This is a genomic window from Aeromonas cavernicola (assembly GCF_002795305.1).
GTDB lineage: Bacteria > Pseudomonadota > Gammaproteobacteria > Enterobacterales > Aeromonadaceae > Aeromonas > Aeromonas cavernicola.
Genome location: NZ_PGGC01000005.1, coordinates 1 through 55,098 on the forward strand (window position 1 = coordinate 1; position 55,098 = coordinate 55,098).

At 53.0% G+C, this 55,098-nt stretch carries 57 protein-coding genes and 3 pseudogenes (1 of these 60 only partly in view); 22 read left to right on the forward strand and 38 right to left on the reverse strand.

The window, feature by feature from the left end:
- Window positions 1–221: 221 nt before the first annotated feature.
- From CUC53_RS00560 to queF, 6 genes and pseudogenes are all read right to left on the reverse strand, one after another.
- Window positions 222–1,229: an isocitrate dehydrogenase gene (locus CUC53_RS00560; RefSeq protein ID WP_100292357.1), complete on the reverse strand. Its 1,008-nt coding sequence runs from the start codon at window positions 1,227–1,229 to the stop codon at window positions 222–224.
- A gap of 143 nt (window positions 1,230–1,372) precedes the next feature.
- Window positions 1,373–2,164: a flap endonuclease Xni gene (xni, locus tag CUC53_RS00565; RefSeq protein WP_100292505.1), complete on the reverse strand. Its 792-nt coding sequence runs from the start codon at window positions 2,162–2,164 to the stop codon at window positions 1,373–1,375.
- Between the two features lie 183 nt (window positions 2,165–2,347).
- A complete protein-coding gene (gene ppnN, locus CUC53_RS00570; protein ID WP_100292358.1) occupies window positions 2,348–3,703 on the reverse strand; it encodes a nucleotide 5'-monophosphate nucleosidase PpnN in 1,356 nt (451 codons plus the stop codon).
- Between the two features lie 148 nt (window positions 3,704–3,851).
- Window positions 3,852–5,420, reverse strand: a pseudogene (locus tag CUC53_RS00575) (GGDEF domain-containing protein).
- A gap of 68 nt (window positions 5,421–5,488) precedes the next feature.
- A complete protein-coding gene (locus CUC53_RS00580; protein WP_100292359.1) occupies window positions 5,489–7,768 on the reverse strand; it encodes a hypothetical protein in 2,280 nt (759 codons plus the stop codon).
- A gap of 142 nt (window positions 7,769–7,910) precedes the next feature.
- Window positions 7,911–8,759: an NADPH-dependent 7-cyano-7-deazaguanine reductase QueF gene (gene queF, locus CUC53_RS00585; protein WP_100292360.1), complete on the reverse strand. Its 849-nt coding sequence runs from the start codon at window positions 8,757–8,759 to the stop codon at window positions 7,911–7,913.
- A 180-nt stretch (window positions 8,760–8,939) separates the two neighbouring features.
- Between queF and syd the strand changes: the two genes are divergently transcribed.
- A complete protein-coding gene (syd, locus tag CUC53_RS00590) occupies window positions 8,940–9,488 on the forward strand; it encodes a SecY-interacting protein (protein ID WP_100292361.1) in 549 nt (182 codons plus the stop codon).
- A gap of 276 nt (window positions 9,489–9,764) precedes the next feature.
- On the opposite strand, the gene CUC53_RS00595 is transcribed toward syd, so the two are convergent.
- From CUC53_RS00595 to CUC53_RS00615, 5 genes are all read right to left on the reverse strand, one after another.
- A complete protein-coding gene (locus CUC53_RS00595) occupies window positions 9,765–10,550 on the reverse strand; it encodes a Zn-ribbon-containing protein (RefSeq protein WP_100292362.1) in 786 nt (261 codons plus the stop codon).
- 3 nt (window positions 10,551–10,553) lie between these two features.
- A complete protein-coding gene (locus tag CUC53_RS00600) occupies window positions 10,554–10,865 on the reverse strand; it encodes a hypothetical protein (protein WP_100292363.1) in 312 nt (103 codons plus the stop codon).
- A gap of 96 nt (window positions 10,866–10,961) precedes the next feature.
- Window positions 10,962–11,195: a DUF2789 family protein gene (locus CUC53_RS00605; RefSeq protein ID WP_100292364.1), complete on the reverse strand. Its 234-nt coding sequence runs from the start codon at window positions 11,193–11,195 to the stop codon at window positions 10,962–10,964.
- Window positions 11,196–11,269: 74 nt separating this feature from the next.
- Complete coding sequence (locus CUC53_RS00610; RefSeq protein ID WP_100292365.1) at window positions 11,270–11,569, reverse strand: DUF3301 domain-containing protein; 300 nt, start codon at window positions 11,567–11,569, stop codon at window positions 11,270–11,272.
- Window positions 11,570–11,693: 124 nt separating this feature from the next.
- Window positions 11,694–12,722: a DUF3549 family protein gene (locus tag CUC53_RS00615; protein ID WP_100292366.1), complete on the reverse strand. Its 1,029-nt coding sequence runs from the start codon at window positions 12,720–12,722 to the stop codon at window positions 11,694–11,696.
- A 179-nt stretch (window positions 12,723–12,901) separates the two neighbouring features.
- Here CUC53_RS00615 and CUC53_RS00620 point away from each other — a divergent pair, with 179 nt between their 5' ends.
- The 4 genes from CUC53_RS00620 (at window position 12,902) to ruvX (ending at window position 15,111) form a co-directional block, all read left to right on the forward strand.
- Window positions 12,902–13,237 carry a YqcC family protein gene (locus CUC53_RS00620; protein ID WP_100292367.1) on the forward strand — a complete coding sequence of 112 codons (336 nt, stop codon included), beginning with the start codon at window positions 12,902–12,904 and terminating at the stop codon, window positions 13,235–13,237.
- Between the two features lie 28 nt (window positions 13,238–13,265).
- Complete coding sequence (truC, locus tag CUC53_RS00625) at window positions 13,266–14,006, forward strand: tRNA pseudouridine(65) synthase TruC (RefSeq protein ID WP_167386639.1); 741 nt, start codon at window positions 13,266–13,268, stop codon at window positions 14,004–14,006.
- Between the two features lie 94 nt (window positions 14,007–14,100).
- Entirely contained in the window at window positions 14,101–14,655 is a 555-nt protein-coding gene (locus CUC53_RS00630) for a YqgE/AlgH family protein (protein WP_100292368.1), read from the forward strand.
- A gap of 33 nt (window positions 14,656–14,688) precedes the next feature.
- Window positions 14,689–15,111, forward strand: coding sequence for a Holliday junction resolvase RuvX (gene ruvX / locus CUC53_RS00635; protein WP_100292369.1), 423 nt, complete (start codon window positions 14,689–14,691; stop codon window positions 15,109–15,111).
- A gap of 314 nt (window positions 15,112–15,425) precedes the next feature.
- On the opposite strand, the gene fkpA is transcribed toward ruvX, so the two are convergent.
- Window positions 15,426–16,268 (reverse strand): FKBP-type peptidyl-prolyl cis-trans isomerase, encoded by an 843-nt coding sequence (fkpA, locus tag CUC53_RS00640; protein WP_100292370.1) that lies wholly within the window; start codon window positions 16,266–16,268, stop codon window positions 15,426–15,428.
- Window positions 16,269–16,386: 118 nt separating this feature from the next.
- Between fkpA and CUC53_RS00645 the strand changes: the two genes are divergently transcribed.
- A complete protein-coding gene (locus CUC53_RS00645; protein ID WP_100292371.1) occupies window positions 16,387–17,355 on the forward strand; it encodes a WD40 repeat domain-containing protein in 969 nt (322 codons plus the stop codon).
- A 14-nt stretch (window positions 17,356–17,369) separates the two neighbouring features.
- Window positions 17,370–17,585, forward strand: coding sequence for a SlyX family protein (locus CUC53_RS00650; RefSeq protein ID WP_100292372.1), 216 nt, complete (start codon window positions 17,370–17,372; stop codon window positions 17,583–17,585).
- A gap of 84 nt (window positions 17,586–17,669) precedes the next feature.
- Here the strand turns inward: CUC53_RS00650 and CUC53_RS00655 are convergent, their stop codons facing one another.
- Together CUC53_RS00655 and crp are read right to left on the reverse strand one after the other, a co-directional pair.
- Window positions 17,670–18,470, reverse strand: coding sequence for a putative RNA methyltransferase (locus CUC53_RS00655; protein WP_100292373.1), 801 nt, complete (start codon window positions 18,468–18,470; stop codon window positions 17,670–17,672).
- 103 nt (window positions 18,471–18,573) lie between these two features.
- Window positions 18,574–19,212, reverse strand: a complete 639-nt coding sequence (crp, locus tag CUC53_RS00660; RefSeq protein WP_100292374.1) for a cAMP-activated global transcriptional regulator CRP — start codon at window positions 19,210–19,212, stop codon at window positions 18,574–18,576.
- 296 nt (window positions 19,213–19,508) lie between these two features.
- On the opposite strand from crp, the gene CUC53_RS00665 reads away from it, so the two are divergent.
- Both CUC53_RS00665 and CUC53_RS00670 read left to right on the forward strand, forming a co-directional pair.
- A complete protein-coding gene (locus CUC53_RS00665) occupies window positions 19,509–19,913 on the forward strand; it encodes an OsmC family protein (protein ID WP_100292375.1) in 405 nt (134 codons plus the stop codon).
- Between the two features lie 59 nt (window positions 19,914–19,972).
- Window positions 19,973–20,269, forward strand: a complete 297-nt coding sequence (locus tag CUC53_RS00670; RefSeq protein WP_100292376.1) for an MliC family protein — start codon at window positions 19,973–19,975, stop codon at window positions 20,267–20,269.
- A 109-nt stretch (window positions 20,270–20,378) separates the two neighbouring features.
- Here the strand turns inward: CUC53_RS00670 and CUC53_RS00675 are convergent, their stop codons facing one another.
- Genes CUC53_RS00675 through CUC53_RS00685 form a run of 3 tightly spaced genes read right to left on the reverse strand, consistent with a single transcriptional unit; the run spans window position 20,379 to window position 22,076 of the window.
- Complete coding sequence (locus tag CUC53_RS00675) at window positions 20,379–20,915, reverse strand: DUF4136 domain-containing protein (protein ID WP_100292377.1); 537 nt, start codon at window positions 20,913–20,915, stop codon at window positions 20,379–20,381.
- 14 nt (window positions 20,916–20,929) lie between these two features.
- Window positions 20,930–21,799, reverse strand: a complete 870-nt coding sequence (locus tag CUC53_RS00680; RefSeq protein ID WP_100292378.1) for a phosphoribulokinase — start codon at window positions 21,797–21,799, stop codon at window positions 20,930–20,932.
- 52 nt (window positions 21,800–21,851) lie between these two features.
- A complete protein-coding gene (locus CUC53_RS00685; protein WP_100292379.1) occupies window positions 21,852–22,076 on the reverse strand; it encodes a YheU family protein in 225 nt (74 codons plus the stop codon).
- Window positions 22,077–22,174: 98 nt separating this feature from the next.
- Between CUC53_RS00685 and CUC53_RS00690 the strand changes: the two genes are divergently transcribed.
- Window positions 22,175–23,326, forward strand: coding sequence for a GGDEF domain-containing protein (locus tag CUC53_RS00690; protein WP_100292380.1), 1,152 nt, complete (start codon window positions 22,175–22,177; stop codon window positions 23,324–23,326).
- Here the strand turns inward: CUC53_RS00690 and CUC53_RS00695 are convergent.
- From CUC53_RS00695 to CUC53_RS00705, 3 genes are all read right to left on the reverse strand, one after another.
- Window positions 23,323–24,294, reverse strand: a complete 972-nt coding sequence (locus tag CUC53_RS00695) for a hydrolase (protein WP_100292381.1) — start codon at window positions 24,292–24,294, stop codon at window positions 23,323–23,325. The genes CUC53_RS00690 and CUC53_RS00695 overlap by 4 nt on opposite strands.
- A gap of 17 nt (window positions 24,295–24,311) precedes the next feature.
- Window positions 24,312–25,211: a chemotaxis protein gene (locus tag CUC53_RS00700; RefSeq protein WP_100292382.1), complete on the reverse strand. Its 900-nt coding sequence runs from the start codon at window positions 25,209–25,211 to the stop codon at window positions 24,312–24,314.
- A 102-nt stretch (window positions 25,212–25,313) separates the two neighbouring features.
- The gene (locus tag CUC53_RS00705) at window positions 25,314–25,946 is read right to left on the reverse strand and encodes a hypothetical protein (RefSeq protein WP_100292383.1); all 633 of its coding nucleotides are present in this window, start codon (window positions 25,944–25,946) and stop codon (window positions 25,314–25,316) included.
- 39 nt (window positions 25,947–25,985) lie between these two features.
- Here CUC53_RS00705 and CUC53_RS00710 point away from each other — a divergent pair, with 39 nt between their 5' ends.
- Together CUC53_RS00710 and slyD are read left to right on the forward strand one after the other, a co-directional pair.
- Window positions 25,986–26,192 (forward strand): YheV family putative zinc ribbon protein, encoded by a 207-nt coding sequence (locus CUC53_RS00710; RefSeq protein ID WP_100292384.1) that lies wholly within the window; start codon window positions 25,986–25,988, stop codon window positions 26,190–26,192.
- Between the two features lie 155 nt (window positions 26,193–26,347).
- Complete coding sequence (gene slyD / locus CUC53_RS00715) at window positions 26,348–26,962, forward strand: peptidylprolyl isomerase (RefSeq protein ID WP_100292385.1); 615 nt, start codon at window positions 26,348–26,350, stop codon at window positions 26,960–26,962.
- 210 nt (window positions 26,963–27,172) lie between these two features.
- Here the strand turns inward: slyD and hemE are convergent, their stop codons facing one another.
- The 7 genes from hemE to CUC53_RS00755 form a co-directional block, all read right to left on the reverse strand.
- Window positions 27,173–28,240, reverse strand: a complete 1,068-nt coding sequence (gene hemE, locus CUC53_RS00720; protein WP_100292386.1) for a uroporphyrinogen decarboxylase — start codon at window positions 28,238–28,240, stop codon at window positions 27,173–27,175.
- 155 nt (window positions 28,241–28,395) lie between these two features.
- Window positions 28,396–29,190, reverse strand: a complete 795-nt coding sequence (nudC, locus tag CUC53_RS00725) for an NAD(+) diphosphatase (protein WP_100292507.1) — start codon at window positions 29,188–29,190, stop codon at window positions 28,396–28,398.
- Window positions 29,191–29,405: 215 nt separating this feature from the next.
- On the reverse strand, window positions 29,406–30,308 hold the full coding sequence (gene atcC / locus CUC53_RS00735) for a cold adaptation protein AtcC (RefSeq protein ID WP_100292387.1): 903 nt from the start codon (window positions 30,306–30,308) through the stop codon (window positions 29,406–29,408).
- Between the two features lie 11 nt (window positions 30,309–30,319).
- Entirely contained in the window at window positions 30,320–31,087 is a 768-nt protein-coding gene (atcB, locus tag CUC53_RS00740; RefSeq protein ID WP_100292388.1) for a cold adaptation protein AtcB, read from the reverse strand.
- A gap of 12 nt (window positions 31,088–31,099) precedes the next feature.
- Window positions 31,100–31,660: a cold adaptation protein AtcA gene (gene atcA, locus CUC53_RS00745; protein WP_100292389.1), complete on the reverse strand. Its 561-nt coding sequence runs from the start codon at window positions 31,658–31,660 to the stop codon at window positions 31,100–31,102.
- Between the two features lie 23 nt (window positions 31,661–31,683).
- Window positions 31,684–31,968 (reverse strand): cold adaptation protein ActJcold adaptation protein ActJ, encoded by a 285-nt coding sequence (gene atcJ / locus CUC53_RS00750; RefSeq protein WP_100292390.1) that lies wholly within the window; start codon window positions 31,966–31,968, stop codon window positions 31,684–31,686.
- A gap of 255 nt (window positions 31,969–32,223) precedes the next feature.
- The gene (locus CUC53_RS00755) at window positions 32,224–32,958 is read right to left on the reverse strand and encodes a DsbA family protein (RefSeq protein ID WP_100292391.1); all 735 of its coding nucleotides are present in this window, start codon (window positions 32,956–32,958) and stop codon (window positions 32,224–32,226) included.
- A 135-nt stretch (window positions 32,959–33,093) separates the two neighbouring features.
- Between CUC53_RS00755 and CUC53_RS00760 the strand changes: the two genes are divergently transcribed.
- Complete coding sequence (locus tag CUC53_RS00760; protein ID WP_100292392.1) at window positions 33,094–33,831, forward strand: 1-acylglycerol-3-phosphate O-acyltransferase; 738 nt, start codon at window positions 33,094–33,096, stop codon at window positions 33,829–33,831.
- 148 nt (window positions 33,832–33,979) lie between these two features.
- Window positions 33,980–34,176: pseudogene (locus CUC53_RS00765) on the forward strand (transposase); the annotation flags it as partial.
- A gap of 206 nt (window positions 34,177–34,382) precedes the next feature.
- On the opposite strand, the gene CUC53_RS00775 reads toward CUC53_RS00765, so the two are convergent.
- On the reverse strand, window positions 34,383–34,964 hold the full coding sequence (locus tag CUC53_RS00775) for a YjaG family protein (RefSeq protein ID WP_100292393.1): 582 nt from the start codon (window positions 34,962–34,964) through the stop codon (window positions 34,383–34,385).
- A gap of 161 nt (window positions 34,965–35,125) precedes the next feature.
- On the opposite strand from CUC53_RS00775, the gene CUC53_RS00780 reads away from it, so the two are divergent.
- The gene (locus tag CUC53_RS00780; protein ID WP_100292394.1) at window positions 35,126–36,070 is read left to right on the forward strand and encodes a D-2-hydroxyacid dehydrogenase; all 945 of its coding nucleotides are present in this window, start codon (window positions 35,126–35,128) and stop codon (window positions 36,068–36,070) included.
- Window positions 36,071–36,158: 88 nt separating this feature from the next.
- On the opposite strand, the gene mepM is transcribed toward CUC53_RS00780, so the two are convergent.
- Window positions 36,159–37,496 carry a murein DD-endopeptidase MepM gene (gene mepM / locus CUC53_RS00785; protein WP_100292395.1) on the reverse strand — a complete coding sequence of 446 codons (1,338 nt, stop codon included), beginning with the start codon at window positions 37,494–37,496 and terminating at the stop codon, window positions 36,159–36,161.
- A 579-nt stretch (window positions 37,497–38,075) separates the two neighbouring features.
- Here mepM and CUC53_RS00790 point away from each other — a divergent pair.
- The 4 genes from CUC53_RS00790 (at window position 38,076) to CUC53_RS00805 (ending at window position 43,542) form a co-directional block, all read left to right on the forward strand.
- A complete protein-coding gene (locus tag CUC53_RS00790) occupies window positions 38,076–38,489 on the forward strand; it encodes an META domain-containing protein (RefSeq protein WP_100292396.1) in 414 nt (137 codons plus the stop codon).
- A gap of 59 nt (window positions 38,490–38,548) precedes the next feature.
- Window positions 38,549–39,403 (forward strand): HDOD domain-containing protein, encoded by an 855-nt coding sequence (locus tag CUC53_RS00795; RefSeq protein ID WP_100292397.1) that lies wholly within the window; start codon window positions 38,549–38,551, stop codon window positions 39,401–39,403.
- A 6-nt stretch (window positions 39,404–39,409) separates the two neighbouring features.
- Window positions 39,410–41,239, forward strand: coding sequence for a maltodextrin glucosidase (malZ, locus tag CUC53_RS00800; protein WP_100292398.1), 1,830 nt, complete (start codon window positions 39,410–39,412; stop codon window positions 41,237–41,239).
- 854 nt (window positions 41,240–42,093) lie between these two features.
- On the forward strand, window positions 42,094–43,542 hold the full coding sequence (locus CUC53_RS00805; protein ID WP_100292399.1) for an OprD family outer membrane porin: 1,449 nt from the start codon (window positions 42,094–42,096) through the stop codon (window positions 43,540–43,542).
- A gap of 336 nt (window positions 43,543–43,878) precedes the next feature.
- Here the strand turns inward: CUC53_RS00805 and CUC53_RS00810 are convergent.
- The 4 genes and pseudogenes from CUC53_RS00810 to CUC53_RS00825 all read right to left on the reverse strand — a co-directional run.
- Window positions 43,879–44,023: pseudogene (locus CUC53_RS00810) on the reverse strand (IS3 family transposase); the annotation flags it as partial.
- Between the two features lie 148 nt (window positions 44,024–44,171).
- On the reverse strand, window positions 44,172–44,996 hold the full coding sequence (locus CUC53_RS00815) for a helix-turn-helix transcriptional regulator (RefSeq protein WP_100292400.1): 825 nt from the start codon (window positions 44,994–44,996) through the stop codon (window positions 44,172–44,174).
- An 8-nt stretch (window positions 44,997–45,004) separates the two neighbouring features.
- A complete protein-coding gene (locus tag CUC53_RS00820) occupies window positions 45,005–45,544 on the reverse strand; it encodes a YbhB/YbcL family Raf kinase inhibitor-like protein (protein WP_100292401.1) in 540 nt (179 codons plus the stop codon).
- A gap of 251 nt (window positions 45,545–45,795) precedes the next feature.
- Entirely contained in the window at window positions 45,796–47,052 is a 1,257-nt protein-coding gene (locus CUC53_RS00825; protein WP_100292402.1) for an adenylosuccinate synthetase, read from the reverse strand.
- Between the two features lie 228 nt (window positions 47,053–47,280).
- On the opposite strand from CUC53_RS00825, the gene CUC53_RS00830 reads away from it, so the two are divergent.
- A complete protein-coding gene (locus CUC53_RS00830; protein WP_100292403.1) occupies window positions 47,281–48,174 on the forward strand; it encodes a LysR family transcriptional regulator in 894 nt (297 codons plus the stop codon).
- Between the two features lie 33 nt (window positions 48,175–48,207).
- Here CUC53_RS00830 and CUC53_RS00835 read toward each other — a convergent pair whose 3' ends face one another.
- Entirely contained in the window at window positions 48,208–48,900 is a 693-nt protein-coding gene (locus CUC53_RS00835; RefSeq protein ID WP_100292404.1) for an RluA family pseudouridine synthase, read from the reverse strand.
- A gap of 251 nt (window positions 48,901–49,151) precedes the next feature.
- Here CUC53_RS00835 and CUC53_RS00840 point away from each other — a divergent pair, with 251 nt between their 5' ends.
- Entirely contained in the window at window positions 49,152–49,622 is a 471-nt protein-coding gene (locus CUC53_RS00840; RefSeq protein WP_100292405.1) for a hypothetical protein, read from the forward strand.
- A gap of 106 nt (window positions 49,623–49,728) precedes the next feature.
- Here the strand turns inward: CUC53_RS00840 and CUC53_RS00845 are convergent, their stop codons facing one another.
- The 4 genes from CUC53_RS00845 to gap form a co-directional block, all read right to left on the reverse strand.
- A complete protein-coding gene (locus tag CUC53_RS00845; protein ID WP_100292406.1) occupies window positions 49,729–50,025 on the reverse strand; it encodes a winged helix-turn-helix domain-containing protein in 297 nt (98 codons plus the stop codon).
- A complete protein-coding gene (locus CUC53_RS00850) occupies window positions 50,022–50,552 on the reverse strand; it encodes a DUF1523 family protein (RefSeq protein ID WP_167386640.1) in 531 nt (176 codons plus the stop codon). The genes CUC53_RS00845 and CUC53_RS00850 overlap by 4 nt, the downstream gene beginning before the upstream one ends.
- Before the next feature lie 174 nt (window positions 50,553–50,726).
- Window positions 50,727–51,599, reverse strand: a complete 873-nt coding sequence (locus CUC53_RS00855) for a D-hexose-6-phosphate mutarotase (RefSeq protein ID WP_100292407.1) — start codon at window positions 51,597–51,599, stop codon at window positions 50,727–50,729.
- Window positions 51,600–51,686: 87 nt separating this feature from the next.
- Window positions 51,687–52,682 (reverse strand): type I glyceraldehyde-3-phosphate dehydrogenase, encoded by a 996-nt coding sequence (gap, locus tag CUC53_RS00860; protein WP_100292408.1) that lies wholly within the window; start codon window positions 52,680–52,682, stop codon window positions 51,687–51,689.
- A 347-nt stretch (window positions 52,683–53,029) separates the two neighbouring features.
- Here gap and malQ point away from each other — a divergent pair, with 347 nt between their 5' ends.
- Window positions 53,030–55,098: the 5' portion of a 4-alpha-glucanotransferase gene (malQ, locus tag CUC53_RS00870; RefSeq protein WP_100292409.1), read on the forward strand. 121 nt of this gene lie beyond the right edge of the window; only the first 2,069 of its 2,190 coding nucleotides appear in the window; the start codon lies at window positions 53,030–53,032; its stop codon lies beyond the right edge, outside the window.

The window sequence follows — 55,098 nt, forward strand, 5'->3', positions numbered from 1 at the left end:
TATACGGTATGCCACTTAACTCATGATGAGATAGGCGAATGCTACTAAAGGTTCTATGTGGGTTGCTGTTGGTGTCAAGGAAGCCGAGCGTTTGCGTCATGCACATAAAAAATCCGAAACCCATCAACAGGTTTCGGATTTTCATCTATTAGCAGATTGGGTAGTGGTTTTTAACTGAGTTTCATTCGAGTTAATGATCTTTTTTTAACCTATCAATCAAATCAAAGCCGTGAAATAACGGCTTGGGTGAATTCATCGGTGGATGCTTGACCGCCTAAGTCTCGGGTCACTCGGTCGCCCGATGCGATGGTGTCACGTACGGCCTTGCGGATCTGCGCGGCTTTATCGTGCATACCGAGGTATTCGAGCATCTGAATTGAGGCGAGGATCACCGATGTGGGGTTAGCAATGTTCTTGCCTGCGATATCGGGAGCTGAGCCGTGCACCGCTTCGAAGATGGCGGCGCCATCGCCGATATTGGCGCCCGGTGCCATGCCAAGACCGCCGACCAAGCCTGCACAGAGGTCAGAAAGGATGTCGCCAAATAGGTTAGTGGTGACCATCACGTCAAACCGTTCTGGATACATCACCAGATTCATGCACGCGGCATCGACGATCATCTCCTCGTTCTGGATATCTGGGTAACGAGCAGCTACTTCACGGGCAACGTCGAGAAACAGGCCTGAGGTGGATTTAAGGATATTTGCTTTGTGGATAATGGTGACTTTCTTGCGCTTTTCCTGACGGGCCAGTTCGAAGGCAAAGATGGCGATGCGCTCAGCACCTTCACGGGTGATGATACTCATGGCCTCAGCTGTTTGATTATCGTCGCTGCGCTTTTGCCCCGCCCCTGAATACATTCCCTCGGTGTTTTCGCGCACGGTGATGATGTCGATGTTGTCGTAGCGACTTTTCGTCCCCTTGAAGGAGATCACTGGGCGCACGTTGGCGTACAGGTTAAATGTTTTACGCAGGGAGACGTTAATGGAAGTGAAGCCCTTGCCGACAGGGGTAGTTAATGGCCCTTTGAGGCTGACCTTGTTTTTCTTAATCAGATCCAGCGTGCTTTGCGGTAGTAATTCGCCATGCTTTTCGAGGGCAACTAAACCTGCATCTGCGTATTCATACTCGAAGTCACATCCTGCGTGATTCAGGATCTGGATGGCAGACTCAATGATGCTGGGGCCAATGCCGTCGCCAGGGATTACGGTGATGTTTGTTTTAGACATGGGAGGGTTCCACTTCCAGAGGACAGGGGAGGGTTCGGGCCGCTTTATATCATTTATGTAGCAATTCCACCACCCTATTTACATATCTCTCATTTTATTCAACATCTGGCATTTGTGGTAAGAAATCGAGCCAGCGTGAAGAGTCAAATATCCATTGCTGGCGGGTAACGGATATCCCGCAAGTTAAAGCCCAATGGAATGTCGTGTTGTAGCCGGACTAAACGTTGGGCGAGTAAGGATGCTTCTCGATGCTGGCACACTTTGCGTAACGCGTTACTGGCAGCCTCATGTTGTCCCACATCCAGCAGGGTCGCTAAATCATGGTATTGCTGTAGTAACTGAGTGGCGGTTTTTGGGCCAATCCCGGGCACGCCTTTGATGTTTGAGCCACTGACGCCGGTTAGTGCCCAACAATCCACCAGTTGGCTCGGTGCCAAACCATAGTGTTGCTGGACAAACGCCGCATCCAGCCAGCGTTTGTTGAAGTAGTCACGGATCTGGATGTGTGGGCTGATGAGCTGACAAAACCCCTTATCAGTGGAGATGATAGTGGCCTGATGGCCATGCTGAGCTATGCCGCAGGCAAGGGTTGCAATTAGGTCATCTGCTTCGTCAGTCTCAGAGAGGAGGGCATCGACCCCACATTCCCAGAAGGCATCTTGCAGCTCAGCGAGGCCTTCACGCAGCTCAGTGGGCATCGGTGTGCGCCCCTCTTTGTAAGCGGGATAGAGCCTTTTACGCCAGCTTGCGATGTCGCCATCAAACACCGCGATAGCATGGGTTGGCTCACTATTAGCCAGTAACTTACGGCAACAGTTGATAAGGTTGGCCCGTGTGGCCAGAAGAGCTTGCGCTGGCGTCAGAGCTTGCTGGGCTTGTACTGCGTGCAGGCGGCGGATGAGATTGAGGGCATCGATGATCAGCAGGTGTGGCATGGGGCGCTCTTGATGGTCAGGATGGCCCATTGTAACAACTGGTGCGCCTCATGACAGCCTCGCGGCATGGCTGACCTGATATGGGATAAATGGGATAACACGCAATAACAGCAGAGGGGCGCGACAGTGGCCCCTCTTATTCATGTTGACCGTTCAGGATGGCTGCTTGGCCAGCCTGTTGGGCTAGCGCACGATTTCATAGCAAGGTATGTACTGACTCCCGGGCAGCTTCATGCGTTGCTGTTTCACGAAGCTCTCTAGCAGCTTGTCCATCAAGTGCATCAGCTCCTTATCGCCATGTAGCTTGAAGGGGCCTCTCTTCTCGATAGCACGAATGCCCCCTTCTTTGACGTTCCCCGCGACAATGCCAGAGAAGGCGCGGCGCAGGTTAGCTGCCAGTAACTGAGGGAGCTGTTGACGGTGTAGATCTAGACTCGCCATGTTGGCGTGGTCTGGCTCGAAAGGTAGCTGAAATTCCGGCTCGATCTTCAGTGACCAGTTAAAAGAGTAAGCGTCACCAACTGATTTTCGATACTCGCGAATTTTGGGCATCGCCTCTTTCATGACCCTGGCAACTTCTGGCGCATTGCCGACGATAATCCGGTAGAGCTTGGTCGCCGGCTCACCGAGGGTTGCTTTGATAAAGTCGTCGATGGCGCGGAAATAGTCTGCACTCTCTTTCGGGCCGGTCAGGATGATGGGCATGGGCTGCCGCTCGTTCGCGGGGTGCATCATGATCCCCAGCAGATAAAGCAGCTCTTCGGCGGTGCCCGCTCCGCCAGGGAAGATAATAATGCCGTGGCCGAGCCGGACGAACGCTTCCAGTCGTTTCTCGATATCCGGCAGGATCACCAGCTCGTTAACGATGGGATTAGGGGGTTCAGCTGCAATGATGGAGGGTTCAGTCAGCCCGATGTAGCGGCCATTGCGTACTCGCTGTTTGGCATGGCCGACAGCCGCGCCTTTCATCGGCCCTTCCATCGCCCCTGGGCCACAGCCGGTACAAATATTCAGCTCGCGTAGCCCTAACTCATTACCCACTAAGCGGGTGTATTGGTACTCGATCTCATTGATAGAGTGGCCGCCCCAGCAGACGATAAGGTTAGGGTCGGCACCAGGCTGGATCACTTTGGCGTTACGCAGGATGGCAAACACCACGTTAGAGATGTGGGTCGAGTTCGTCAGATTAACCTGACGGTTCGATTCTAACTGATTGGAGACGTAGAGAATGTCACGTAGCACCGAGAACAGGTGCTCCTGAATGCCACGGATGATTTCGCCATCGACAAAGGCGTGCTCCGGGGCATTGAACAGCTCCAGTTTAACCCCCCGCTCACGGCGGATCACATGGATATCGAACGACTTGAAGCGCTCTAAAATCTCTTTGGAGCTATCGGTATGGCTACCTGAGTTGAGCACCGCCAGCGAGCAGTTGCGAAATAACTGATAGATATCGCTGCTTGCTGTTTGCTTGAGGCGATCAACCTCAAGCTGTGACAGCAGGTCCATGCTGCCAACAGGATTGATGTGCGTAATCATAGATTCCCCTTGCACTCGCTTGTTATCGTTGTGGTTTCCCTGGGGAGAAAAGGGGAGCCATATTGCATCCCCTGATTTCGATAGTAGTGGCAACCGAGGGGCGAGGGAAATAGGGGACAAGTGCGTTCGCTGGTTTTTTAGCCGCCCCTCACGCTAGCATCACCTGATCCCGACCCGTGTGTTTGGCGTGATAGAGCGCCTTGTCTGCTCGCTCGAACACCTCTGAGGGGGTGTCGCCCTCACGAAACAGCGTGGCGCCGATGGAGATGGTAATGGCCACTTTGGCGTCCCGAAAGCGAAACGGAATGTGTTTGATGGTTTGGCGCAGGGTTTCGAGCGGCTTTTGAAACTTCTCTGGGTTGATATTTGGTAACAGCACGACAAACTCTTCACCCCCGAAACGTGCGATGAAGTCGGTATCTCGCAGCGTACGTTGTAATGCCTTTGCCACCACCTTTAAGGCCTTATCGCCAGCCATGTGGCCGTAGTTGTCATTGATTTGCTTGAAGTGATCAATATCAATGATCGCCAAGCACAAGGGGGTACGGTAACGCACCCAGCGGCGATACTCTTGCTCCAAGCGCTCATCGAGCGCGGCGCGGTTGTGCACCTGGGTTAAGCTATCGAGAAACAGTTTGTGCTTTTGAATCGTCAGCCGTTTTTTGTATTCGGCCGTCTCTTCTGTGATCAGGCGGATCTTGGACTCCATCTTGGAAATATAATTAAGGAGCGAGTTTTCGCGGGATGCTGACTCCGATCTCTCGTGTAACAGGGTGTTGAGCGTGACCAGATGTTCTGAGATCGCCGCTTTGAGGCTATCGACATGCTGGTATTGAGTCAGGCTGTGGTCGATTGCTTGGATCTGATGCTGTAGCGCCTGATGGCTCTCTGTTCTGGTTTGCTGTAGGAGGCGACCCTCATCAAGAGATTGAGTCACGCTGGAATGGATCAACGCGAGACGCTCATTGAGGTTAGTTAAAAAAGCACGGGAGGCGGTCCGCTCTGCTCGGGTTCCTTCGATGATAAGTTCGATAACCCGAAGGCAAGTACTGGCCAACAAGGTGGGTTTGAGCCCAGAGAGTAACTGGCGCCGGATATCAGACAAGCTTGCCCCGATGGCTCCTGCAAAATCCAGTTCAGTGATCAGGCGTTGTAACTCATCGCTGAGGCGCTGCTCGTCTTGTGGTGCAAATAGTTGAGGTTGCTCATCTTGCGAAGAGGTGACTAATGGCGTTTGTTGGAGGCTGGTTGCTTGCTGGTAGAGATCGAGTAGCGTGAGCATGCGCTGTTGTTGTTCGCACAGGCGCCATCGGCAGGCGTGTTGAGAAATAGCAGCAGTGATTGGCGGATAGCATGTGGCAGTGTGCTGATCGATGCGAGGTGATGCGCGCCGCTGTCGAGCGCCGCTTGTGAGAGGCTCATGGATCTCTGTAAGGCGACACTGTGCTGTTGCAGCCGTTTTTCGAGCGCCAATAACTCACGATCTAACGAGGTGATCAGTGGATCACTGCGGAATGTTTGTTGCAGTTGAGTCAGTTGGCTATCTAGTTCATGGTACGATACCGTAGCAGCAGAGAATGAGCTGGTTAATAAACTGGGTACTGCGAATCCGTTCAGCATCTGCCACTAAGACAGTGCCTTCAAGTTCAAGCTGGGTTTGCTGGAGGGACGCTCTGAGTTCGGCTAATTGTCCTGCTACGGCAGCGATATCATTCATTATCACACCCTGTGGTGATGATGGTTATTGGGGCAGAGTGACGATGTGCACACTAGGTTTTCAGTTATTCAATCAGCGGTTGGCGAAGCGCTTCCTGCTTGGGAGCGCGCCAGTTGTGACCAATTAACCCACTGTTTTTCGTGGGACGCGTTGACTTTTACCAATCCCTTGTCAATGGCCATCAGACCACATTGCCACACGTCCCCGTTAAAAAACGCCGCTTGTTGGCAATCAATGGCGGCGAGTTCAAGCCAAGCGCTCTGCTGAGAATGATCACTGAGCTGCGTCGCGCCAGCTAATGCCAAATAACACAGATCAAATAAACCATGGTGGTCCAGAGCGGCCGGCGCTTTGGGCAAAAAAGGGTGGCTAATAATCCCGAGACTAATGCGTCGATCGAGTGGGTATTCACACGAAAATGCAGCCAGCTCATTCAGTAGCTGGGCGGCTAAGTGGGGTAAGTTGTCCACATGACGCTGGGGGACGACATAGAGCAAACAGCCTGCGCGTAAGTCATAGATCCGGCCATCTGGTGGTGTTAGACCCGCGACGTAGGCTCCGAATGTTTGCTCGATCTCACGGCTGATTTGATAGCCATGACGCTGCGGATTAGTGATTAAAAAAGGAACGTGAAACAGCAGATAATGGAGTTTGTCATCGAACTCACGGGAGGTGTGCTCACTGAGATACCAGCGCTCAGATTGCTGCTGACGTTTGACCATCTCCTGTGGCCAACGTTGCATCAGACGCTGCCAATTGGCCAGCTGAGTGCGTGGCTCAATGAGCAATGCCTCCCCTGTCTGTTTGGCTAACAGGCGGGCAGCCCGCAATTTTAGCCAGATGGTAAAGAAGAGATAAATAAACAGTGCCAGCAGCAAGCTGGTGGTGATGCTGGACCAAAGATAGCGTTCTTGTTGGTACTGGCTCTCTTCAAGACGCTGTTCTAATGCCTTGATGCTTTGCCTGCGCTCGATCTGCACATAGTTATCGTGCGCGGTCGTTTGTTCTTGCACGGCCTCTTGTTGACGAACCTCCTCGCCCAGCCGAGTGAAGCTGCGGTAGCTGTCCAGCGCCTTGCGCAGATAGCCTTTTTGCTCGTAGGCGATTGATAGCAGACGGTAAGCCTCATATTGACGGCGACTATCACCTAACTGGTTGGCAAGGGTTCGCGCGTTTTCTAACTGTAAAATGGCGATCGCCGCTTCGTGTTTTTTCAGATATAGCTCGCCGAGTAGGAGCAAGGTATCTATCAGTGGTTCTTTGGCATCATTGGGTTCATGGGCTTGGCGAGCAGTATTGAGGTAGCGACTGGCGAGAGCGAGATTGCCGCTTTGCAAGTAAGTCTTGCCAATCTCGAAATTAAGTTGGGCAATGTTAATGCGGTGACGATCTTCATCAAGTAGGTCTAGGGCATTAAAGAGATAGACCAAGGTCATATTGAGATCGCCCAGCTCTCTATTGAGTTGCGCTAGCACCATCAGAGCATCGCAAAGTAACACTGGGTTACCGATGGCCTGAAAATAGTTGGCTGCGTCAGTGGCGTATTTCAGTGCTTTTTGCGGGTCTTGTTGTTCTTGATAGAGCTTGACGATCTGGCTTGTCAGTAAACCCAAGAACAAGGGGTCCTTGATCTCTTTCGCCTGTTGCTGGGCATCAATATATTCGCCTAGAGCTAACTGTGGCTGCAGCAGCGCGCGGTAAAGATCGCCGCTCGTGGCACTGACCCACGCGCTGGTCAGTGGCTCAGGGCGTTTTGCAGCCCAAATCCGAGCGTCTGCCAGCTGATGCTGGGCATCGGCAAAACGCTTGTTGGCAATATCGTAGGTGGTGCGTAATAGTCGGCTGTAAACTTGCAGCGGACTATTTTGGAGGCTCGGTTCAGTCAGTAACATCTCAAGCCGTGCCAGCAGCTGACGGCTTTCATCCTCACGGGACGGTCTGATTTCCTGACTGCGTATTTTCAGGTACAGCCCATGGGCTGTGAGCTCAGGGAATCCCTCCTTTTCGGCTAATACCAACGCCTGATCAAAGGCCTGCATACTGGGTTGATACTGGCCGAGCTGCACCAAGCATTTTCCTTTGAGCAGATTCGCGCCAATGGTTTGCTGTGCGGTGCTGTAGCTGGTTATCGGTTCACGGTAGCTAGCATCTTGGTGGCTGCTGCTTAGTGGAGTGCTATTGGCGGTGCGCAGTAGAAAGGCAGAGGAGAGCTGCACACATTTGGCAGGGTCGGTCAGGACCCATGTTTGTGCTTGCTGCAGATCAATAGACAGCTGCTCCACGTTCAGGTCCAGATCAGGAGCTGACAGGGAGGAGATCATCATGGTCAGAACAAACAGTTGATTCATGAGAATAAAGACGCCGCAGGGATGAGGGCATGTTATCCAAGCCTCACCCTGCGAGTCCAGAGTTTACTCGCGGATCTCAGTGCCAGATTAATGAGAGTAACGTATTGAGATAACAACGATTAACAGCATGTCATGGCGACCGTCACTGGCGGATCAGGCGTAGATTGGTGGGGACTGGCTCGAAATCGGAGCGAAATGGGTTGATATCGAGACCGCCGCGGCGAGTATAGCGCGCATACACAGTGAGTTGCGCTGGCTGGCAGTAGTGCTTGAGATCGATGAAAATGCGCTCGACACACTGTTCGTGGAATTCGTTGTGCTGACGAAATGAGATGAGGTAGCGCAATAATTTTTGCCGATCGAGGCGGGGACCTCGGTAGCGGATGACCACCGACCCCCAGTCCGGCTGGCTGGTGACCAAGCAGTTGGATTTCAGCAGGTGGCTGTGCAGTGTCTCCTCCACCATCTCTTGGCCTGCTGCCCCTTGGAGCAGTGAGGCATCAAACTCATATTGATCTACCTCGATATCCTGATCATCAATGCACTCCCCCGGTAAGGTGGCAATGTGGTGGGGAGCGTGTGTCAGGGAAAACAAGCGCACCTCGACCTGAGCGCCAGCACAGGCGCTCAGATCGCTTTGCAACATGGCGGCTACCGTGTCGATCGCAGCGCAACGGGTCTGATTGAATGAGTTGAGGTAGAGCTTGAATGATTTTGACTCGATCAGATGGGGGCTGGTCGCAGGAACGGAGACTTCACCCAGCGCCACCATAGGCTTACCTTTCGAGTTGAGCCAAGAGAGTTCGTAGAGTGTCCACATATCACAACCGGCAAACGGCAAGGTGGCACCCAGTTGTAGATCATCTCGATTGAGTGCGCGAGGCACAGGTTGCAGCAGTGAGGGACTGTATTGACTGAGGTAATCTGATTGCTGGCCTAGCCGTAAGCCTTTGAGGGCGCTGGCCCCTGCGTATCTATCTTGCGTGCTCATCGATGTTATCCACATGAGTGAAAAGGAAATGGGGCATTGGGTTGGCAGTGGTGATACCCGCTCTTGTTCGGGTTGCTCGCAAGCGCTCACCTTGGCCGATGCGCTGTGATGCTTCGCCTTGTTTCTCAGGAAATTTGGTGCTGCAATGGCGAACGTTGTCAGCAATTGTGGGGATTTTTAATGTCGGATCAAGTGTTGTCTGCCCTGACAGATTTTTTGGCGCGATGGCAACAGCATCGAGAGCAACGATACGGTGTGCCTCGTTGTGACTGGGATGCTGAGTGGCGCTCGGTATGTGAAGTTGCGAAACCCAACGAGGGGAAAGTCGCGTGGCGCCCTTATCACAGGGCCCAGCCTGAGGATTTCAGTGCCATAGCCGCCGCTTTGGAGCTAACGCTGCACCCTAGTGCGTTGGCACTGTTTGGGCACTGGTTTAGTCGCCCCATTCCCTGTCTCTACAAAGGGCTGCGACTTGAATTGATCTTCCCATGGAATGAGGAAGATCTTGAGTTACTGAAGGAAAATTTGATTGGCCATCTCTTGATGCTGCGTAAATTAAAGCGCCCGCCGTCGATTTTTATTGCGACCACACGTCACGAAAACACCCTGATTTCCTTAGATAACGAAAGTGGTCAAGTGTGGCTTGAGTGGCTCGATTCGGGTCGCCGCTTGTCACTGGCGTTATCCTTGCCAGCCTTTTTAGCGCGCTTAGAGACGTTACCCCACTAGCGTTCACCGCAGGTGGCACTCACCTAACCAGCCAGAGCCTGGTCTATTCGGGCACAGGCCGCATGATGGGTCTGCTATGCCCCCGATAAGGCTGTGCTGATCGGCTGGTTCAGCCCTTAAAGATGGCTTAGCACCGCTATCCTTAGGCTCGTTAGCTCACCATGTTGGCCCTGCGTCGCGCTCGGACATCTGTACGCTGCGGTTTCTGTGGGCAAGGTGAGCCCGCTCTTATGGATGACCGAGGGGCGCGCCAATCACGCCGACTAGGCTAAGTTCTTAATCTTTGAAATCCCAAGATAAGTTAGAAATTAACCGGCAGCTATCGCACTTAAAATCGAAAATTTCATGCAGAGGTTCGGCCAATGCCCATTGGCCACCACAGCTGGGACATGGGCGGTGGCGTTCTTCGGCTGCACTCAGGCCACCCACGCGATAGAGGTAGTAGTAAGTGGGAATACCCGTCAGTGCCTCTAGTCGTTTGCTAAGATCGCTGCCCCGCCGATAGAGGCGGCTGCTCACGTTGCTTATCTCCTCTAATGCAACATGTTCGGCAATGGAGCCGTTCATTTGTAATTGGTCACACGCCTCCCAATCCTCCTGCCACTTGATGATCTGCTTGTGGTCACCATTAGCCACCGCTGGTAGTTGATAGAGTGGGATGGGGGCGAAATGATCGCCGCAGCGAAGGGGAGAGCAGCTGTGCAAGAAGCTGGTATAGAGCAGCATCCAGCTCGGCCGATCGCCTTGTTGGCCACAAGGGTCGGTACTGTCAGAGAGCAGGTCTGGGCCTTTTAGTTGGAGCTTGGGGGCCAGCAGACCTACCTGATGGAGCTGCTGTTCCGCCCGTTTCACCTGTTCACTTTGATTGTCTGGATGCAGGCTATCTTGTTCTGGGCAGACCACCCGGCTAATAAAGTGACCTTGATGGATGCTGGTTGGAAATTCGCGGCCAATGATTTGCCCTTGATAGCGCAGCATATCGAGGTAGTTGACGATGGCGTGCTCGGCCTCCGCCAAGGAAGTGTCGCGATAGCACTCAAAGCAGAGTTCGACGATAAACATGGCTTATTTATCTCCCTGCTGGCTAAGTAACGCGATCAACCGATCCACTTTTTGTTCGAGGCGATCAAGCTGCTGACCGAGTTGTTGCAAGGTCAGTGGAGGAGGCGACACAGGGGTATCTGATGTGGTGCAAGCGGGCTCACATTGCTCAGCCGAGGGTTGTTGCTTCCATTGGCTCAATGCCTTCAGTAGCTCTGCCATTGGGACGGGCTGGCTGAGACGAGCTTTGATCATGGCTGTGGTAGGGCTTATTCCTTTGGCTGCAAGCTCGTTGGCGATACGAATAATCTCTTGATTCGGTGTTGGAATGGTCATGGCAATGAAACTGGGGGCAGGAAGTGTGGCTTCGGATCTTAACCAAACCCAGATGACCAATAAAGAGGGGGCATGTCACCCACAGTAAGAGGATGATTAGCTTTGCCGCAGCAGCACATCGAGCTGGTCGATCGCCTGACACCAATGTGAATCGTGCCACAGTGCATCACGCAAGAAACAAGCTTGCGCCTCGCTCCAAAAAGGAGCCTCAGGCAGCAAGGTCTCATTATCGAGACGATGGTCATGCACGAAACGGTGCAAACTTAGCTCATCGTTTGCCAATCCCAATTGCGTAAATAGCGCTGACAAGTCATGGATAAGAGGTTCCATCTCATCTCTCCCTTTATTCACCTCAGCAAATTATAGTCAGGCTCATCGGCTTGCGATGGTCAGGGGAGCGCTGTTCAGGAGTGCGGCATGCGATGGGGCGGTAGTTCGACGGCAACCACATGCAGCCCCTGCATCTTAAGGGTGCCTTGGTAGTGGCTTTCGCCGTCGCTGGAAAACTCAAATTGGTAGTGCGTCAGTAGCCGCAAGGGATGGCGTGCGAGCTCTTGGCGACTGCGGGCTAATGAGAGCAGTTGCAGATCGTAACGCTGGCAGTAACGCTGCATATAGTGCGATGCCAGTTCGGCTTGGCGCCGCGCTTGCCAAAATAGCCCTGCGATCGCCATCAGCAGCAAAATTCCAAGCATCTCTCCCATGTGGGCTCCTTGTGTCGACTCGGCTAGCGTAGGTCAAGTGCGCTAGCTGGGGGCGAATGCGCCCCCTGTTTTGGCTTTTTCCGCTCTTTGTTGAACTCGGGTCTATCGCCCTGCGTGCGCTTTTTTATCCTTGAGCAAACAGATGGCCGATGGCTCTGCTGAGGGGGGCGCTGCGGGTTGGATCGCGCAATGTCGCTAACATGACGTTGCGCAGCGCTGGGATCGTGACCAGTTCGGCAAACACTTGGTTAAAGAATGAGGTCGGCTGCAGGGCCAGTTGCTCCATAAAGTGGCTCTGCAGGTTGGCATCTTGTAGATCGGGCCAGAGCCGTCCAGCAATGGCGAGCAGTAACGCGGGGCTAGGTTGAGTTTGCAGCAGGGTCAGTAGCTTGTTACTGCGCAGCGTATGACGGGAGCAGGAGGCCATGGCACGGCACAGATAGGCCAGCGTTTCCGGATCTGGGGCCGCGCACTCTTGTTCTTTACCTATGCGCTCCAACAGGGCTCCTTGGATGGCGGGGGGCAGCGGGCTGTTTTCCAAGCTTTGGCACAAGGCATAGAGCGGTGCGGGTGGCAGGGTTGGCAGGGCCTTACACACTCGGGCCAGGTTACGTTCATCGTGTAAACGTTCGGCAAGATCAGCAAAACCTTGTAGCCCCAAGGTTTGCCAATCGTGTTGATTGGGCTGGTCTAGGTAGCGGCAAAGCGCATCGTAATAGGCCGATGGCGGCTGCTCTAACTGATATGCCAGCTTGGCGTGTACGCAGGCCATTTTGGCCTCAGCGGGGCGGAAGGTGTAAGGATTGTCAGCCAGCCGCTTGGCCTCTGCCTCATTGAGTTCGCCAGTCAGTTGATAGCCGAGGATGTCGACCACTTGTTCCATAAAGTGCTTGGGGCCGCTTGCTTGCAGCAGGCCACGTTCATCAAGGGCAAACTTAAGAAACCAGAGGTAGTGGCTTCCTGCCTGTGGCTGATAGAAATGGATGCCGAGCCACGCGTGTTGCTGTAAAGGCCAAGGATAGGGCTGTTGTTGCTGTTCAATGCGAACGAAGGTGTCGGTTGCGAGTGGGCGTACTTGGCGGCCCATATCAAACAGCTGAAACAGGGTGCCAGCTTGAGTCAGAAATTCGGTCAAGGTATTGATGGCAGTCATGGGATAGCCTGACGTGAAAGTGATGCGGGCCGATTATAAAGCGCTGACTGAGGATAGCCAGCCCAGTCATGGCAGTCATGGGGGGCTGGGTGTATAGTAACGCCTTTTTTCAAGGCATGGTGGTCAGGCTGTGCCGATGAGACATCACGCGGCAGTCAGGTGAAGCAAAGGGGATCGAGATGAATCAACATATGCAATTAGCCGATTTACTGGGCGAATTGGCGGCTGAACTACAGCGACTTGAACGCTGGCAGAATGAGCCGCCGACGGCGCAGGCATTGGCTAGTACACTGCCGTTTTGTGTCGATACCCTGAGCTTTGATCAGTGGCTGCAATTTGTGCTGATCCCACGGATGACGCAGCTCATCACGCAGCAGGCAGCACTACCGACCAGCATCTCGCTCTATCCCATGGCCAGCGAAGTGTATAAAGAACATCGCGCTGAGGTGGCGGTGCTTATGCGCTTAATTGCGCGGGTCGATCTGCTGCTGTCAGGGAAAGTGGTTGAGCAATGATCCGATCCCAAGAGAGAGGAGTAGCGCCATGGCGTTGAGCCTGCTGTATCAGGATGAGTGGATAGTGGCGGTAAACAAACCGGCCGGCCTGTTGGTCCATCGCAGCTGGCTCGACAAGGCCGAAACCCGGTTTGCGATGCAGATGACGCGTGATTTGATGGGGGGGCGTCATGTCTATCCGGTCCATCGTCTCGATCGTCCCACTTCGGGTGTGCTGTTATTTGCACTGGACCCAACCGTTGCCAGAGCGCTGACGGAGGCGTTTGCTGCTCGTCAAGTGCATAAAGAGTACCTGGCCTTGGTGCGGGGCTGGGCACCTGCACAGGGGGTGATTGATTACCCCCTCAAGGAGCAGTTGGACAAGATTGCGGATGCCATGAGTGATCCAGATAGGCCCGCACAAGATGCGGTCACCACCTTTCGTCGCCTCCATCAAGTCGAACTGCCTTATGCGGTCTCGAAGAAGCATCCGACCAGTCGTTACAGTTTGGTCAAATTGTTCCCAAAGACTGGCCGCAAGCATCAGCTGCGCCGTCATATGGATCATTTGTTTCACCCCATCGTGGGCGATACTACTCATGGCGATGGCCGCCATAACCGTTTTTTCCGCGAACATTATGGTTGTGAGCGACTGTTGCTGGTGGCGCATACTTTGAGCTTTAACCATCCAATCTTAAAGGTACCGATGCGCATTCGGGCGCCACTTGGCCAAGATGTGCTAGCCCTGTTCGCCGCGTTAGGTTGGCCAGCCAGTGAGAGTGACTACTGAGTAGCCGCAAGGGAAGATGGCAGTAAAAAGCGGTTTTTCCCTTGCAGGTCAACTGCCATAATTGTTTCACACTTTGTTCGCAGTACGGTTCACTATGCAGACACTGAAAAATCACTATCTGCTCGCCATGCCGAGCCTCTCAGATCCCTATTTCGAACGCGCCTTGATCTATCTGTGTGAACATAACGCCGAAGGGGCCATGGGGCTGGTCGTCAATATTCCGGTGGAGATGTCTCTCGATACCATGTTGGCACAACTTGATTTGGTGGTGCCCAATGCCCCTGAGCTCAAGCAGCCTGTGCTGCAAGGGGGGCCTGTGCATGCGGATCGAGGCTTTGTCTTACACACGTTACGATCCGGTTTTAACTCGACCTTGCAGGTGGGGGATGAACTGATGGTGACCACTTCCAAGGATATTCTTGAGACCTTAGGAACCGATCAGGCACCTGCTCACTGGCTGGTGGCACTCGGTTATGCAGGATGGGGGGCAGGTCAGCTAGAGCAGGAGTTAGTCGATGGCGCTTGGCTGGTGATCCCTCCTAATCCTGATTTGGTGTTTAAAACGCCGATCCATCGGCGCTGGCAACAAGCGATTGCCAGTATTGGGATCAACCCCATTCATCTTTCCAGTGACGTTGGACATGGTTAAGTGGCCCAGCAGGGGTTAGCACAGGAATCTTTTATGTCATCACGCAGTATCATGGGTTTTGATTACGGCACCAAAAGCATTGGGGTCGCCATTGGCCAGCAGTTGACCGGTACGGCGCAGCCGTTACGGGCGCTCAAGGCCAACGATGGCATCCCTAATTGGGATGAAATTGACTCCTTGCTTAAGGAGTGGCAGCCGGATCTACTGGTAGTGGGTTTGCCGCTGAACATGGATGGTAGCGAGCAGGAAATGACGGTCCGAGCCCGCAAGTTTGGTAATCGGTTACATGGTCGTTTTGGTAAGCCGGTGGCGTTTAAAGATGAACGGTTGACCACCACCGATGCCCGTGCTCGTTTGTTTGAGCAGGGTGGTTATCGCGCCTTGGCCAAGGGCAGTGTCGATGGCGTGTCTGCTCAGCTGATCGTCGAATCTTGGATGGAAGAGCAATACGACTGAGCGCTTATTCCATGAGGGTATTTCAGGTGCTACCTGTTCGCTGGGTTGCTCGACCTCCTCAGGTAGGGCTCTGTGGCTATTGCGCATTATGTGCGACCACATTGACTGCGCCAATGGCCCCTATTTGGCTTAGGTGCTAAGCCCACGACGGCTTGTGGTCTGGCGCTAATGAGCTGATCCAGACGGTAGTGATCAACAATAAAAAATCCGGCACTCTTGGCAGAGTCCGGATTTTTTATTGTTACAACGATTAATCAATCGGCCTTTATCATCACTGAGGGATAGACAACGAGCCGATTGAGATTGCTCGTCGCTTACTGTTTATCCGTTGCTGTTCCAGCTGCTTTTTCTGCCGGGGCAGCAGGGGTTACAGGCGCCGCAGGCTGTTCAATGGACAGCAATTCAACGTCAAATACCAATACCGCATTGGCAGGAATGGCACCGGCACCGTGCTCACCGTAACCTAACTTGGCGGGCACGAAGAACTTGAATTTAGAACCAACTGGCATCAGCTGAACCCCTTCAGTCCAACCTGGAATAACCTGGTTGAGCGGGAAGGTTGCTGGCTCGCCACGATCGACAGAACTATCAAATTTAGTGCCATCGGTCAGGGTGCCGGTGTAGTGCACTTTAACCACATCTGTTGCTTTGGGCTTAGCGCCGCTACCCATTTTTTCGACTAGGTATTGTAAGCCAGACTCAGTGCTCTTCACGCCATCTTTCTTGGCGTTCTCAGCCAAGAAGTCAGCCCCTTTTTTCAGGTTTTCAACGGCGTCTTTTTCTGCCTTGGCTTTGGTCAACTCATTGACCTTGGCATCGTAACTTTGAAGTACTTTCTGGATATCTTCGTCGGTCATGCTGGCGTTTTTGCCCAGACCGTCGGTCACCCCTTTTAAGATGACCGCATTATCAAGTTTGATCCCAAGTTCTTGCTGGCGTTCGAGAGTGTTAGCAATATAACGACCCATGGAGAGGCCGATGGCGTAACCGGATTGCTCTTCAAAACTCTTAGCATCTGCTTTGGGCGCATCAGCGGGCTTAGCGGCTTGTGCCTTCACTTCAGCCGTGGTTGATGCAGGCGTTTCGTCTTTTTGGCAAGCGGTGAGACCAACGGCAACGGCCGCAGCCAACAACGACATTTTTAGAAATTTGTTCATCAGTTTCTCCAGACTCCAAGTATCGCTCTCGATTCCTTTGTGAAATGAGAGGTTTATCGTGGTAAGCGCCTTATACTAACGCCGTGATAGTAGGTAACAAAAGCGTGAGACAGTAAAAATGATAAAAAGTGCCATTTATCTTCTAAGTTTGGTCCTGTTATTGACAGGGTGTGAACCAAGTTCTGCTCCTGACCGCTATTTCTCTCTGACAAACCTAGGCTTAGTCAGCGCAGATATTACCAAAGATGGCAAAGTAGCCATCATTTCTGGGCAAGGGCAGGGCACCAGCGTTTGGGATTTAGAACACAACCAGCAGCGTTGGCGTTGGCAACATGCGGAGCAAGCCGATAATTTAGTCTTTATTACCCGCTTTTCTGGCGACGATTCTCACGCGGTGACCGCCACGCTCAATACCTTCGCGATTTGGCGTCTTGCAGATGGCCAAGCTCAGGGTTATTTCTCGTTGCCGGAGTCTAGTCTGCGGGACATCGCGTTGTCTGCGGATGCGCGTCAGGTATTAATTGGCCGCGAAGATGGTAAGGCCGAAATCGTCGACACACAAAGCGGCCGAAGACTGCAATTTCTTGGCCATACCGAGCAAGTTAATACGGTAGATCTGTCGGCCAATGGGCGTTACGCCCTTACCGGAGGTAACGACTATAGCGCCTATCTGTGGGATACCCGCAGTGGCCAAGTGGTGTGGCGTTTCAATCACAGCGGTCGGGTCGTGATGGTGAGATTTGAGCCTAGCGGCCGTTATGCCTTTACCGCCGATAGTCGCCAAGCCAGTATCTGGGATTTGCAAACCGGTAAAGAGGTGAGCCGATTGCAATATGATCACCGCTTCGAGACCTACACCACCGCTCGTTTCGTTAATGACGGTAAATGGTTAATCACTGGCGCGCCCTCTCGTCAGCTCTCTTTGTGGCAGGTCAGTACTGGGACGTTGCTGCAAAGTTGGCGAGTCTCCCCCCATCCCAAAGTGAAGCCGCCCAGTGCGGTAGTGTATGGCGTTGCTTTACGCGACAATAGCCAGATTGTCACTGTCAGTTCCAGCGGTTTGGCCGAAACCTGGACAGTCAAATAAGGGCCAGAAGGACCATGAATCAACAATTGAATGACCGTATTGAAACCCTAGAAACGCGCCTTGCTTATGCCGAGTATACGGTTGAGCAACTCAATGATGAGGTTACTAATCAGGGGCGAGATATTGACCGCCTTAAGCTACAAGTTCAGCTGCTGATTGATAAATTGCAGAGTGTTCAACCAAGCCAAATTGCTAGCATGGCGGAAGAGACGCCGCCACCGCACTATTAACTCTGCTGGTAAGATGAGGGCACCACGGTAAGTGTGGTGCCGAGTGAGATCGTCGGGGATAGGGGGTAACGTGGGCAAAAGACGTCAGCTGGATTTTTGCCAAAGTGTTAAAAGTAGATCTTGCTCTAGTTCATCAGGCCCTTGCTGAATAAAGGCATGGCGTTGTTCAGCGCTGGCTCGCCAACCAAAGCGGCTGGTTTCCACCACAAATCCTCTCAATTCCTGATCAAGTGCGATAGTGAATTGGCAACGTTGTTGGCTTAGGTGATGAAGGCCCGTCAAGGTTGGCCAGCTCAGAGGATGTTCCATGCTGACAGGGTTAAGAGCGGTCCGTAATTGCCACTGTTGGCGTGGGCCTGGTTGGAGATAGAGCAAGTAACCACCGGGTGCTAGCCAGCTAACCAAGAGCTCAGTTTTGATGTTGAGATCATTGACCAGTAATACCTGAGCTTGGCCTGGCAGTAGCGGTGCGCGAACTGGGTCCGCAATCACAAATTGCCCGTCAGGCTGCGCTTTATTGGCTGCAAAAATAGTATTTTTAGCAATATCAATGCCTGCAAATTGCCATCCTGGCAGCCGCGCTGCCAATGTGCGGCAGTAATAGCCCTCGCCGCAACCTAAATGGATCAATTCATGAGCACCGAGTGGTGCTAATAATGCGGTAATAGCCTCCACCAGCGGCAGTTGATGTCCTTGCTCCAGAAAGCGGCGCTTAGCACGCATTAGGGCGCGGCTGTCACTGTTTTTTGGGTTTTTATCACCCGGAATGAGATCCAAATATCCCTCTGGGGCAGGATCGAAATGGTGTTTGTTATCGCAATACACGCCGCGAGAGGGCTGATGAACGTGCAGTGGTTTGCGGCAACGAGGGCATTGAAGATGCATAGTGACTCTCTTGAAGGATACGTACAGGCGGTGAGCTGGTTCTGGTGAGCGCGATCAAAAAAGGCTGCTTGGGCAGCCTCTGTTATGGCTAGATGGCGGCTGTTTATCGGGTACCAAACACCACAATGGTCTTGCCGTGGGCTGAGATGAGTTCCTGCTCTTCCAGCATTTTGAGGATGCGCCCGACCGTTTCTCGGGAACAACCGACAATCTGACCGATCTCTTGCCGAGTGATCTTTATCTGCATCCCATCGGGGTGAGTCATCGCATCTGGTTGCTTGGCAAGGTTAAGCAGGGTTTGCGCTATCCTGCCGGTCACATCAAGGAAGGCAAGATTGCCTACTTTCTGGCTGGTGTGCTGCAGCCGCTTAGCCATTTGCCCTGCCAAGCGCATTAAAATATCAGGATTGACTTGGATCAGTTGGCGAAATTTCTTGTAAGAGATCTCCGCTACTTCACACGGGCCTTTGGCTCGGGCCCATGCGGAGCGCACTGGGTTCTCGTTTTCATCAAACAACCCTAACTCACCGACGAAGTCACCTTGGTTCAAATAGCAAAGGATCATCTCTTTGCCTTCATCATCCTTGATCAACACTGCGACAGTGCCTTTGACGATATAGTAGAGCGTCTCTGCTTTCTCACCCGCATGGATCAGGGTGCTTTTAGCGGGATACTTATGAATGTGGCAGTGTGACAAGAACCATTCCAAGGTGGGATCGCTTTGCGGTTTGCCAATAACCATGAGAATACCTCTGTTGTGTCTTTTTATGGGCTGGTCCGGGCAAGTTGCCAATCTTGCCACTCCTTATTGTCGTCGCAGTAGGATAAGAGCCTTTGTCTGTGCTGACAAGGCTTTGCGGGAGTTGCTCTGTTCACTGCGGTCCGCTGCGCGCTTTTGGTTATTGTAAGGATGATATGAGGGACAGATGTTGATTTTGATCTACTTCCCCCACACTTGATCGCGAAGGGGGGACGATGCGCCTTCGTATCAGAGTGCGTTATGCTATGTCCCCACCATATGCATCGCAGGAGAAAAAAATGAAAGCCAAGGTAAGTTGGGTCGAGGGGATGAAATTCACTGGTGAGAGTGAGTCTGGCCATCATGTGGTGTTAGATGGCACCAATCCTGGTGAAGGGGCCAGTCCAATGGAGATGATCTTACTGGCCATCGGTGGTTGTAGCTCCATTGATGTGGTCTCTATTTTAGAGAAGGCGCGCCAATCTGTGACCGCGTGCCACGTCGAGCTAGAGGGGCAGCGTGTTGACTCGGTGCCCCGTGTGTTTGAACACATTCACCTTAACTTTGTGGTAACCGGACAAGGATTGGCAGAAAAACAGGTGGCTCGAGCGGTTGATTTGTCGATGGAAAAGTACTGTTCCGTATCGCTAATGTTGGAAAAAACAGTAAAAATTACCCATAGTTATCAAGTTCTTGAAGCATAATCGTCGAGTTATTCTCACCACCTATGCCATCAGATAGGCCATCGCATAAGGAACGCGCAATGAAGAGACTGATCGCCCTTTTTTCACTATTGGGACTGGCTGCTTGCAGTAGCCCGCAGCCTACTGAATACCAGTATCGTCAGTATCAATGTGGGGAAGAGGAGTTGGCTATTACCTATGACAGTCAAGCTGACATGGTGCAATTTCCCTATGCAGGGGTGTATCACAAGTTGATACGGGTGGAGTCCCAACGTGGGAGCAAATACACCGATGGATTGACGACGTTTTGGGATCAAGATGAGCAGAGTATTCTTAGCCAAAAAGAGCAAACGCTGCTTACCTGCAAACCTAAATAGTGGCATGTCGTGCCGCTGACGGGATGTCTTTATTCTGCATGAACAAGGGTGGTCACTTAAGGTGCCACCCTTTTTACTTGGGCGTTTACGTGGGGGCTGGGGAGGAAAGTTACTGCGAAGGGAGCGAGCCAAGCAATTCGCCAGCTAATTGCTGGCTAAGGTGTTGCCGCTGTTGGTCGGTCACGGTCACCTCGCTGGCGAGCGAGATGGTCGTGCTCCATACCACTTGCTGAGTGTGTCGTTCAAGCAGCACTATCGCCAGTGTGCCTTGCTGAGCCTCTGGCTTGGTCTGTTGCGCTGGCGGTATGCCGAGTTGAGCGAATATCTGTTTATCATTCACTTCATGACTGCCTGTTACCCCGATCGCAACCCATACATCGGCCTCATCAAGGGGCATACTTCGCCACCCTTTGTCATTGAGTTGCTGAGTAACGGCTTGCTGGATGGGGTCAAGCCAAGCCTCAGCTTGTGCCCCTGCATACTGATATTGTTCCGCGAGGGCGTAGCGAGGCGCTGTGCCGAAGCGCCAGTCGGCAGCCGGTCTAACGACCTTGCTCCCCACGTCTAATGTAGGGGCTGTCGGCCCACTGCTACAGCCGCAGAGTAGTAATCCAGCCAGCACGCAAGAAACAGCGATAAACCACATGGAGGCTCCTGATGTTAGGTAATTTTGCCCGTTTCGAGCAGTTGCTGGATTAGCGGGCGCAAAATCAGCTCCATGGCAAAGCCCATTTTGCCGCCAGGGACGACAATGGTGTTCATCCGCGACATAAATGCGCCGTCGATCATCGATAACAAATAGGGGAAATCGACTTGTTTGATGCCACGAAAGCGAATGACCAGCATGCTTTCATCGAGACTGGGGATCACTTTGGCGCTAAACGGGTTAGATGTATCGACCGTGGGCACCCGTTGAAAGTTGATATGGGTTCGCGAAAATTGTGGGGTAATGAAATTGATGTAGTCATCCATGGACCGGACGATGGAGTCAGTCACCGCCTCGCGGGAGTGGCCCCGCTCGGAAGTATCACGAATCAGCTTTTGAATCCATTCGAGATTTACGATGGGGACAACACCAATCAGTAGGTCTACGTGGCGGGCTACGTTATGCTCGTCGGTGACCACTCCGCCATGCAGCCCTTCGTAGAACAGCAAGTCAGTCTCACAGGGGAGATGTTGCCATGGGGTGAAGGTGCCTGGCATCTGATTGAAGGGAACGGCCTCATCAAAGCTGTGTAGATAGCGCCGATATTGGCCGCTGCCCTGCTGGCCATACTCTTGAAAAAAAGCTTCCAATAGGCCGAAGTCATTGGCCTCTGGGCCGAAATAACTGATATGGCGCCCTTGTTCACGGGCTTTGCGGATTGCCACGTCCATTTCTGGTCGGGTGTAGCGATGAAAGCTATCGCCTTCCACGACGGCGGCGTTGTAACCCAGCTGATGAAACATCGAGCGAAAAGCGATGGTCGATGTGGATGTACCGGCACCGGATGAACCGGTCACTGCAATAATGGGATGTTTAGCCGACATAGAATGCTCTCTTCCTTGGGAATACTGTTATACGGGCGGGTAACGGCATTGATCAAGCGGGTTCATCAAAACGATCCGAAGGCACAATGTTGACAGAATCGTGCAACTCGCTATAGACGATCACCGCTTTGCCTTGCTGTAATTGGTCGCGCACCATGTTGACCTTGTCAGCCAAGGTGACCTCTTGTTCACCGTATTCGGTGCCTTCTTGCAGGACAAAATGTTCAATAAGATGGGTGAGGGTGACCGCATCCAATGCTTGCCAGGGAATAATCATGAAAGAGATCTCACAGTACCTAGGGGATAACTACCTAGCTATTGTTGTGCTGAATCAACACAGTGCAACCTTTTTTACTTATTTAATGGAGTCCGTGCGTGTTGTCTGCTGATCAGCGCCGAGCACCGTCAACCTTAATTGCTCATCTTGACCATGCGCGGCGCGAGGCCATTGCTAATGGCATGGTATGGTTTTGGTTGCTTAATTTATTAGCCCTGTTTTTTATCTCGGTGCGCTATGAGGTCTACCGTGATGCGGGATTGACCAAGGTCGGGATGTTGCCTTGGCCATTTGATGCCCAGATAGGATTGGCGACACTGCTATTGATGTTGTTACCGGTTATCTGGCAGGCTGGACGCCGCTTGCCGGATCGGCAGTGGTTACATCTTACCTGTATCGTGGTGCTGATTTGGGGGACGGCGTGGGCAGTCCATATCTATGCAATTGGTCAAGTAGAGCTGCGTGGTGGTGAAAGCTATGCCAACGGAATACTGCGAATACATTTATTGGCTGCTTTGGTCGCACTCTATCCTTCCCGCCGAATATTCTATTGCTATATCTCAATTCCCATCCTATTTGACATCTTAATTCGCGTATTTTTTCCGGTTAATTTCATAATGTTACAGCTACTTGGCTTAGCCTGCGGCATTATCTCTTTGGAGATTGGGCGCCGTATTCTCAATCGCTGGTTTGAACTCGCCTGTGTACGCGAATACGAAAACTTACAGTTGTTGCGCCGTTTGGAACTACTGGCTGATCAAGACCCTCTCACAGGCCTCGCTAATCGGCGCCATTTAAATCGTGCGCTGGAGCAAGCATTGGCACATTGTGCGGTAAATTCATCCCCTTTTGCGTTGATCCTGATCGATGTCGACTATTTCAAACGTTACAACGATTACTATGGTCATCAGGCTGGGGATAGTTGCCTTAAAGAGTTGGCGCAGATACTGCTCAATTCAGTGCGCAGCCATGCAGATCTCGTTGCACGTTATGGCGGTGAGGAGTTCATGTTGTTGCTACCCGATGCCGATCTACGCGTTGCCACTGAGGTTGCTGCTCGGCTGCAGCTCGCATTAGCACGTTTGCAGTTAGAGCATTTAGCGTCTGACGTTTGTGACCGGGTTACGGTGAGTCAGGGGGTCGCATGTTGGCATTCAGATGAGAGCAGTGCGCGTTTAGTTGAGCGGGCGGATCTGGCGCTCTATCAGGCTAAGCTCAAGGGACGCAATCAGTTCCGAGTAGCACTTTAATTCAGTTGTTCATCGATCCAGCGACTAATGCGTTCGTCTAGCCAAAAACGGGGGCGCCAAGGCGTGCCATACAAGAAACCGACGTGACCACCATGCTGGCTGAGTTCATAGCGCACCATGGGGGAGAGCTGATCGGCACGTGGGATGGCGTCATGGGACATAAACGGGTCATCTGCAGCGTGAAGGATCAGGGTTGGGATCGTAATCTGGCTGAGCATGGGCAGCCCTGAGCATGTCTGATAGTAGTGATCTGCGCTGGTAAAGCCATGCAAGGGGGCGGTCACTTGCTCATCAAAGTCACGTAAAGTGGTGATGTGATGAATTTGCTCTGGTTGCCAGTGTGCCAGCGCCTCTGGTTGGCGTGCCATCTTACGCAGCAGATTCCGGCGCATAGAATGCAACAGATAGCGTTGATACACTTTCGACCATCCTTGATTAACCCGCTTGGCACTGCTTGCTAACTGCAGTGGCGCAGAGATGACCATTGCGCCTTGTAGCGCCACCTCCTGATCACCAGCCAGCAGATTAACCAACATATTACCGCCTAATGAATAACCGATGGCCAGCAAGGGCTTGCTGGGGAAACGCTGGTTTAGCGCCGAGATCACCGCTTGCGCATCCTCGATAGCCCCGGAGTGGTAGGCTCGTAAATGACGATTAGGTTCGCCGCTGCAGCCGCGAAAGTGCATCAAGACCGCCTCTCTCCCTGTTTGCTGGAGATGGGCAAATAGCCCGGTGGCGTAATGCGAATCCACACTCCCTTCTAAGCCATGAAAAACCACCACGAGCGGGCGACTATCTGCCATGACCTGGCCACTCCAAGCGAGATCCACAAAGTCGCCATCAGGTAATTCAAAGCGTTCCGACACTACCTTGGCCGATTTTTTGCGTAACCACTTGGGTAAAATCGTCTGTAAATGGGGATTACGCACCCACCAAGGCGCGTGAAAATGGCTCTCAATTAACATGGTCTTGTTCCGTTATCTCAGGCTGGCAAGCTATCGTGGTGCTGTGCGCCACGCAGCATTGCTTGGATAAGTTCATTGGCTTCAAACTTCGTCAGTGCCTCGTGGGCACCCACTTGATGGGCTCGTTCAACGCTTATCTTGCTCGAAAGTGAGGTATGTAAAATGATATAAGCCCCAGCCAATAGGCGATCGTTTTGCACCTCGAATGCCAGTTCATAGCCATCTAACCCTGGCATTTCGATATCACTCACCAAGATATCAAAGGGTTGGTGGCCACGGGCTCGCGTCTGCATCAAGGCCAAGGCCTCTTTGCCGTTATTGCATACCGCATAGGGAATATTGATGTGATCGAGTGCGGCCATCAGCTGGTGGCGGGCAACCGAAGAGTCATCCACCAGCAAAATCTGCATCGGTTTTAGCCGTTCACGTTGTACGTCGGTCAACACTGGGTAGAGATGGCTAGGATCATCGGGATAAATGCGAGACAAAATCAGCTCAACATCCAGCAGCTGGATCAACTGACCATTCACGTAGGTGACACCGGTCACAAAAAGACGGTGGCCAAGGGGTGTCGGAGGCGCTTCAATATCGCGCCAATTGCACTCGATAATTTTATCGATGCCACGCACCAAAAATCCCACCAGCATACGTCGGCAATCAGTAATGATGATGAAGCAGTGAGAGAGCTCCTCTTTACTGAGTCGCCGATACCCCACCGCCATGGCCATGTCGATGACAGGAATGGTTGTGCCTCGCATATTGGCTGCACCAAGCACGGTTGGATGGGCATGTGGTATCGCCGTCAGTGTGGTGTACGGCACAATCTCTTTGACTTTCAGCGTACCGATAGCAAACGACTGCAAGGGGGAGAGGCGGAACAGCAACATCCCTTGAGATTGATTGGCTTTACTGGTCATAGTGGGTATCCAGTTGGTCAATTGAGTACAATCAATTCAGGCTTTTAGCATAAGAGATGTGGGGACACAGGGGATTTATTTCTCCCTCGCATACTCTGTTGGTTAGAGCTCATCCAGTGCTAGGCCTAGCCAACGCTGACAAGCGAGTCCGAGTGCAGCCTCATCACCATAGCCTGATTCATTCGCAACCAAGCTGGCCTTGCGTCCCCCTTTCAGTTGACGTACCGCTTGCAGTAACTGCCATTGTGGCCCTAGTGTCGGCTGCCCTAATGGGGGGGCTGTGGTATGACCGCTGACAAATGCTTGCCAATGGGTCTGTAATGCCTCATCGCCCTGCGGGGCAATCGCACACTGCATTAACTCATCAGCGATGAGGTGTAACCGCTGCCCATAAGCGCCTTGCCATGTTTGCGGGCGTTGCCATTGCTGGAGGGAGTTCAGTAATGCCGTCAGCAATGCAGAGGGACGTACCCACCCAACATGAGCGGGCTGATCCATTCGTAAAGAGCAACGTACGCCGTCATAGCGGCAGTTAGCGAGTGGGGTGAAGGCAGCTAGCGTATGGGCGCCGAGCCAAAAATAGCTCCCAGCGGGCAGTAGCCATTCGTGTTGGCCAACCCGCAGTAATGCCATGCCCTCGATGATCCGCAGTAGCTGGCCAGCGGATGTTCGTTTACGACTACCCACCGCCATATAAGGGGAAGAGTCGTGGTGATATTCGATGGCGTAGTGCATGTAGAAACCCTGATATGATGCTGCTTGGAGGTAACAAAAATGGAAACTAGACGTAAAAAACGCTTCATTGCTGGGGCGGTGTGTCCCGCGTGCGGCAAGGTGGACAATATGATGCTGTATCTAGAGCATGGAGTCGAGAAAGTGACGTGTGTCGCGTGTGGCGATACCCAAGTGCAGACCCAAGAGGCGGTAGACCACGCAATTCGTCAAAATGAGCAAGTGATTGGGCTGTTTCATCCCGAATAACATGGATGCTGAACCTGGGTGATGAGTGACCATGATGGCTGATAGCCGGCCAGCAGGTAATGTGTATTGCATCCTGTGCCCCCCGCTTCAGCCATATGCTTGGTCCCCTTTTTAGGGTATCCTTTGGCCGTTTTTTCTATCCACAGGATCTTGACATGAAAGTAGCACCCCTGAGCGTGGTTACGTTGGAATACACAGTTACCGATGAGCACGGTGACGTCATCGACAGCACCGTCGGTAAAGAGCCGTTGGTCTATTTGCACGGTACTCGTTATTTGGTTTCAGGCCTTGAAGCTGAATTAGAAGGCCGCGCCGTGGGTGAGGCGTTTGAGGTCACCCTTGCACCAGCCCAAGCGTATGGCGAGTATGATGAGACCTTGGTGCAGGAAGTCCCAGGTGAGATGTTTGACGGGATGGAAGTATCAGAAGGGGATACCTTCGTTGCTGAAACTGATGAAGGCCATCGTCCGGTGACCGTCATCGAAGTATCAGAAACCTTTGTCAAGGTTGATGGTAACCATCCATTGGCTGGTGTGACGCTCGGCTTTAAGGTCGAGATCAAAGATGTGCGCGCCGCAACGGCGGAAGAGCTGGCGCACGGCCATGTTCATGGCGACGATGGCTGCGGTCATGACCACGGCCATGATCACGACCACGACCATGGTGGTTGCTGTGGCGGTGGTCATGGTCATCACGATCACGGTGATGACCACGCTCATGGCGGGTGCTGTGGTGGTGGCAGCTGTGGTGGTAAGGGACATCAGCACTGATCCCCTGATTGCCATCGCTTTTAGTACGCCTATTAAAGTACGCCTATAAAAAATCCGAAACCGATCGCTCGTGTTTCGGATTTTTTTATTGGTGCCGCCCTTCCCTCGCCTTGGCTGGATGGCCGATTGGCCTAAGGCGCGATGCCAGTCCGATGGCTCGGTTGGCACAGCCTGCAGATGTAGTGGCGAGTGAACACCACGACATCAAGGTTAGCGGCCGTGATACTGGGCAGAGAGCTCGTGTACCGCGTTGACGAATACACCGGCGTGCTCCGGGTTCACATCCTGATGGATGCCGTGACCCAGGTTGAAGACGTGGCCATTGCCGTGGCCGAAACCGGCCAGAATGGAGCCAACCTCTTCCCGGATGCGAGCGGGGGTGGCGTAGAGCATGGAAGGGTCCATGTTGCCCTGCAGCGCCACCTTGTCACCGACCCGGCGCTTGGCGTCGGCAATGTCGGTGGTCCAGTCCAACCCCAGCGCATCGCAACCGGTGGCGGCAATCTGCTCCAGCCACTGACCGCCGTTCTTGGTAAACAGGGTGACCGGCACGCGGCGACCGTCGTGCTCGCGGATCAGGCCATCGACGATCTTGTGCATGTACTGCAGGGAGAAGTCGCGGTAGTCGCGCGGGGTGAGCACGCCGCCCCAGGTGTCGAACACCATGACCGCCTGCGCACCCGCTTTGATCTGGGCGTTGAGGTAGCTAATCACGCTGTCGGCCAGCTTGTCGAGTAGCAGATGCAGGGTCATGGGCTCTGCGTACATCATCTGCTTGATCTTGGTGAACGCCTTGGAGCTGCCACCTTCTACCATGTAGGTGGCCAGGGTCCAAGGGCTGCCGGAGAAGCCGATCAGCGGCACGTCGCCCTTCAGCTCGCGGCGGATGGTGCGCACCGCATTCATCACGTAGCCCAGTTCATCTTCCGGATCCGGAATAGGCAGCGCCTGCACGTCGGCCATGGAGGTGATCGGGCGCTCGAAGCGCGGGCCTTCACCCTGCTCGAAATAGAGACCGAGCCCCATGGCATCGGGCACGGTGAGGATGTCGGAGAAGAGGATGGCGGCATCGAGCGGGTAGCGGCGCAGCGGTTGTAGCGTCACTTCACAGGCCAGCTCGGCGTTGCGGCACAGGGACATAAAGTCTCCTGCTTGGGCGCGAGTTGCCTTGTATTCCGGCAGATAACGCCCTGCTTGGCGCATCATCCACACCGGGGTCATGTCTACGTCTTGGCGCAGCAAGGCGCGCAGATAGCGATCGTTCTTCAGCTCGTTCATCCCAGTTCTCACGTTCATCTCAGCTATAAAATGGCGGCCATCATACCACCTTGTCCATCACAGTGGGGGAGGCCAACGCCGTGGTCACCGCGGTTTGTCTCGAAAGATGTGAAGGGGCGCAAATCTGCCACCGACTTTGCCTCACAGCCCATGGCTCACGGGTGATGCAGGCAGTGCTCAATCAGCCGCCGAGCGATAGTGCCGTGAGGGGGTAAGCGGGGCAGCAGATCTGCAGTGAAGAATGCGGCGGCGACCAGCTCTTGCTCCTGCACGTTAATTTCGCCGCTCTCGTAGTCAGCCACAAACCCCATCATCAGACTGTGGGGGAAGGGCCAAGGTTGGCTTGCCAGGTAGCGTATGTTGTTGACTCGGATCCCGCTCTCTTCAAACACTTCCCGCGCCACACACTGCTCTAGAGTTTCCCCAGCTTCGACAAAGCCTGCCAGCACGGTATACATGGGATCATCGGCTTGATAGTGACGATGATGGGCCGCCAGCAGGATGGCTGCGCCTCGGCGTACTGCCACTATGATGCAGGGAGAAATACGGGGATAAGCGGTATGTCCCTGCTCACAGGTTTGGGCCCACTCATCTGACTTAGGGCTCATCGGTGCGCCACATTCGCCACAAAAGCGGTGAGTGCGGCGGAAGATGGCCAGTTGCCAAGCTCGGCCCGCGAGCTGAAAGCCGGTGGCATCTCCCGTCACCATCAATTGGCGCAGTGGCGCCATGTGTGCGGTCAAGGGCTCTTGGCTAATACGGCCATCCGTGGTCAGGTCGAGTAGATAGCAGGGCACCCCGTCCCATTCGTCAAAGTGTTCAAATGTTGCGTGGTGCAAGCTGCTGGGCAACTGGTGGCGCGGTCCTTGTGGAATCTGGCCTTGCTCGTCGAGCAGTACCTGATGAGTGCCCCCTAGTACAAACCAGCGGGCTTGTTCAATTAATGACATAAGCATCCAAGCTCTGTTCTTAAAAGTGCATCAGGTGTCGAGTTAACCCTGCATCGCTCAGCGTGTCAGGAGCAACGCGGCACCAATAACGTTATCACTGACCTAGGTCACAGACTTAAGAGCCCATCCTATTAGGGCTGTTTCACTTGCCTTTTGGGCCTCGGGCAGTGCTCGAAATCCTCACGTACTGTATGTACGCTCCGGTTTCTGCTCACTTAAAAATAATGGTAGAGCGGCCAGCCAAGCAGGGGATGCTTGAGGCCAGCGCGCATCTCGATGTTGTCGAGCTTCTCCGGCGAGGCGTGCTCTTTTTGCAACTGCTGGTATTGGCGGACAAAACCTAAAGTGTGCAGTAGGTTGGCCACAAAACCTGGGCTCAACTCGTGGCGCAGGGCGACGGCCATGTCGGCGGGCAGCTCAGCCAGCATCAGGGCAAGCTGGGCGGCGAGATAGTCGGTGTCATACCAGCGCTCGTCGAGTGCTATCTCCCGCGCAAGTTGGCGTTTGAGATCCTGCTTTACCTTGAGTGAGGCCGCGCCGCTGCCCTTGCCGCACAGGATGCGGTAGAGCAGTGCCTCGGCCAGCTTGTCCTCCATGGTGGGATGATCGCTCTCGCAGGCAAAGTAGTGCTGATCTATGAGCGCCATCAGGCGGCTCTTGTTGTGCTCAGCCAGCGCTTGCTCATACTCCTGCCACCCTTGCCACTCCTCGATATCAGGAGGGCTTGAGATCTTATCCAGCAGCCGTGCATCCACCTCACCATAGAGGCTATTGCCAGCCTGTTTGGGGCTGACGGTGATGAGCATCGACCACCCTTTCTGAAAGGGCTTAATCGGGCCTTCTGGTGCTTGCAACAGTGCCAGCGCTTTGCTCGTATCGCGTTGCGATAGCTCTTGTAGGCCGAGGCTCACTACGCCAATCACATCGTGGGCGGCTTGCTCTAAGAGGTGCATCTTATATTTGTTGTAATACTTGTCGGCGAACTTGAGGCTCATCAGCACCGCCTTGCCCTTGATGGCGGCCAGTTGCTGAGGGGTCAATAGTTCACGCTCCGTGCCAAAACGCAGCACCTGACTGAGAAAGGGGCCTTGGTTGGCCTCGCGGATGACTAGCTGCATCAGTGAGATCCTTAATCCAGAAAGCTAAACATGTCGTCGACGTCGCCGTATTCATCTTGTGCGATGTTGTTCTTCGCTTTTGCTTGCATCACCAGCTCGGCGGCAAACTTGTTGATGATGCCGTCCCACGTCGTATTTTCGCTGCGCAGCAGAGCCTTGATGGCTTTTTCTACCGCAGGAGCCTGCTCACGGATCAGCATCAAGAGGCTGCGCGGATCATCCAGCGCGTAGTCGTGTGTGCCCTCGCTCTGCTGGCGCTCGCTGTAGCGCAGCGACTCTTCGAGATCTTCTTCCTCCGCATGGAGCACGTCACGATATCCTTCATCCTCTTCATAGCGATCGCCGCGATAGAACTCGATAAAGGGGATGGCAAGATAAAAGAGGCCGGCGGGGTCTTCGGCGATGCACTCTAGGATCTCACGCTGCTTGGCTTCGCTCTCCTGAGTACGGATCAAGTAGTTGAGAAAGTCGAAGGTGTGTTGTTGCAGCTCGTCAGCGTTGTTTTTGATCGCCTCTTCCCAGTAGAGCGGTTGTTGGCAGACGATGTCGCGGATCCGCTCTGGGGTCATCAGCTCAGAGATGATGGACGGGAAGGAGATGTCGTGCTGGCCGTTGATCTGGGTCAGGGTCACGATATCAATGTGTTCAATCACTTCTGCTAGCTGCTCGTCAGACATGGTCTTGGCGATCAGCTCAAACTTTTGACTGGCCTGTTTTGGCTCGATGACGGCCAGCTCTTTGATCTCGATGGCGGTAATTTCTATCAGACTGTTGCTCATGCTTTGCCCCAATTAGAAACGGACTTCGTCGTACATATCGTGATCGCCTTGGTCGTCACCGTCACCGTCACCGTCGCGGTCGTTGCCACCGTGGTAGTCGGCGTCAGCATCTTCCCCGTCGTCATCCTCGTCGTCGCGCAATTCATTATCGGCACGGTGGTTGCCGCGCAGTAGTGGATTCTCTTTGGGATGACAGAGCAAAAACAGCACGGCGCACGCTTCCATTAACTGATCTTCGCTCTGGGCCCGCACCGCTTTGACCAGCGGCAGGGCAGCGTTGCTAAACGCGACCGTTACCTTGAACTCGTCCCAGCTAGGTTGCTCGCCGCTAGCAAGCCAGGTATGCCACTGCCCCTTGGCCTTGGGCGGGAACTGCACTCGGCCGTAGAGGGCGAGTGGCAGGTACTCAGGCATAAACTCCAACATGCTCATGTCGGCCAGCAGCATGGCTTTCATCTGGTTGGTGAACTGCTCTAGCCCTTTCGGATCATCTTGATCGCGGTAGGATTCGATATTCTCGCTGGCATCGCTTTGCAGCGCCTGGATCCGCGCTTGGTCCCATCTCTTTTGCATAGTTACTCTTTCTGGCTGCTGTGTCAGGGGTAGAACTGATCCCACATCTCCTGCATGGCAGAGGTGGGGTCAGTCACGATGACGTTGTTGAAATCTTTGATAAAGGCGGCCCGCTGTTTCGGATCGGACAGCACTTCATACGCTTGCTTTACCTGATGCAGCTTGATGGCTGCCAGTGCTTTTTCTTCGTCGCTGACGCCGAGCAGCTTGTCCGGATGGTACTGATTCGACAGCCGACGATAGGCCTTTTTAATGTCGTTTTCGCTGGCGTTGGACTTGACGCCCAGTACCCGAAAGTAGTTGTTCATGATAGGTCCTGCATCACTGGTATCATCCGTCGCACCACATTGGAAACGTCATGGTTTCGCTTGGTAAGCCGGATACGGCAAAAACAGGTGACTTTAATGGAAATTGTCCTGATCCGCCATGTTCGCCACATGCCGCTTGCTAGATCACGGCCCACAAGGAGGGTTGGCGGCTGATTTATCGTATTCACCCCCACACCGCTACAGGCACGACCACACCGTCACTGGTGCGAGTAGGTATCTGGCCTAATGAGGTCGCTAGCTTAACTTTGCCAGCTCGTCCTTCACCAATTGCGCGAGCTCCTCGTAGGAAAGGGCCCCCGCGACCAACTGGTTACCAATCAGGGTCGCAGGCGTTCCTTGTACCCCCAGTAAGGTTGCCACACGCAAGCTGTTGCGCAGCTCCTCGGTTGCCTTACCCTCAACGTTAAGCGCCACATTGTCGGTGGCTGCAAGCGCTTTATTGATATCGGTTTCCGTCAATATCCCTTGCTTGCTCATCAGTTGGTCATGCAGCGCGAGAAAGCGAGCGGGAGCCTGTTGCCAGAGGGTCAGCGTGTATTGCGCCGCTTTGGCAGAGGTGGGCCCTTTGAAGGGTAACAATTTGATCACCAACCCCAGATCATTCGGGTGCTCCTTGAGCAATCGGTTTAATTGCGGATCAAATTGTTTGCAATATCCGCAGTTGTAGTCAGTAAACAGTACCAGTGTCAGTTTTGGATTTTTGGCACCAAAGCGTGGGCTGGTTGCGCTGCTAAAGAGTACATCTTTGTTGCCCTTAATCACGTTACCAAGCTGAGACGCTTGCGCATCACTATTTTGTTGCTCCCAAGCGTCGGCCGCTTCGTCGAGGATCTTCGGATTCGCAATCAGGGTTTCACGAATGAGCGCTTTGATCCGCGTCTCTTGCTCTGGGGTGAACGGGGCGGCAGAGAGCGACGGCGTTAACGCGGCAGTCATCAGGGTTGCGGCAATCAGAGCGCGTAGGTTCATCAGTATCCTCTTTCGACAGTAGGTTGAGTTGAGATTCATTAAGGGCTCCACGAAGCGAGCAATCGCATTTGGCTCACGCTTGTTCGCTAAAAGGGGGATCAGTATACTGCGGCGAGTCCAAATTAGAGGTGTTCGATGCTCAAACTTGCCCGCGTTTTGCTGCTTGGTCTATTGCTTATTTTCTGGTTCTTGTTCGGCCTGCTGCTCTGTTTGGTGCGCCCGCGCCACCCTAACAACGTCTATGTCTTTGCTCAGATGTACCATGCTGTTTGCCCACTCATTGGGGTTCGCGTCAAGATCACCCTGCCCGAGGAGGTGAAAAACGTCGGCCCAGCCGTGTATGTCTGCAACCATCAAAGTAACTTTGATATTTTCACTGTCACCGGCGCAGTCCAACCCGGGGTGGTGGCGGTGGGTAAGAAGAGCCTGCTGTGGCTCCCTTTCTTTGGTCTGCTGTTCTGGCTCTCTGGCAATATTTTGATTGATCGCTCCAACCGTTCACGGGCCATTGGCACCATCGGGCAGGTGGTGGATCGGATTAAAGCCAAGGGCACCTCAATCTGGATGTTCCCAGAAGGGACTCGTTCACGTGGTCGTGGTTTATTGCCATTCAAGGCTGGCGCATTCCATACGGCGGTACAAGCGGGCGTGCCTGTGGTGCCGATCGTTTGCTCTAGCTACTTTGGTCAAATAGACCTTAATCGCTGGGATAATGGCGAGATTTTATTGGAGCTAATGGCTCCTTGCAGCAGTAAAGAGCATGGCGCCGCCGGTATTCGGGAGTTGTCTGATCTTTGCCGAGTAAGAATGGAGGCCAAGCTGGCCGAACTCGACAGCAAACTTGGCCTTGTCCCCTCCCAAACACAGAGCTAGGGCCCACTTCTAAAGGTCTAGGTGCCGTGGTCAGCCTATTATGCGGTTCACACGGTGCCAGCTCTCTTGCCAAGTCAATCTGTAGTGGTCTAATCATCTCGGACACTATGTTAGGTGGTACAGTCGCCACCATAATGTGAGGTGTTCAATGACGAGATCTCGTCGCTCATGTACTGCCCAATCAAACTCGCAGCCGCATCCCTAGTGCTCGACCAGGGGTATTCTGTTCCCGCAGCCAGCCGTTCACTGGATGTCGGTGAAACCGTGCTTCGCCGCTGGGTTCAGCCGCTTTCCGAATACTCTGGCCCCTCAATCAGCAAAGCGCTGACCCCGGAACAGCAGAAAACGGGATATCAGTTATTACCTGATGGATTACTACAACTGGCGGTACCCACATCAACACAGTGACGGGATACCGCCAACAAAAGCCGAAAATCGACCTAACCAAGAGTTCGGATTTAGTTGACCACTACAACGTGAGCAAGTCACGCACGCCCCTAGCGCAAGGTAGCAACTGAACCGTGCTAAGAAGAGCGGTGTTTAAGGGCCGATCACTCTTCCAAACTAATACCAATGTTGGAGACCCCATCTTGAGCGGCAAAGAGCTTAATCGCTAAGATCCGATCACTGTCGCGCTCATGTGCCACCCGCTTGAGCAACTCGACCTGAAATTCGAGCTCAGCTTCCATATATGGATGCTCATATAGCTCCTCCTCGTTCAGTTCTCGCTCTTCCAGTAACTCGATAAAACCAGCGACAGTACCAACTGAAGCGTGGCTTGCATCCATGGCCTCTTCGCCGACCCTGCAAATCACCGAGTTGTAAGCACACCCTAGCGCCACACAGGCATCCAATGCGGGATAGGCGCCGTAAGATTCGAATTTTCGTGGGTCTGGAATATGTGACTCGAACTCTTCGAGGATCGCCCCCAGATTAACCCGAGAACTCTTCACGGTGAGATAACCCCACATTTGATCTAATGCTTGGCGAAAGGCGTTCGCATTACCAAAGCCAGAGGCTTGGCTGAACAGGGCATAGTTAGGGTACATGCGCTCTGCCAGCGCCAAGGTGTAGACCGTCTGCTGCCAAGGCTGAAGCTCGGCTAGTCGCTTATAAAACTTGTCACCAAACACTGGGGAGAATCCTCTGCAAAATGTGGGACGGATTGTAGCCCACGAGAGAACTGACGAAAATGAAAAAGCACCCTGGTCGGCTATGTTACGCAAACAACTCAGGTAACATGCAGCAACCACGCTAGCGAACTGCCTGATATATCGCTGTAAGGAAGGATCTCATGAGCCAACATACCCTGCTTTTACTTAGCCAAGACAACGACCACTATGAGCGTTTACTGCGAGCCGCAAGCCTCCCTCATCTGCACATTCTTCGTGCTGACAACCACGCCGCCGCCGCCCAACTCATCGGCCAAGCACATATTGTGATGGCCGAACCGGCCCGCGCCAAACCTTTGCTAGATCAGGCGCATAAGCTTTGTTGGCTACAAGCGACCTATGCTGGGGTTGATACCCTACTGGATATCGGCAGTCGCCGTGATTATCAACTCACTAACGTGCGCGGTATCTTTGGTCCATTGATGAGTGAATACGTGTTTGGTCATCTGCTTAATCTGACTCGGCAAATCCCGTGCTATCGGCAGCAGCAAGCACAGCAGCAATGGCAATCACACCCCTACCAAGGACTGAAGGGCCAAACCCTGCTCCTGCTTGGCACCGGCAGCATTGGGCAACATCTTGCCCACACTGCCCAACACTTTGGGATGCGGGTGCTCGGGGTCAGCCACAGCGGCCATGAGAAAGCGGGGTTTGATCAGATCTATCAACTGGCTGCGCTTAACAGGGTACTCCCCCAAGCAGATGTGATTGTCAGCGTGTTACCGGCTACCCGCGACACTCACCATCTGTTCAATGCCGCTCGGTTCGTGCACTGTAAAGTCGGCGCTGTACTGATTAACGTCGGCCGTGGCAGCGCGGTACACACTGGCGATCTCATCGCGGCCTTAACATCTGGCAGGTTGGCACACGCCATACTAGATGTGTTCGAGCAAGAGCCGCTGCCTGCTGATAGCCCACTTTGGCACCTTCCTAATCTCACGATTACCCCTCATAACAGTGCTTATAGCTTTCCGGAAGAGGTCGCTCAGGTCTTTATCCGCAACTATGTTCGCTTTATTGCTGGCCAACCGCTCGACGGCAACATCGACTTCGATCGGGGGTATTAACTCATTAACTTGAGCCGATAAAAAAGCCCCACCTGATGGGTAGGGCTTGGTTTATCTAGGTTAGTTAGCAATTGTGGCTAATTGGCTATCAACCCGCTTCCAACTCCTTGCGGTAGCTCTTCACTTTTGCCAAGAACTGACGGCGCTCTTTGCCGCCTAGCGCTTCTGCCATCGGCAGCTTAGCGGTCATCGCGTTAACTGGGCGATTATTGATCCGCAGCTCATAGTGCAAATGGGCGCCCGTTGAGCGGCCGGTATTACCGGAAAGGCCAATTTTGTCACCCATTTTTACACGCTGCCCTGGTTTGACCAGCAACTTACTCAAGTGAAGGTAACGCGTCGCAAGCGTCCGGCCATGCTTAATAACGATATAAGTACCTGCTAATGGGTGACTGGTCGCCTTCTGCACCACCCCATCGCCAGTAGCCAGCACCGGGGAGCCCACAGGCATGGCAAAATCGGTCCCCTCATGGGGGCGCACAATGCCAGTCACCGGATGCATACGTGCCGGGTTAAAGTTGGAGCTAATGCGGTAACGACTGTGAGTCGGATAACGGCGGAAACCGCGCTCTAAGCTATTACCTTGACCATCGTAATAGTTGCCATCTTCAGATAACCAAGCCGAGACGGTTTTACCTTGGCTGGTCACTTCAACCCCCAGCAACTGACTGTTACCGGCACTCTTACCTTCAACCGTTTCTTGACGCACAAGCACCTTGAATTGGTCACCTTTTTTTAAGTCTTTGGCGAAATTCATACGCCACTGAAACAGGTTGGCAATTTTCTGAATATGGTGGGCAGGTATCCCCGCATTACGGGCACTGACATAAAAACTGCCATTAATGGCACCACTATAACGTTGCTGCTGCCACTCGACCTTTTCATTGATCATGTCACTGCTGTAAATATCTTCTTTACGTGTTAGCACTAGAGTTTGCTTGATATTTAAGCGGACTTTAAGTTGCTGCAGTATGTTGTCCTGATCGATCAACAACTCAATATTTTGGCCAGGTTTCAAACGTGCCAGACTGTTTTTGCTATCGGCATCTAACACCTTGTAAAGGGTGGTAGTAGAGAGTCCCAAGTTGTTAAAAATCGCCGTCAGATTTTCACCATTTCGCACTCGGTAGTCTTGCCACTGAGGTGTGGTGTCGGCCGGAATATCATCGTCTGGTGCGGTTTGGTCGACCAGTTCATGATCTGGGATTTCGTTGAAATCAGTGTTGTTTTCATTCGTTGCCGTACCGACAGTATCAATAGGCAATTCAAGGCGCAGAGGCCGCTCTAGAATATCGCCAGGCGCAGGTAATATGGCGACGGCTGACAGGGTCATCGCTGTCAGCAATAGCATCGCGTAAAAGTGTTTACGGGGAACTGGAGGTTCCCAACTGGCAGCTTGTGCCACCAAGGGACGGAGACGTTTCATCCGTTATCCTGTATCTGAATGCAAAAAAGTAAGTAACAGGCTCACTCTGATAGAGAACCACATAAAACTGTGTGGTTTGACCTCAATTTTCGCGCAGAGTTCACTTCAATCTGTATGGTTTTTTATTTTATGCCGAACTGACCGTGAATAGGCAGCAATGATCTCCATTATTTAACTTTTTCTCTCATTTTGAGAGTGTTATCGGCTCTAATTGAGCGTAATAAAGGCAAATGTTGCGATAATTTTGCTAAAAAGCCAGTGAGATACCGCAAAGACAGTTAAAAGACCCCGCATAACAGCATCCATTACGCTCCATGCGGACTCAATTTCAGCACCTTCCTTTGCTCAGATTCATCTTGGCTAAAGTCGCAATGAGGCGGTGCATGATCCCACCTCCTTACCTTTTTTTCTTCCCAATCTGTTTCATCGCGCGATAGATCATATGTGGCGCAGCAGCCTGCTCAGCCCTAGCATAAAGAGGGGATTGCAGACGACAGAAGCAGTCAGACTCTCCATGCTGTTGCCTATTCTACGCAGATAAACTGGGTATCCTTACAGCACTATTTACTGGAGTCTGCCATGCTCAAATTGTTACCAATATCGGTTGGATGCTTACTGCTCACTGGCTGCAGTTCAACGTGGACCCATCAAAATTTGCAGCACCATCACTGGGTGTTGGCCTCATTAGATGGTGAACAGGTTATTACTGAGCGTGATACGCCCCCGGATCTAGAGATTGGTGAACAGTTTACGGTGAACGGGATTGCAGGCTGTAACCGCTATTTTGGTCAAGGTCATCTCGAAAACGGTAAACTATGGGTCACCAGCCTTGGTAGCACTGAGATGGCGTGTAAGCCACCGTTAGACAACATAGAGCGAGCGGTTCTGACCACCTTGACAGAGGGTGCCGAGCTACACGGGTCAACCCACACCCTGATTCTTCAAGGCAAGCAACATCGGCTGGAGTACCGCCTGCGCGACTGGATGACCTAGCCACATCATCAGCAGGAACATCTGCTCGGGCTGTGACAAAATATGGAGTAGTACTCGCGATGGAGAGTGCCTTAGCTATGTCGTCGATGGATCATCTTTTTGACCACATCAAACAGCTCCCAACGATTCCAAAGTTACTCCACGAGCTGGTGAAGAGCTTTAACGATGAAAATTCTCGCATTGATGAGATGGCTGCCAAAATTGCCATGGACCAAGTGATCAGCGTCAAAGTATTACGCATCGCTAACTCCGCTGCCCTGCGTCGAGGTGATAACAACATCACATCCATCGAGCAGGCCGTCCTTCGCCTAGGCATCGACCGACTACGATCCCTCGTGATTGTTTGTGGAATCATCAAGACCTTTAATCCATCACCTAGTTTTGATAAGAACAAATTTTGGTCAGATACCTTCCTTGTCGCGACGATCGCCAAGGCACTCGCCCAAGAGACTCAGACGCTAGATCCTGAAACAGCCTTTACCGCAGCGTTAATCCACAACATCGGCGAACTACTCATCCAAAGTTCATTGCCAAAAGAGGCCGAACTCATTAATTTAGCCATCCAAAATGGGGCCAGCAGAGTCGATGCTCAGCGCGAAATGCTGGGTTTTGACTATGCCCAAATTGGTGCTGAACTGGCACGACGCTGGAATCTGTCAAACAGTTTTGTCGATGCAATTGATCAACAACTAGACCCGCTGTCATACCAACCGGTCAGCCAAGAGGCGGTTCTTATCCGTCTTGCTGTGTTCATCTCTTTTGCATGGAATGCGGGCGTGCCTACCCAGGCAATCATCACTCGTTTCCCTCAACAACTCGCAGACCAGCTGGGTCTTGACCCAGCGGTGATCGATGGCCAACTGGACGCTCTGCACGAAGAGGGCAATGCGCTCACCACACTCCTAACTGACTGAATCATCATGAACTATCCATTTTTATTTCATCCCCAAGTTACACCTTGGTTCCAAGCTAGTGCTGACACCCTCCTGCTCACTCTTTTTAGCGAACGAGATACACCTATCCGTCACGTGTGGGTTCGCCACGAACCTGATAATGAAGAGTATCTGATACCCATGAAGCCTGTTTCAGTGCAGGACAGATTGCAGGTATGGCAAGCGACATTACCACTGAGCAAAGTAGAGGAGATCCACCTCTACTGTTTCAAGTGCCTTACTGATGAAACGCAATGGTGGTTGCATGGTGCTGGGATCAGCTCGCATATCCCGCCCCGAGAACAACATTTGCGTTTCAATAGTCAGCATCAGCCACCGGCGTGGGTCCAAGATCAGGTATTTTATCAAATCTTCCCCGACCGCTTTTGCGATGGCGATCCCTCACTCAGCGTGAAGCACCATGAATATCAATATGGTGGTAAGGCGGTCATTAGTAAGGAATGGGGGGCACCGGTAAGTCCACACGAGGAGGGGCACGGTGCCAGTGAGTTTTATGGTGGTGACCTTGTTGGGATCGACAAAAAATTGGACTATTTGCACTCGTTAGGAGTAACCGCGCTCTATCTCAACCCGATCTTCGACTCCCCTAGCAATCACAAATACGACACTCAGGACTACCTCAACGTAGATCGTCATCTAGGTAGTAACGCACAATTTGCCGATCTCACTCGCCATCTCCACCAGCGCGGTATGAAAATTATTCTCGACGCGGTAGTAAATCATACCTCGACCCAACACCCTTGGTTCTGCTCACCTGAAGGTGCACATACTAACCCAGACTCACCGTGGCGTAGTTTCTATACCTTTGATAGCAATGGAGATTACGTAAGTTGGAAGGGGATCCGCAGCCTCCCCAAACTCGATTTTGCCAGTGAACAAGTACAAGATGCGATCTACCGAGCCGATGATGCCATTCTGCGCTATTGGATGAGAGCCCCCTACCAGATAGATGGCTGGCGCTTCGATGTGATCCACATGTTGGGGGAGCGCGGCAGCGCCAAAGGTAATCGCCACCACGTTCAGGCTATTCGGCGCGCAGTGAAACAGGAAAATCCCGATGCCTATGTACTTGGCGAACATTTTTTTGAGGCAAGTCAGTGGCTGCAGGGAGATCAAGAAGATGGCGCCATGAACTACTATGGCTTTGCCCATCCCATTCGAGCCTTCCTTGCGGGCCAAGACATAGCCTATCACCCTATCCACATCCGTGCCGAGGAGCTTGATCGCTGGCTCAAACTGGCACGCGCCCATATCCCATTCAAGAACCAACTAGCGCAGTTCAACCTACTTGATAGCCACGACACCGCACGCTTTCTCTATTTGCTGGGCGAAGACAAACAGACAATGCAACTTGCCGTCACCCTGCTGCTCACTTATATCGGGGTTCCTTCTATCTACTACGGTGACGAAGTTGGCCTATCGGGAGGGAATGATCCTGACTGTCGCCGCTGCTTCCCCTGGGATACTACTCGGTGGGATCACGCCCTACATGATCACTACCAGCGCCTGATCCAGATTCGCCGCCAACGCCCCTCACTGCGTCGTGGCGATATCCAAACCCTCTATGCAGGCTCGCACAGCTATGTGTTTGCCCGCACCTTGCAAAGTGATCAGGTCTTGGTGGCCTGTAATCGTCACCCTACTGACGCTCGAACGCTCAACCTGCCGCTATGGCAAACCGCCAGTCCTGCCAGCCGTTTTACCGATGCACTTAATGGCGACAAATTCGAAAGGGTAGAGGGTATGTTACAAGTAACCGTTCCCGCTAACTCGGCTAGGGTACTCCTCTCCAGTTAAGCGCTCTACAGTGTTAAACAGGTTGGTGGGTTGCGGTCGAGACACGACCGCAACCCACTAACTTAGCGCCTGCACGACTACAGCGATGCGTTGCCGCAACGTGACAACATAAAAAACATCAACCTGCCCCTACTGTGCATTTCTTCATGCTCCATCAGGCCAAACTACCGCCAATCTGCCACGCCGCTCGCTATGAGTAACTACCGGTTAGCGCAAGCGGCACATCACATCCCCACCCGCGCTCTTGGCTCAGCCAGCTAGTTAGCCAGAGTCGGATAATCTCCCCGCCTCCATAGCCATAACAGCGTTATGTCTCCTCCTGATAAGTCTGGCATGACACTGAAACAGTCATAACCACAACACGACAGGCAGTACCAATCCCCGTCCACCCAGCATAGATCTGCTTTAGATAGTTTTTTTTAGTCGAGAATTTACAGGTTAAATTTTGGTTAAAAACCTAATAAAACAGCGGTTGAAGACGCAGAGTTCAGATCAACAATACGGTGTTGATATGCCGCCATATTCATGGCAGCAAGCGGGATTAGGCTATTTGAGACAATTATCATGATAATTTGCACTAGGTCATACTTTTGCAATCTCAAGGGAACTTTTAATTGATATTTCGCACCGCGAAAGTACTCTTAAGCAGTCCGATAGCCAAGGATCGGAACACAAAAAATAACTGTGATAATACCGGCCTGCTGTCACGTTGGTGTCTAATGACACTCTGGCGATGGCAGAGAAGCAAACGTCTTTCCCTACGGGGTTTTGATTGCAATGCCAATACCGAGTGGCAGGCCAAAGCCTGACTGCCGGAACAAAAAGCTAAGTCCATAAAATCAGGAGCAATATAAATGGAAAAAGTGATCTTCAAGCGTGCCGCATTAAGTGCCGCTGTGGTAGCCGCTCTGGTCGCCCCCGGCATGGCGTTGGCAGCCCAGGATATGATGAGCCCCGATTACGGCCAGTCCTATGAAGCGTTTGTCAAAGACTCCAAACTGACCGGTGGCTTGTTCTACTTCCAACGGGATCGTCAACGTATCGACGGTGACCCCACTGCGGCTAAGAAAGAAGGTAAGTACCAGTCCAACCTCAGCCACGCCACTACCCAAGCTGCTCTGAACTTCAACTCTGGCTACGCATGGGACACTGTCGGTCTGGATCTGGGCGGCTTTGGTGCCTATGACTTGGCTGTTACCGAAAATCACCCGGTCAACCAAGAGAACGAATTCTCCTTTGCTGGCCGCAGCTGGGGCAACAATGCCAAAGATGGCTCCCCTGAGGGTGGCTTCAGCCTCTCCAACGCAGCGCTAAAGCTGAAATTTTTGGACGGCGGCATTACTGCCAAGGGTGGTTATACCCAGCTGTATGTCCCTGGCCAAATCGGTGTTAACTGGTCTTATCAACCAGGTACCTATCGTGGTGGTCAAATCGAAGGTAACTTCGGTGGTCTCTATCTGACTTACGCCATCGCTGATGAGTACAAGGCTCCTTGGTACAAAGAGACTCAGGTCTTCTCTCGCGCCAAGGCTTGGATGGATCCGTTCGCTGATGAAAACGTCATCGACTATATCCACGGTGTCGCGGCTCGTTACACCTTCGAGAACGGCACTGCCGTAACTGGTTCCTTCGGCCAGTCAGAAGGTTACATGGACAGCTATCACGTCAAACTGGCTCACAAGTTTGACGTGTTGGGCGGCCTCTCTACCAGCTACCAGTTCTATGGCTCCGAGACCGATACCTATACCAAAGGCGGCTCCAAGGTTGAAACTTACGACGGCTTAGCATGGCAGCAAGCGCTGACTGCCGCTTGGAACTACGCCCAGTACGGCTTCCGTCTAGAAGGTCTATGGACCAAGGCTGAAGGTGCAGAAGGTAACTACCTGCCCCGTCTGACCCGTGGCTACGCCAACTCCCAAGGTGCCAACGAAATCTGGTGGGACTCCCGCTCCGACTGGAATGCTAACAACGAAAAAGCACTGTTCTTCGGCGTGAACCGCTCGCTGGATGATCTGGTCGGTGCGCCGGGCTGGTCTGTCGGCGTATCCGGTGCCTACGGTTGGGACATCGAAAATGGCCAAGGCAAGAAAGCCGCCAATGGCGAAGACACTGAGTGGGCTGTCAACTTTGATGTCAGCTATACCGTGCAGGATGGCAAGCTCAAAGGCACCCTGTTCAAGCTGCACTACACCGACTACAACAACGACATCAGCCAAGGCGGCGGTTGGACCGATTACCCCAACATTTTCGCCTCCGAGCACGACGTCAAATTCCACATCATCATGCCGTTTACCATTATGTAATCAGGCAATACGATGTCAGCGAACCGGGCCAGTTGGCCCGGTTTTATTATTTTTAGGCTGCCTTATTACCCTTGACCTAGGTGAGGATTGCCCACTAAGCCACGGTATGTGGATTGTCCCACCTGATCCTTCCTACATCCCTCTCGGCGTATAGCCATGTGACCTTGTTAGCCCACACCGCTTACGATGGCGATAAGACCATCGGTGCATAATGTGACGGTGTACCTGGGCGTTGAGTCCACCACCCCATCACACATGAGGATGCTCTTGCTGGCGTTAATGACCATTAACGCCAACCGTGCAGGTTGCTGTCGATCTGTGTACTGTAGAATCCGGACACTTGGTTGGAACATTGCAAGCGCAGCAGACTAGGGTGATGGGGGCTTGCTCTCTTAATGGGTTTATCAGCGCGTATGTATAAATGCCTCCGTCATCAAGAGCGCTGTAGCTTTTTTAACATGTCCTTTTCGCGCTTGAGCCTTCCCGCTCCTTATGTCGTTCTCACCCAGTGAAATCGGCTAACGCTGAGATAATCCTCATCAATCATGGCGTTATATTGCTGTTTTTGCGCCGATCCCGACCATGTTACCCCCGTATTATCAGAGCATGCTGCCGTCGATAAGCGCCTCTTACCCGTCATTGGGTTGAGCCTCTCCTATCCCTTGAGTCTGAGGCTCGGGGGGAGGGCAGGTACGCAAATACTGGTGTGGCGTCAGGCCAAATGCTTGCTTGAAACGAGCCGCGAAGCGGCTGGGGGAGTCATAGCCGCAGGCGAGTGCGACTGCGAGCGGCGTAAGCCGCTGCTGCAGCAGGGTGAGCGCATGGCTCATGCGTACTTGGGTCAGCAGCTGACGAAAGCTGTTGCCCTCGGCGGTCAGTTTGCGCACTAGTGACGCCCTGCTCATGGCGAAGTGGTGGGCGGTCATCGCCAGAGTATGCGGATCGCCAGGTGCCACGCTTAGGTGGCGGGCTAACCGTTCACTTAACGTCATGGTGGGGCTAGGAAAGAGCATGCCAAGGGCATTGACCGCGCGTAATTCGGCATAGAGACCATATATCAACTGAATCTGGGTTTCTTCGCTGAGGCTGCGATTAGCCATGTCTGCGGTAAGCTCAAAACAGAAAGTCAGCGCTGCATTTAGCGCAAGTCGTGGCTCTGGCATTAGCAAGGGAACTGGGTCTGTTAACCATGACGGTGGAGGGGGCGTCAGTAAGCTCATTACATGGGCGCTAAATTGACCCTGATCGGGGTAATTGACGAAGGTGAGCTGGTGACCGGCGGGGATAAGCAGCCAGCTCTGCTTATCAACCGACAACCGGCTATCTTGCCACCACAGCTGTTTATGCCCCTGCTTCACCCAGATGATGGTGGGCGCATAAACGAGTACCCGATGCAGGGGTTGCTGGCGGACGCCTTGATAATGGTGCAGCTGTAGCAAAGGGGTACTCGTCACGCCGGCGCCTACGGAGTCACAAAGGTCGCGGTCAGGGTGGCGTTACCTAACGCCATGCTATTGAGCATGTAACCGACCATGGCCGGCGGAGTCTCTGCGGTCACCTCCAGTTTGGCCTCGGGCAGAGCCCAAGCGGTGAACTGATAACGGTGCATGCCGTGGCCAGCTGGCGGGCAGGGTCCGCCGTAACCTTGAGTACCAAAGTCGGTTCTAAGCTCGATCCCCTGTTTTAAGTGGCCAGAGGCGTTGCTGGCCAGCTCACTTTGGCTCACTGGCAGGTTAACCACTAGCCAATGCCACCAGCCGCTACCGGTCGGTGCATCAGGGTCATAGGCGGTGATTGCAATGCTTTTGGTGCCCGCAGGCAACCCTTGCCAACTCAACTGGGGTGAGCGGTTGTCCCCCTTACAGCCAAAGCCGTTAAAGCTAAAAGCTTTATCCATCAATTGGCCTTCCTGGATATCAGTACTGCTCAGGCTCATTGCCGCCGCGGGCAGGGCGGACAAACACAATACGGAAAGTAGGCTGATGCTTTTGGTAAGTGTCATGGTGGTGCTCCTTGATCAATGGCTTGTTCTCAAATGAGATTTTTATGATGCCAGTCTACCGGAGAGTGCCACGTTAAGAGTAACAATAAGGCTCAATATTGGCTTAATAAGTAATATTACTGAGTCAAAGAGGATCTGTTGGGCAAAGGGATAGACCATGACAGGGAAAAGGCGATAAGTGCGCTCATGGTCGAACGAGCATAAAAAAACGGCCTTCAAATGAAGGCCGTTTTAGGCAAAGAGAGAGGCTGTTAGCGCAGGATCATCTGCTCTCGCCCCGGACCTACAGAAACCATCGGCACAGGGACACCTAGCAGTGCTTCAATACGTAACACATAGTGCTGGGCGGCTTTGGGCAACTCATCGAACTTGCGGCAGTGGGAAATATCTTCACTCCACGCTTCCATGGCTTCATACACCGGCTTAAGACCGGCCGTTTGTGGCCAGATCGGGTTTTCAGTGTGAGCCCCTTCATAGGCAACACAGATTTTCAGATCAGGCATACCAGAGAGGCAGTCCAGTTTGGTCAGTGCGATCTCGGTAGCGGCTTGGATCTCTAGTCCCTGTTTGGTCGCAACGGCATCGAAGTAACCGATGTCGCGGGGACGGCCTGTGGTAGCACCAAACTCGTTGGCAAATTGCCGAAACTCGTCCTGATTCTCCATGGCCGTGATCAAGGTGCCAGTACCGACGGAGGTGCTGAATGCTTTGGCGACCGCAATGACCCGCTCGGGACGCAGCGCAGGCAAACCACCACCGATCCCCGCATAAGCGCCAGAGACATGGGATGAGGTAACCCAAGGATACTCGCCATAAATAAGGTCACGACCGGCACCAAGCTGGGCTTCGAACAGCAGAGTTTCCCCTTTGGCCTGAATGGCCTTGAGTGGTTCGCTGACGTTACAGATAGCATCTCGCCATGGCGCTGAGACCGCTAACAACCAGTCGGCCATCTCTTGAGCGGTTTGGCTGAACTCAAAAGTGGGGTAGAGGGCTTTGAGTTGGGGCAGTTTCCAGTCGAGGAAAAATTGAATGCGCTCGACCAGCACCTCTGGCTGTTTCAGCCAGCCGACCAAAATCGCCTTCTTCATCACGCGATCACCATAAGCAGGTGCGATCCCCTGCCGGGTCGAACCATAAGCGCCATCGCCCAATCGAACCTCTTCCAGGGTATCTTCCAGCGCGTGGATAGGCAGGCAGAAGGTAGCACGATCAGAAATAGCCAATTTGGGCGTCACACCTGCGGCTTTGACTTCTGCCAGCTCACGGGTCAGCGGCTCTGGGCTGATCACCATGCCAGGGCCGAGCACGACGAGGCAATCAGGGTTGAACACGCCGCTCGGCAATTGATGCAATTTGAAGGTGCCAAGATCGTTGACCACGGTATGGCCAGCATTATTCCCGCCTTGAAAGCGGATGCTCGCAGCGGATTGACCTGCCAGATAATCAACGATGCGGCCTTTGCCCTCATCACCCCAGTTAGCACCAACAACGACGATAGATGACATGTTCTTTCTCCTAAGACGTTAGGCGTTCATCCTAGGAGTCTGTTGTAGATTAGAAAAATTAATTATCTTTATTGTTCCGATAATAAATTCATATAATTTAAGCCATCATCACCTACTAGCCCGCTGATGGCATGGTACGAATCAGTAGATGAATTGACTTTGTTGACGCAGCAGATTGCACCAGTGGCCTTGTTGTCGGCTGCCGGGCGTGATTAACAAGAGAACCCAATGTTAGATATTCACTGGTTACACACTTTCGTTACCTTGGCGCGTTTACAGCACTTTGGCCAGACGGCGACGGAGTTGCACATGACCCAGCCCAATGTCAGTTTGCACCTGAAAAATTTGGAGCAGGCCACTCGGGTGAAGTTGGTTGAACGCAGCCCGTTTCGCTTGACCCAAGCTGGCGAGCGGCTGTTACAAAGTGCCGAACGTGCCATCAATGAGCTGCAGTTGTGTCAAGCCGACCTCAATGCCCTGAATCAGTTGAGTCAGGGCACGCTGGCGATCGCGGCCAGCGATATCATCTCTCGGTTGTTGTTAATCCAGCCGTTCCAACGGTTCAAGCAGGCTTTTCCTGGTATTGACCTGACCTTGTTCAACACGACGTCGGACCAGGCGGCAGAGCTGGTAAGGGGTGGGAAGGCCGATCTGGGATTTGTGATGGCGCAAAAGCGCAGTGAACCTTTGTTTTATACCGAGTTACAGCAGGTAAGGTGGTGTGCACTCGGTCACGGGCTGGCGCGCTGGCAGGAAAAGGGAGCACAACGCGATCCCCTTGATGAACCCACGTTGATCCTGCTCGGGCACGATACCCGTACTCGCGCCTTGATCGACCCATCGTTACCCCTGTTGGCGTTACCTCCTTATCGGATCATGGAGGTGGGCAGTGTGGATGCTCAGCTTGATTGGGCCGAAGCGGGGTTTGGCGTTGCCATCGTGCCAGACTTTTCACTCCATGCCCGGTTCAAACTTACGGCACCAGTGACCAGCTTGACCGCATTTCCCGCCACAAGTTTGGGCTATGTGGTGCGCCAAAATCAGGTATTGTCGCGGGCAATTAAACAGCTATTGCACTGGGTAGAGGAGGAAATTGAGCAGCCCAACGTGCATGCAACATGATGAATCACTGGCCATTTTTTAGCGTGTCATGGGCTAGAATGGGGCGCGGCATTCCACCCTCATCCGTTGATCTGTGACTGGATGAGTAAAGGTCAATTCGCTGGCATGTAGCATCAACCGTGGTGCTTGAGCGCAGCCGGGTAGCAGCAAGCCGCCATAGAGATCACAGCCAAGGATAGGGTGCCCCAGCTGCTGGCAGTGCAGACGTAGTTGATGAGTTCGGCCGGTTTCTGGCTCCAGCCGTACTCGTGTTAATGGCACGATTTGCCCTTGCAGCTCAGTGGTTAGCCGGTCCATCACCTGATAGTGCGAGCGAGCTGGTTTGCCATTGATGCAGATCGTCATGCGGGGAAACAGCGCGGGGTCTTTAGCGATGGGTGCGTCGATCACTCCTTGCTCGTCGGCCAAATGTCCGCACAGTAGAGCATGGTAGATCTTGCTTATTCTGCGCTGGCTGAATTGCTGGCCAAGCTGCGCATTGATGGCTCGGTTTTTGGCTACCACCATGATGCCCGAGGTGCCAAAGTCGAGACGATGCACCAGTGTACAGCCGGGATAATCTTGCACCAATCGGTAGTGAACTGAGTCGAGGTTTTGTGGGTGTTTGCCCGACAAGCTCAGCAGACCGCTTGGTTTGTCGATAAGCAGTAGATGCTCATCCTCAAACAGAAGCGCGATGCTGGCAGGACAGGGGGGCGCAATAAAGTGATCGACGACAAGAGACATGCAGAGGGATTGGCTGAACAGGGGGAGCCATCATACCTGAACTGCCGATACTGAGGTAATGGGATGTGCCATCAATCGCGCAGAGATCGGTTATGGTGTGGTGCTTGGCCGCTGAGCGAGAATGAGGCAGGTTGGCAGGCATCGGTCTTGACGTGAAGCGATGCGATGGCGGTTCGGAGGGGGCTGACCTCTGATATAGCGGATGTGGTGACTGGCTGGTGATGACGCGCAGCAACCTAGAAGGGGATAACATGCAGAAAATGACGGTCATAGTGTTAGCCTGCTGGCAGCTAGCGGGATGCGCCACCCCATTTGAGCGGATGTGGCAAGGGCTAGCGACCTGCGAGCTGACCGACCTGTACATTGATAGTGAAACGGGACAGGCTGTTAATGCCCAGCTGCGGACTTATACCCCTTACAAACAGAGTGAGGGGTTTGCTTGGTACAAAGTGCACCAAGAGTTACACGGGTTACCTATCACCGGTTTTATTGTGCCGATGTCCACTTTCGAAGTGCATGCACTGTTTGTTGATACCCCGATTGCGAATGCGCGGCGTTTAACTCATAACGCTTTTGGCAGCGACTTCAGTGATGAACGCCAGCACGCCTTAGGTGAAGCACCGTTGTTACTACGGGACCCTAAAAATCCCAAGCGGGCTATCATCGACTGCACCAAAGAGGAGTCTACAGATGAGCCAGAACAACCACCGATGCCTGAATAGTGGTGGGGCTTATCAAATAACAAGGGCTAACCTAGTCGGTTGGCCCTTGTTATTTTTTCTGTTCAGCGCTGACCTAGGCATTGCTCTGGCATTGCTCTGGCATTGCTTAGGGATAGTGCAGCGTTGCTTTGAGCAGGGGGAGCTCAGCTGCGAGCCAAGCCGGATTAATCGGGCCCCAATCGCTGATCCGGTAATGCCCTTGCAGATGGCGAGCCCCAGCGCTCTGCTCGAACACGCAACGGATATCGATCTCAGCCAGCGCCGTCAGGGTATCTTGGGCGGTACGCCGTGGCATGCCGGTCGCCTCCATAATAGCGGGCACAGTATCGATACCTTGGCTGATCAGATAAGCCACATAGAGTCGTCGGTAAAAACTAGTGCGAGTCTTGCTCGGCTCGTTCATTGCTCGTCCTCAAGACGTTCAAAGTAGCGCCAAATTGCCACCGCCGCTTTACCCATTGCTAATGCCCAGATGCCAAACCAAAACCAGCGAAAAAAGCTCCACGTGCTGGCATCGGGCTCGGTACTTTCGATTTTGGTGACATTTGGGAACCACGAGAACATATTCACCCGCCAGCCATAGGAGGTCATGATGGCGAGTCGTTTCTCAAATTCCATGGATTTTGCTTTAGCTTGAACATCGGCGGCATTGAACTTGAAGTAAAAAGGCCAGCTCCAGCCGGTATCTTCGTTGCGAAACACGCGGATTTTTTCACCCGTGCGCTCGGTGTAGATGTAGTAGACATCCGTGGTTGGGCCATCTGCCGGATTTTTCTGGTTAATCGGACCATCTTTATCGGTACGTTTGACCTCTACCCCCGTGATGGTTGCGATGGTGTGCTCTGGCAGATAGTAATCGAGCCAAAGGCCAGAAAGCAGGGCGATGAGACCTAGGGTAATAAAGGCCGGTTTTTTAAATCTCAGACTCATGATGTCCTCACGTGAGGGGCGGTGGCGTGCCTCTACCATACCCATATATGTGTTAGTCGCCCAGTGCTAATACATCATGAGGCGTTGATATGCTTGATGTTATTGGCGGTGTTGGGGGGATGGGCAGGAGGAGAGCCGAGCCCTTCCTCCTTATCTGTCGCTCATGTGTGCAGGTCAAACGATGATCGTGGTGAGGCTGTGCTCCTCATCAGGTGCGACGGTAACGCCCTGTTCACTGGCAATCGCGGTTTCAACACAAAGCATGGTGAGATAGCCATCATCACTCATGTCGGCCAGCGCGACAGAGCCCTCTTGCCAAGGTGTCCAGACCACGATGCTGTCATGATGACCACTGGTGACCTTAAGCGATCGCTCGCCATCCCAGATGTTCACTTCTGTTTCAGGCTGCCAGTACACACGATCTAATGGCCCGTTCAGCGTAAGTACATCGCGCTGCTGGCCATCTTGTCCCGTTAGCTTGTCAGAATAAGCAGGGCCGAGGCCAGTGACTCTGACGACGTCGGGATTACTGATAGCAAGATAAGTATGCAGCGCACCTCGGTAGGTCAATGGTTGGTTGCCGCTGTTACGTGTAGTGAGCACCAGTGATAGCTCCCGACCAACCAGTACATCAAGTTCCAACTCGAAGGGATGAGCCCACAGGGCTCTGGTCGTATCACTGTCATGTAACGAGAGATGCACTAATGTGCCATCAGCATGATCTGATACACCATCTAGGGCCCAACGCTGGGTGCGAGCAAAACCGTGAGAGGGCAGGCCATGTCCGAGGTGGGCCGGAGCTGGACCAAACCAAGGCCAACAGAGTGGAATACCGCCTCGGATCGGTTTGCTACCATCCAGCACAGCTCGGTTGCTCAACCAAATGGAGGCCGGTTCATCATGGCGCTGATAATGGAGAACCTGAGCCCCAAACAGGCTGATCTCTGCTTTAGCAAAACGGTTATGAATCGTCAGCACCGGTAACCCAGCTGCGGTATTAGCAAGCTGACAGTGAGCAGTCAGTGGACGTTGCGAGGTGGATTGCATGGGACATCCTGTGTTAATAGGAAATGGATAATAAAAAAGGCGGCCACTGGCCGCCTTTTTTACGCTACGCGCTTAGTGCATCCCAAATTACTTGGAGATGTGAGCGATCAGGTCCAGCACTTTGCTGGAGTAGCCCATTTCGTTGTCGTACCAAGATACAACTTTAACGAATTTGTCGTTCAGAGCGATACCGGCTTTGGCATCGAACACGGAAGTCTGACGCTCGCCTAGGAAGTCAGTGGAGACCACTTGATCTTCGGTGTAGCCCAGCACGCCCTTCATGGAGCCTTCAGAGGCTGCTTTCATGGCTGCACAGATTTCAGCGTAGGTCGCTGCTTTTTTCAGGTTAACGGTCAGGTCAACCACGGATACGTCCGGAGTCGGTACGCGGAAAGCCATGCCGGTCAGTTTGCCGTTCAGTTCCGGGATAACAACGCCAACCGCTTTGGCAGCACCGGTAGAGGACGGAATGATGTTCTGAGCCGCACCGCGGCCACCGCGCCAGTCTTTGGCAGACGGACCATCAACGGTCTTCTGAGTAGCAGTGGTAGCGTGGACAGTGGTCATCAGGCCGGATTCGATACCGAAGGTATCGTTCAGAACCTTGGCGATCGGGGCCAAGCAGTTGGTGGTGCAGGAAGCGTTGGAAACGATGTCCTGACCAGCGTAGGTCGCGTCGTTAACACCCATGACAAACATAGGGGTAGCGTCTTTGGACGGGCCAGTCAGAACAACTTTCTTGGCGCCGGCAGTGATATGTTTACGAGCAGTCGCGTCGTCAAGGAACAGACCGGTGGCTTCGGCAACAACGTCAACACCAATGGCGTCCCACTTCAGGTTTGCCGGGTCACGTTCAGCGGTAACACGTACGGTTTTGCCGTTTACAACCAGGTTACCGTCTTTCACTTCTACAGTACCGTTGAAACGACCGTGAGTTGAGTCGTACTTCAGCATGTAAGCCATGTAATCTACGTCGATCAGGTCGTTGATACCAACTACCTCAACGTCATTACGCTCGCAAGCCAGACGGAATACGAAACGACCAATACGGCCAAAACCGTTAATACCTACTTTGATAGTCATATTTAGTTACCTAACTGTTCAGTAGCCAAAGAAAATTGCGCCTGTAAATTTACTAGAACTCTTCGGTGAGTCAACCAACATTCGGTCTTAAATTGCGCTAAATCATGAAAAACTTTGAAATTAATTTTCGGTTTGTGTAACTGATTACCAGATTTTGCTGACCACACTTTCTGTTTATCGTGATCGCAACGATCAACAATAGTGCTCACGTGGTCACACAACCTGCGCTGTAGATATGCCAAAATAGGGATGGCTAAGTGTGGTGTTTATGCAAGCACGACAGAAAGCACTGATAAAAATCAATCAAAAATAGTGTAGATAGAATCCACAGCGGGAATTCTCAAACTATGACAACCTTGATAAAACGACTGGCTACCGCCAAAGGTATTGCTAGCGAGTATGTTGACGCCTGGGGCCATATGGCCCAGGTTACCGAAGAGAGCAAGGCAGCCATGCTAGGAGCGATGGGCTACCGAGTCGATGACGAAGCTGCCTTAACGGAGCAGCTCGAACAGGAACATCGTCAGTACTGGTTACGGGTATTAGACCCCGTGATGGTGATCCGAACTGGCGATACTGTCTCGCTGAACGTCCGCCTCCCCATTGAATTTGTCAATGATGTCCTCACTTGGCAGCTAACCCAAGAGCAGGGCACGATTATTTCCGGTCAGTTTACGCCCATTGACGGTGAATTAGTTGATGTGGCGGAATTGGGTGAAATGGAGTGCCAAGCTTATCGCGTCACACTAGAGATGGCTCCTGAACAGGGTTATCACCAGTTGGCATTACTCGAACAAGGCAACGATGAACCGCTGGCAACCATGCGTCTCATCGTTGCTCCCAAGGCTTGTTACAAACAGTCACCTATCGCTAATGGCCGCAAAGTATGGGGCCCGAGTGTCCAACTTTATTGCCTACGTAGCCGCCATAACTGGGGGATCGGTGATTTTAGTGATTTGGGCCAATTGGTCGAGAAAGCGGCCGCATGGGGAGCTCACTTTGTTGGTCTAAATCCCATTCATGCTCTTTATCCGGCCAATCCAGAGAGTGCTAGTCCCTACAGTCCCTCTTCTCGCCGTTGGCTGAATGTTGCCTATATCAACGTGGAAGCGGTGCCTGAATTTCAGTGCAACGCTGGGTTAAACGCTGATGTGGCAAGCCCCGCCTTCCAGCAACATCTGGCCGATCTGCGCGCTAAAGAGAACGTCGATTACACCAGCGTGATCGAGACCAAGCTTGGCATGTTACGGAAAGTATTCGATGCCGCCAGCTTCAGCACTGAGCGTCAAGCGGCTTTTGATGCGTTCGTGGCTGCCGGTGGTGACAGTTTGCAACAGCAGGCAGCGTTTGACGCTCTGCAAGCTCACTTCTATGGTAAGGGGGAAAATGCGTGGGGTTGGCCGGTTTGGCCGCAGCCGTATCGCAACTATCACAATGCTGCGGTTGCCGAGTGGATGGCAGCACATCAGCAGGATGTGAACTTTTACCTTTATCTGCAGTTCCTTGCCGATGAGCAGTTGGCCGAGGCCGATGCGCGTGCCAAGGCATCCGGCATGGTGATGGGGATTTATCGCGACTTGGCGGTGGGGGTATCAGAAGGTTCCACCGAGATTTGGGCTAACCAAGATCTCTACTGTCCGAAAGCCTCGGTTGGTGCGCCGCCTGATGTGCTTGGCCCGTTGGGTCAGAATTGGGGCTTGCCCCCGATGAATCCAAATCAGCTATTTGAGGCTGCTTACCAGCCCATGGTGGATTTGTTCCGTGCCAACATGCGTTCATGTGGGGCACTGCGTATCGACCATGTCATGGCATTGCTGCGCTTATGGTGGGTGCCGCCTGGTGCGTCTGCAGCCAAAGGAGCTTATATCTACTACCCAGTCGATGATTTGCTCGGCATTTTGGCGCTTGAATCTCACCGTAACCAGTGTTTGCTGATCGGTGAGGATTTGGGCACCGTGCCGGAGGGCATCGATGTCACTCTCAGAGAGAATGGCGTTCACTCTTACAAGGTGTTCTTCTTTGAGCGCTCTAAGGAGGATGGTGGTTTTATCTCTCCTGCCCACTATACCGAGCAAGCCATGTCGGCCCTGACCACTCATGATATGCCGACCCTCAAAGGCTTTTGGCATTGTGATGATTTGGCGTTGGGACGTGAATTAGGGCTGTATCCAGATGAAGATGTGTTGCAGAGCCTGTATGCTGATCGCCACCAGGCAAAACAGCGGATCCTCGACAGCCTGCATGCCCATGGTGTCATCTCTTCGCAGATCGGCCATGACGTGAATTGGGTCGGTATGAATACCGAGCTCAACCATGGTTTGCAGGTGCACATGTCTCGCGGCAGTTGCGCCTTGTTCAGTACCCAGCTGGAGGATTGGCTGGAGATGGACAAGCCGGTCAATATACCGGGCACTAG

Excerpts from the sequence above, each read along its gene's own strand:
- CUC53_RS00760 (WP_100292392.1), top strand. The coding sequence starts at position 33,094 with ATGCTCAAACTTGCCCGCGTTTTGCTGCTTGGTCTATTGCTTATTTTC.
- CUC53_RS00755 (WP_100292391.1), bottom strand. The coding sequence starts at position 32,958 with ATGAACCTACGCGCTCTGATTGCCGCAACCCTGATGACTGCCGCGTTA.
- xni (WP_100292505.1), bottom strand. The coding sequence starts at position 2,164 with ATGCCACACCTGCTGATCATCGATGCCCTCAATCTCATCCGCCGCCTG.
- slyD (WP_100292385.1), top strand. The coding sequence starts at position 26,348 with ATGAAAGTAGCACCCCTGAGCGTGGTTACGTTGGAATACACAGTTACC.
- fkpA (WP_100292370.1), bottom strand. The coding sequence starts at position 16,268 with ATGAACAAATTTCTAAAAATGTCGTTGTTGGCTGCGGCCGTTGCCGTT.
- CUC53_RS00710 (WP_100292384.1), top strand. The coding sequence starts at position 25,986 with ATGGAAACTAGACGTAAAAAACGCTTCATTGCTGGGGCGGTGTGTCCC.
- CUC53_RS00790 (WP_100292396.1), top strand. The coding sequence starts at position 38,076 with ATGCTCAAATTGTTACCAATATCGGTTGGATGCTTACTGCTCACTGGC.
- syd (WP_100292361.1), top strand. The coding sequence starts at position 8,940 with ATGTCGGATCAAGTGTTGTCTGCCCTGACAGATTTTTTGGCGCGATGG.
- CUC53_RS00855 (WP_100292407.1), bottom strand. The coding sequence starts at position 51,599 with ATGCAATCCACCTCGCAACGTCCACTGACTGCTCACTGTCAGCTTGCT.
- CUC53_RS00615 (WP_100292366.1), bottom strand. The coding sequence starts at position 12,722 with ATGACTGCCATCAATACCTTGACCGAATTTCTGACTCAAGCTGGCACC.
- CUC53_RS00705 (WP_100292383.1), bottom strand. The coding sequence starts at position 25,946 with ATGCACTACGCCATCGAATATCACCACGACTCTTCCCCTTATATGGCG.
- CUC53_RS00655 (WP_100292373.1), bottom strand. The coding sequence starts at position 18,470 with ATGCATCTTCAATGCCCTCGTTGCCGCAAACCACTGCACGTTCATCAG.
- CUC53_RS00850 (WP_167386640.1), bottom strand. The coding sequence starts at position 50,552 with ATGAGTCTGAGATTTAAAAAACCGGCCTTTATTACCCTAGGTCTCATC.
- CUC53_RS00620 (WP_100292367.1), top strand. The coding sequence starts at position 12,902 with ATGAATCAACATATGCAATTAGCCGATTTACTGGGCGAATTGGCGGCT.
- CUC53_RS00805 (WP_100292399.1), top strand. The coding sequence starts at position 42,094 with ATGGAAAAAGTGATCTTCAAGCGTGCCGCATTAAGTGCCGCTGTGGTA.
- CUC53_RS00600 (WP_100292363.1), bottom strand. The coding sequence starts at position 10,865 with ATGACCATTCCAACACCGAATCAAGAGATTATTCGTATCGCCAACGAG.
- atcA (WP_100292389.1), bottom strand. The coding sequence starts at position 31,660 with ATGCAAAAGAGATGGGACCAAGCGCGGATCCAGGCGCTGCAAAGCGAT.
- mepM (WP_100292395.1), bottom strand. The coding sequence starts at position 37,496 with ATGAAACGTCTCCGTCCCTTGGTGGCACAAGCTGCCAGTTGGGAACCT.
- CUC53_RS00830 (WP_100292403.1), top strand. The coding sequence starts at position 47,281 with ATGTTAGATATTCACTGGTTACACACTTTCGTTACCTTGGCGCGTTTA.
- ruvX (WP_100292369.1), top strand. The coding sequence starts at position 14,689 with ATGTCATCACGCAGTATCATGGGTTTTGATTACGGCACCAAAAGCATT.
- malZ (WP_100292398.1), top strand. The coding sequence starts at position 39,410 with ATGAACTATCCATTTTTATTTCATCCCCAAGTTACACCTTGGTTCCAA.
- CUC53_RS00835 (WP_100292404.1), bottom strand. The coding sequence starts at position 48,900 with ATGTCTCTTGTCGTCGATCACTTTATTGCGCCCCCCTGTCCTGCCAGC.
- crp (WP_100292374.1), bottom strand. The coding sequence starts at position 19,212 with ATGGTTATTGGCAAACCGCAAAGCGATCCCACCTTGGAATGGTTCTTG.
- CUC53_RS00580 (WP_100292359.1), bottom strand. The coding sequence starts at position 7,768 with ATGAATCAACTGTTTGTTCTGACCATGATGATCTCCTCCCTGTCAGCT.
- CUC53_RS00605 (WP_100292364.1), bottom strand. The coding sequence starts at position 11,195 with ATGGAACCTCTTATCCATGACTTGTCAGCGCTATTTACGCAATTGGGA.
- CUC53_RS00650 (WP_100292372.1), top strand. The coding sequence starts at position 17,370 with ATGAATCAACAATTGAATGACCGTATTGAAACCCTAGAAACGCGCCTT.
- CUC53_RS00630 (WP_100292368.1), top strand. The coding sequence starts at position 14,101 with ATGCAGACACTGAAAAATCACTATCTGCTCGCCATGCCGAGCCTCTCA.
- hemE (WP_100292386.1), bottom strand. The coding sequence starts at position 28,240 with ATGAACGAGCTGAAGAACGATCGCTATCTGCGCGCCTTGCTGCGCCAA.
- CUC53_RS00610 (WP_100292365.1), bottom strand. The coding sequence starts at position 11,569 with ATGGGAGAGATGCTTGGAATTTTGCTGCTGATGGCGATCGCAGGGCTA.
- CUC53_RS00780 (WP_100292394.1), top strand. The coding sequence starts at position 35,126 with ATGAGCCAACATACCCTGCTTTTACTTAGCCAAGACAACGACCACTAT.
- CUC53_RS00560 (WP_100292357.1), bottom strand. The coding sequence starts at position 1,229 with ATGTCTAAAACAAACATCACCGTAATCCCTGGCGACGGCATTGGCCCC.
- queF (WP_100292360.1), bottom strand. The coding sequence starts at position 8,759 with ATGAGCACGCAAGATAGATACGCAGGGGCCAGCGCCCTCAAAGGCTTA.
- CUC53_RS00840 (WP_100292405.1), top strand. The coding sequence starts at position 49,152 with ATGCAGAAAATGACGGTCATAGTGTTAGCCTGCTGGCAGCTAGCGGGA.
- CUC53_RS00675 (WP_100292377.1), bottom strand. The coding sequence starts at position 20,915 with ATGTGGTTTATCGCTGTTTCTTGCGTGCTGGCTGGATTACTACTCTGC.
- truC (WP_167386639.1), top strand. The coding sequence starts at position 13,266 with ATGGCGTTGAGCCTGCTGTATCAGGATGAGTGGATAGTGGCGGTAAAC.
- atcB (WP_100292388.1), bottom strand. The coding sequence starts at position 31,087 with ATGAGCAACAGTCTGATAGAAATTACCGCCATCGAGATCAAAGAGCTG.
- atcJ (WP_100292390.1), bottom strand. The coding sequence starts at position 31,968 with ATGAACAACTACTTTCGGGTACTGGGCGTCAAGTCCAACGCCAGCGAA.
- CUC53_RS00825 (WP_100292402.1), bottom strand. The coding sequence starts at position 47,052 with ATGTCATCTATCGTCGTTGTTGGTGCTAACTGGGGTGATGAGGGCAAA.
- CUC53_RS00680 (WP_100292378.1), bottom strand. The coding sequence starts at position 21,799 with ATGTCGGCTAAACATCCCATTATTGCAGTGACCGGTTCATCCGGTGCC.
- CUC53_RS00700 (WP_100292382.1), bottom strand. The coding sequence starts at position 25,211 with ATGACCAGTAAAGCCAATCAATCTCAAGGGATGTTGCTGTTCCGCCTC.
- CUC53_RS00665 (WP_100292375.1), top strand. The coding sequence starts at position 19,509 with ATGAAAGCCAAGGTAAGTTGGGTCGAGGGGATGAAATTCACTGGTGAG.
- CUC53_RS00685 (WP_100292379.1), bottom strand. The coding sequence starts at position 22,076 with ATGATTATTCCCTGGCAAGCATTGGATGCGGTCACCCTCACCCATCTT.
- CUC53_RS00695 (WP_100292381.1), bottom strand. The coding sequence starts at position 24,294 with ATGTTAATTGAGAGCCATTTTCACGCGCCTTGGTGGGTGCGTAATCCC.
- gap (WP_100292408.1), bottom strand. The coding sequence starts at position 52,682 with ATGACTATCAAAGTAGGTATTAACGGTTTTGGCCGTATTGGTCGTTTC.
- atcC (WP_100292387.1), bottom strand. The coding sequence starts at position 30,308 with ATGCAGCTAGTCATCCGCGAGGCCAACCAAGGCCCCTTTCTCAGTCAG.
- ppnN (WP_100292358.1), bottom strand. The coding sequence starts at position 3,703 with ATGATTACGCACATCAATCCTGTTGGCAGCATGGACCTGCTGTCACAG.
- CUC53_RS00845 (WP_100292406.1), bottom strand. The coding sequence starts at position 50,025 with ATGAACGAGCCGAGCAAGACTCGCACTAGTTTTTACCGACGACTCTAT.
- CUC53_RS00670 (WP_100292376.1), top strand. The coding sequence starts at position 19,973 with ATGAAGAGACTGATCGCCCTTTTTTCACTATTGGGACTGGCTGCTTGC.
- CUC53_RS00795 (WP_100292397.1), top strand. The coding sequence starts at position 38,549 with ATGGAGAGTGCCTTAGCTATGTCGTCGATGGATCATCTTTTTGACCAC.
- nudC (WP_100292507.1), bottom strand. The coding sequence starts at position 29,190 with ATGTCATTAATTGAACAAGCCCGCTGGTTTGTACTAGGGGGCACTCAT.
- CUC53_RS00820 (WP_100292401.1), bottom strand. The coding sequence starts at position 45,544 with ATGACACTTACCAAAAGCATCAGCCTACTTTCCGTATTGTGTTTGTCC.
- CUC53_RS00645 (WP_100292371.1), top strand. The coding sequence starts at position 16,387 with ATGATAAAAAGTGCCATTTATCTTCTAAGTTTGGTCCTGTTATTGACA.
- CUC53_RS00595 (WP_100292362.1), bottom strand. The coding sequence starts at position 10,550 with ATGTTTATCGTCGAACTCTGCTTTGAGTGCTATCGCGACACTTCCTTG.